The following is a 42883-nucleotide window of genomic DNA, read 5'->3' as shown; positions in this document are numbered from 1 at the left end:
GTTGTTCCCCGATAGCTCAGTCGGTAGAGCGCCGGACTGTTAATCCGTAGGTCCCTGGTTCGAGCCCAGGTCGGGGAGCCAAGAGCTTCAGCAAAAGGGCCCGTCGCACAATCGACGGGCCCTTTTTGCATTTTTTGCGTTTTTTGCATTCGCCGCCCCGCCGCGCAACGCCCTCTCGCCATCCGTCGCGAACCGTCCGTCCGGCCCCAACGACCGCATTCGGCCGTTGTGATACCGTTCGCCTTATGCCGCGCCGCGTCTTGCCGCGCGGCACATCGTCGCAAAACCGCCCGTTCGCCATGAGCCGCTTCGCCTTTTCGCCCCTTCCCTTCGTTACGAGTGCGTGCCTCGCGCTCGCCTGCGCCGCATTGCCCGCGCATGGCGAGGAGATCGGCAGCGTGAACACCAATTTCCGTATCACAGGCTCCGACCGCGTCGTCGTCGAAGCCTACGACGATCCGGATGTGGCCGGTGTCACCTGTTTCGTTTCGCGCGCCCGCACGGGCGGGATCAAAGGCACGCTCGGCATCGCCGAAGATCCCACCGAAGCCTCGATCGCTTGTCGCCAAGTGGGCCCGATCAAGTTCGCCGGCCCCGTGAAGCGCCAGGCCGATGTCTTCACCGAACGCATGTCGTTCATCTTCAAGACGCTGCACGTCGTGCGCATCGCCGACGCCAAACGCAACACGCTCGTCTATTTGACTTATAGCGACCGCGTCGTCTCGGGCAGCGCCAAGAACAGCGTCAGCGCCGTCCCGCTGCCGGCCGGCACGACCATTCCGGTGCGTTGACGCGCCTCGCCGCCCAGCCGCCCCGCCCGTCGCCCCTCGACCATGGACGAACCCCGTTTCCGCGACTGCGCGCACTACTGGCGCTCGCCGCTCGTGCCCGGCGGGGACATGCTGACGGCCGAGTATCGCGAGCATGAGTTTTCGCCCCACTGGCACGACGCCTACGCCGTACCCGTGATCGAGGCCGGCGCCGAGATGTACGCCTACCAGGGCGCGCAGCATGTGGCGGAGGCCGGTACGGTGCCCGTCATCAACCCCGGCGAAGTGCATACCGGTTCGCGTGCCATGGAGGCCGGCTGGCGTTATCGCGTCTTCTATCTGCCGCTCGATTTCATGGCGCAGCTCGCCGGGGATATCGCCGGCGCGCCGCAACCGATGCTGTGGTTTCCCGTCGAGGCGATCCGCGATCCCGATCTCGCGGGCCGCGTCGCGCGCGCGCATCGTCTACTCGAGCACCTCAGCGCCTCGCCGGCAAGCGGCCCCTTGCAGGGCGACCCGCTCGCAGCGGAGATGGCACTGATCGACGCGATGTCGACGCTGATCGTGCGCCATGCGTCGAGCCACCCGGAGGCGGGCCGACCGAACGCCGATCCGCCACGCGTCGCGTTGATGAAGGAACGGCTCGCCGCCGATCTGACCGCGCCGCTCACGCTGAGCGAGCTGGCCGCGGACGTCGGGCTCTCCGCGTTCCACGCGGCCCGGCTCTTCACCCAAGCGACGCGGATGCCTCCGCATGCCTGGCGCAATCAATTGCGACTACAGCGCGCGCTTGCACCGTTGCGCGAAGGCGCGACCGTTGCCGACGTGGCCGCGGCTTGCGGCTTCACCGATCAAAGCCACTTCACGCGACACTTCCGGCGTATGTTCGGCGTGCCGCCGGGCCGATGGCAAGGGAGCCCAATCGGGGGCCGTTAGCTCGGCCATATCGTGGGCGAGTGCGAAAGCAAGAACGTACAAGCGCCGTCCCAGCCCGCAACGCTATCCTGCGCGCAAGTAGGAGGACTTCCCCTTGAAACCGCGCACCCCGCTCAACGAATTCGCCGACGGCGCCCGCGATACGATCCCCATGATGGTCGGCGCCGCGCCGTTCGGCGTCATCTTCGGCACGCTCGTCACCGCCGGCCCTTTACGGCCCTGGCACGGCCAGCTCATGTCGCTCGCCGTCTTCGCCGGCTCCTCGCAGTTCATCGCGCTGGGGCTGGTCGCGGCGCATGCCAGCTTCCTCGTGATCTGGGCGACAACGCTCATCGTGAACTTGCGCCACGTACTCTATAGCGCAACGCTGGCCCCATATGTCGCGCGCCTGCCCCTGCGCTGGCGCCTGGCGCTTGGCGGCCTCTTGACCGACGAGGTCTTCGCCGTCGCCTACGCGCACTACCGACACGCCCCGGCCGGGAAAATCGGTCCGCATTACTTCCTCGGCTCGGGCCTCGCCATGTACGTGAACTGGCAGCTATGGACGCTGGCGGGGCTGCTGTTCGGCGCCGCGTTCCCCCGTCTGCAATCGCTCGGGCTCGATTTTGCGATGGTGGCGACGTTCATTGCGATCGTCGTGCCCCAACTCGTTTCCCTGCGATATATCGCCTCGGCTGCGACAGCGGGCATCGTCGCCCTCGCCTGCGCCGGTCTGCCGTATAAGCTCGGCTTGCTGGCGGCCGTGGCGGCGGGCGTGGCCGTCGGCGTGGTCTTGTCCCGTCCTTGGGCGCCGAGCGGCGGTACGGGGCGCGGCCGGGCGACCTCGGCTTCGGACGACATCGCGCCTGCGGACCGCGCAGCCCACCCCGAAAGCACCGAGCGCGCCCTCCGAGCCCACACACGCACCGAACGCACCGAACGCACCGCGGAGGCCGCATCGTGAACTACGTCGTCCTGATTCTCGGCATGGCCGCCGTCACGTTTCTGATCCGCTCGACGGTCTTCGTCCTCGGCGAGCGGATCGCCTTCCCCCCGCTCGTGCGCACGGCGCTTGGCTTCGTGCCCGTCACCGTCCTCACCGCGATCATCGTCCCGATGGCCGTGACGCCCCATGGCGGTGCACCGGAGATCACCTGGCGCAATCCGCAGCTCGTGGGCGCGCTGGCCGCCTGCGCCGTGTCCGCCGCCACCCGTCGGCCGCTGTTGACGATCGCCGTCGGTCTCGCGGTGTTCTTCCTGTGGCAAGGCCTGGTCGTGCACTGAGAACCGCTGGGGCTCCGTAGGCCGTCCGATCGGCGGCCTGCCGCTATCGTCCGAAGTTATCTACAACTTGGCCTCAAGTTCCGGGCTCGCTCGCCGTTAATCAGTCGAAGCGCGTTTTTTGGCCGCGTGGCGCAGGGGCGCGCCGGCGCCAGGCGTCGGTAGCGGCCCGAAACGCGCATGCAACAACCGTAAAGTGCGCCGGCCATCGAGCAGGCCCGCCAGTTGGGGGGCGAACGTGCCGGCTCGGCCGTAGGGTATCGCTTGCGAACGCTGCGGCGGTGCCTCGACAGGGACGCGCGATCAGGACAAGCCATGGGTCAAATTACCCTTTCTCTACGAGAAGAGACGATCTCTTCGCTGCAGAAGGACTTCGAAGCCTTCGTGCGCGTATCGCTCAAGCTCGACCCGCAATTCGCGACACCGTCCTTCGAAGACTTCCTGCGCGCGAAGTTGCTCGACAATATGGTGCCGCTCACCGAGCACGCCGTGCAGCGGATGCTGCAGGGCGGCCAATACGCTTGGGCCAAGCGCACGTTGGAGAAGGAATTCCCCGATGTCGTGGCGATTCTGATGCGTCAGGCCGAGGAATTCGGCTTCAGCTTTGCCGTGCGATCGGAATGGACCTCCGAGGAAGTGGCGAAAGCCTCGCGCGACTGGGCCAGCGCCATCGTCAAGGAAGCGGGCGGCGATGCGGCGCTTGTCGATCCGCTCTCGGCACAGATCAAATCGACCGCGCGCGACATTCAATCGCTTGAAGAAAAGATGCAGACGCCGGCTTGGCGGCTCGCGGAATCGCTGCGGCAGCGCGTCTACGAAGCGAAGATCGCTTGCGAAACGAGCGTCGGCAGCACGGCGCGCGAAAAACTCGGCGAGTTGCGGGGGCTGCTCAAGCTCGGGCTCGCGCACGGTTCGTTTCAAAAGCAAGAGGCCCAGCAGATCATGGAGTATCTGCGCCTGCTGAAGCCCGAGATTTTTGTCGAAGAGCCCTACGACATCTTTTCGCGCATGGCCGCCTGGATGCGCAACTTCTTTATGGCACCGGCCCGGCCGGCACAGCCGCGCATCGAGCCGCGCCGTCCTCGCTAAGCGAGCGGCTAGCGGTTAGCCGTTAGCCGATGGCCGGCCCAAGCCGGCCACCCGCCGCCTCGGACGACGCGCGCGCCATCGCACGAGTCCGTCCCCAAGCCTCAATCCCACATTGCTTTCAACTGAGCGGCAATATCGACGCGCGCCTTTGCGGCCGCGGCGAGGCCCGTCGCCGTCGGCGCAGCCACGCCCGCAATGCGCGGCCAAGCCTGCACCTCGAACAACGGCAGCAGCGCGTCGGGGATGAAACGCGTACGCGACGCCCACACGTGGCGGTCGCCGAGCGCGCTCTGGTTATGGACGTAAAAGCGCTGCGGGACCACGATGTGCAAATCCTCTTTCGCTCGCGTCATAGCGACGTAAAGCAGCCGCCGCTCCTCGTCGATTTCGTCTTGGGTGCCCGTGCCGAGATCGGAAGGGATGCAGCCGTCGACGCCGTTAAGGACGAACACGCTGCGCCACTCCTGTCCTTTAGCGGAATGGATCGTCGACAGGACTAGGTAGTCTTCGTCGACAAGGGGTACGCCCGATTCGCCGCTCGTGGCATCGGGCGGGTCGAGCGTCAGCTCCGTGAGAAAGCGTTCGCGCGTGGCAAAGGTCGCCGCCAAACTTTCCATTTGCAAGATATCGGCATGCCGCGTCGGCGCATCTTCATGGTTGCGCTCGAGATGCGGCTCGTACCAGCGCCGCACTTGCTCGAACTCCCCGGGCCACGGCGTGCGCGATGCGCCGAGCGCGCTCATCAATTCCGCGAATGGCGCCCAATCGAGCGCGGCGCGCGTCGGCGGCTCGAACGCGCTGACCGCCGCCGGCAGAGCGCCGGCCGCGCTAACGGCATCGAGCACGCGGGCGGCCGTCGCCGGTCCGATACCGGGCATCAGCTGCAATACACGAAACCCCGCCACGCGATCGCGCGGGTTCTGCGCCCATCGCAAGACGGCGAGGACGTCTTTCACGTGGACCGAATCGAGAAAGCGCAATCCGCCGAACTTGACGAACGGGATGTTGCGCCGCGCCAATTCGATTTCGAGCGATGCGCTGTGATGCGCCGTACGAAAAAGCACGGCTTGGGCCTTGAGCGTCATCCCCGCTTCGCGCGCTTCGAGCACGGCTTCGACGACGTACCGCGCCTGCTCGATCTCGCCCGCGACCGAAACGATCCGGGGGCGCTGCGCCGACCCTTTATCGGTCCATAAATCCTTCGTGAAGCGCTCGGTGGCCAACCCGATCACGGCGTTCGACGCGGCAAGAATCGGCTGCGTCGAACGATAGTTGCGCTCGAGCGTGACGCGTGCCGCGCTTGGCGTGAAATGTCCCGGAAAGTCGAGAATGTTGCGGACCGTCGCGCCACGGAACGAGTAGATCGATTGGGCATCATCGCCGACGACAGTCAGCCCGCGCCCGTCCGGCTTCATCGCGAGCAGGATCGTCGCCTGCAAGCGGTTCGTATCCTGGTATTCGTCGACGAGCACATGGTCGAATCGCGCGCCGAGATCCGCGGCGATCGACGGCTCGGCCGCCATGCGCGCCCAGTAGAGCAGCAAATCGTCGTAATCGAGGACGTTTTGCGCTTGCTTGGCCGCGACATAGCCGGCAAACAGCGCTCGCAGGTCCTGCTCCCATTCGCGGCACCACGGGAAGGCGTGCTCGAGCACGTGCGGCAACGTCGCGCCGGTATTGACGACGCGCGAATAGATCGCAAGACAGCTGCCTTTGAGCGGGAAGCGGCGCGCCTTGGCCGAGAGCCCCAGCTCATGGCGCACGACATTCATCAGATCCGCGCAGTCTTCGCGATCGTTGATCGTAAATGCCGGCGAAAGCCCGATCGATTCGGCGTACTCGCGCAGCAGGCGCGCCCCGACGCCGTGAAAAGTGCCGCTCCACTCCAGCGCCTGCGCGAGATCGGCCCGCGTGCCCAATGCTTGCGCAGCGATACGCGTCGCGCGCCGGGTCATGTCCTGCGCCGCGCGCCTCGAAAATGTCAGCAGCAGCACGCGCCTGGGATCGACACCGCGCACCAACAAATGCGCGACGCGGTGCGCCAGCGTATTGGTCTTGCCCGAGCCCGCCCCGGCGATAACGAGTAGCGGGCCGCCCGGACGCGCGTGCTCGCCCTCGCCCGCGTCATCGCCGATGCCGTGCTCCACGGCGGCGCGTTGGGCGTCGTTCAGTTTATCGAGATAAGGAGCGCCGGGCGCGACGCGCCCCGGCTGAACTTGGGGAGTTATTAGGGACACGGCAAACCGTCGATCGTTCGAACGAGTGAACGCCGGCGGTGCGACAGGCATGGCCGGCGAACCCGCATACTGTATAGGTATACAGGGTGGACCTGCAAGCGAGCGCGCAAACCCACTGCGCGTCTCTTTCGCTCGGGCGTCCCCGTGGCTTATGATGCCAGCCCTAATCGCTTTCGCGCCGCATGCCGGCAATCGCCATGGCCAATCTCAATTTCACGCTCACGGGCGATCACGTCGAATTGCACAACCTGCTCAAGCTCATGGGGCTGGCCGACAGCGGCGGCGCGGCCAAGGGGCTCGTAGCGTCGGGCGAAGTCACCGTGGACGGCCGCGTCGAGTTGCGCAAGACGTGCAAGATACGCGCAGGCCAGGTCGTCATGCTCGGCGATACGCGCATCGCGGTGCACGAGGCCAGCTGACGCGCGCACTGCCCGCGCATGCCATGCGCAAGCGCTGAGCCGGCGCTCCGCCCGGCATCCTACGGCCTTGCGTCATCGACAGGCGCGCGCCGAAGCAATAAGCTCTTTCTTTCCGACGAAAACAATCCGGGCCACGCGCGCGAGCGCCGATGGGCCCGCCCGCGCCTCGCTCGCCATGCCAGAATCCACGTTCGCTCAGGCCGCCGCCACGCCGGCCCCACCGCCGTTTTCTCGCCACGCCGCCGATACCGCGCGTCTGGCCGCGCCGCTCGCCATCGCCCAGCTTTCGCAGATGGCGATGGGCGTCACCGATACGATCCTGCTCGGCTCGCTGAGCGCCGACGCGCTCGCCGCGGGCGGCCTCGGCGCGGGCATCTTCTTCGTCATCGTCACGTTGCTGCAGGGCGTCTTGAGTTCCGTGAGCGTGACGGTAGCCAATGCGCGAGGCGCCCAGGCGGAACACCGCGTGCCCCACATCTATTGGACCGGGCTCGCGCTATCGGTACTGCTGTCGGTGCCGGCCTTCGTGCTGCTCTCGTTCGCGCAGCCGATCCTCGTCGCGTTCGGCGAACCGGCCACGCTGGCGCGCGACGTCGGCGCCTATACGGGCGTATTGCGCTTCGCCTCGCTCGGCAGCTTGATCGGCGTCGGCATGATGCGCTCGTTCTTGCCGGCCATCGGCGCGGCCAAACGGCTGCTGTGGGTGGCGCTCATCGGCGTCGTGTTCAACGGCGTGCTCAACTATGGGCTCATCCACGGCGCGTGGGGCCTGCCGCGGCTCGGGATGCTCGGTTCCGCCACCGCCACGACGATCACCGTCTGGCTCAGCGCGATCGCGCTCGTCGCGCTACTGCACGGGCGCGCGCGCTTCAAGCACTTCGTCGTCGCCAAACGGCCGACCATGCCGCTCATGGGCGAATTGTTCGCGATCGGCTGGCCGGTCGCCATCACGTATGGCGTCGAATCCATGCTGTTCTTGTGCACGGGTTTGTTCATCGGCCTCATGGGCGAGAAACCGCTAGCCGCCCACCAAGTCGCCATGAGCGTCAGCTCCGTCACGTTCATGGTGCCGCTCGCGATCGGCCAAGCGGCCAACGTGCGCGTGGGCTATTGGATGGGCGCGGGCAATCGCCTCGCCGCGCGCCACGCGGGCTTTGTCGCGCTCGGGCTCGGCGTCGTCTATATGTCGATGACGGGGCTCTTGTTCATCGTGGCGCCGCGCGCCATCATCGGCCTGTATCTGAAGCTAGATGACCCGGCCAATGCGCAGACGATTTCGATCGCCGCTTCGCTGCTCGGGGTGGCCGCCGTGTTTCAGATCGTGGACGGGATGCAGACGATCGGCTCCGGCTGCCTGCGCGGGCTCAAGGACACGCGCGTACCGATGCTCGCAGCCGCGTTCGGGTACTGGGCCGTCGGCTTTCCGACCGGTTACCTGCTCGCGTTTCACGCGGGACTCGGCCCGCGCGGCCTGTGGTGGGGGCTCGCCGCCGGGCTCGCGAGCGTCGCCGTATTGATGACGCTGCGCTTCGAGCGGCGCACACGGATTCGGGCCAGTGCATAGCCACGCCGGCTTCCCATAGAATGCGAGTATGGGCGACGGTACGGGCCTCGCGCGCCGGCCGGCCCACTCGCCAGGGAAGGAAGGGTCCGACGTGTTCGATGGTTCATTGCTGCGGCCTCGCGCCGCCTCCGCTCCGGCAATAGGTCCCCGCGGCCCCCGCACAGGCCGCGCGCAGCCGCGGCATGACACGCGCGCCCTTGTTCCCCCGCTCGCGCGTTGGATAGCGCTCCTCGTTCTCGCCTGTCTCTCCGCTTGCGCAAGCTTGCCGCCGGCCACCTCGATCAATCGCCCCGAGTCGCATGCCTTGCGCGACCCCGGCGCCACACCGCTCGGCCGCGCCCTAGCGCCGCTCGTCGCCGCACACGCGGGTCAGTCCGGCTTCCGGCTGCTGACCGACGGCACCGACGCGCTGCAAATGCGCATCGCACTGGCGCGCGCCGCCACCAAGACGCTCGATCTGCAGTACTACATCGCCGCCGAGGATACGACGGGCCGATTGCTGCTCGCCGCCGCGCTCTATGCGGCCGATCGTGGCGTCCATGTGCGCATGCTCGTCGACGACCTGAACTTCGACGACACGCGGCGTCTGATGGCCGCGCTCTCGACGCACCCGAATATCGAAGTGCGCGTCTTCAATCCGTTCGGCAGCGCGCGCTCGAGCGTCTTCGCCCGCACGGAATCGTTCGTCACGCGCATCGACCGCTTCACACGCCGCATGCACAACAAGGCCATGATCGCCGACGGCGAAGTCGCCATTGTCGGAGGCCGCAATCTCGGCGACGAATATTTCAGCGCCAGCCCCAAACTGCAATTTCGCGACCTCGACGTGCTCGCTGCTGGCCCGATCGTCGAGGACGTATCGAAGAGTTTCGACGCGTTTTGGAACAGCGCCGGGGCCTACCCGTTGAACGTCGTCGATAAGGAAAGCTACGCGGCCGGCGATCTGCGCGCCGCTCGCGAGGAACTACGGGCGCATTGGCGCAACGAGGCGCAGGCCGTCGGCGCCAAGCCTTTGCGCGCCGCGCCGCTATCCGAACAGATCGCACACGAACAAATGGGGCTCGTCTGGGCGCACGCGGTGTTCAGCGTCGATTCGCCGAGCAAGATCACCGCCCCCGACGACGACTATCGCAGCCCGCCGATGCACGAACTCGCCGAATTGCTGCGTGGCGCGCAGCATGAGGTGTTGCTGCTCTCACCCTATTTCGTCCCGCACGACGCCGGCGTCAAATTGCTCGCGGGGCTCACGCACCGCGGGGTGCGGGTCGCCGTCGTGACGAACTCGATGGCTTCGACCGATGCCGTTGCCGTCCAAGCCGGCTATAGCCCCTATCGCGTCCCGTTGCTCAAGAACGGGGTGGAACTCTACGAGTTTCAGCCGCTGCAGCGAGAACACTCGCGCTTTTTCGCGGGCTCGCGTTCTCGGGCGAGCCTGCATGCCAAAGCCTACGTGATCGATCGCCGCACGCTCGTGATCGGCTCGCTCAACTTCGATCCGCGATCGGCGCACCTGAACAGCGAACTCGCTTTGGTCATCGACAGTCCGATCATCGCGGGCCAAGTGGCCAAGCTGATCGAGCAAGCCATGTCGCCGAGCGTCAGCTACCGGGTCCGGCTCGCCACGCCGAGCGAACAGGCGCAGTTGCGGGCGCTGGGCGAGAACGGTTCGGGGCTCGAGTGGACCGGCGAGGAGCAAGATGCAACGGGATCGCACATGCACGTTTGGACGCTCGATCCCGAGGCCGGCCTCGTCCGCAATGTGCTCACCGGTTTATTCTTGTTGTTGCCGATCGACTCGCAGCTATAGGTCTTCTTCGCGCGGCGAGCCGAACCCATCGAACCGCACTTTTCGTACGGAGCCGAAGCATCATGACCGAAGACCATCGCATGGAGCGCGACACGTTCGGCGAAATCGCCGTGCCGTCCGCGCGCTTATGGGGCGCGCAGACGCAACGCTCGCTGCTCAACTTCAAGATTTCCACCGAGAAGCAATCGCCCGAACTCATCACCGCGCTCGCCGTGATCAAGCGCGCGGCGGCCGAAGTCAATCTCGATTTGGGCGTCCTTCCCGAGGACAAAGCGCGCGCGATCATGCAAGCGGCCGACGAGGTCATCGACGGCAAGCATGCGGGCGAATTTCCGTTAGCGGTCTGGCAAACGGGTTCGGGCACGCAGACGAATATGAATCTGAACGAGGTCATCGCCAATCGCGCCAGCGAACTGCTCGGCGGCGAGCGCGGCGAAGGCCGCAAGGTGCATCCGAACGACGACGTCAATCGCGGCCAATCGTCGAACGACGTGTTCCCCACGGCGATGCACGTAGCCGCCGCCTACGCCATCGTCAAGCATCTGGTGCCGGCGCTCGCGACGTTGCGCGATACGTTGGGCGCAAAGGCGCATGCCTTCGCCGACATCGTGAAGATCGGCCGCACGCACCTGCAAGACGCGACGCCTTTGACGCTCGGCCAGGAATTCTCCGGCTATGCGGCTCAACTCTCGCACGGGATCGCGCATGTGGAATCGGCGCTGCCGCATCTTTACGAGTTGGCGCAGGGCGGCACGGCCGTCGGCACGGGCCTCAATGCCCATCCGCAATTCGCGGAGCGCGTCGCGGCGGCGATCGCCCGCCTGACGGGCGTGCCGTTCGTCAGCGCGCCCAACAAGTTCGAAGTCATGGCGGCGGCCGATGCGCTCGTGTTCGCGCACGGCGCCCTCAAGACGGTCGCGGCGAGCCTCATGAAGATCGCCAACGACGTGCGCTGGCTCGCGAGCGGCCCGCGCTGCGGCTTGGGCGAGATTGCGATCCCCGAAAACGAGCCGGGTAGTTCGATCATGCCGGGCAAGGTCAATCCGACGCAATCGGAAGCGGTCACGATGCTGTGCTGCCAAGTGTTCGGCAACGACGTGGCGATCAATTTCGGCGGTGCCAGCGGCAATTTCGAGCTGAACGTGTTCCGGCCGATGATCGCGCACAACGTGCTGCAATCGATCCGGCTACTCGCGGACGGCGCGCAAAGCTTCAACGATCATTGCGCGGTGGGCATCGAGCCGAATCGTGAGCGAATCGATACGCTGCTGAACGAATCGCTGATGTTGGTGACGGCGCTCAATCCGCACATCGGCTACGACAAGGCCGCGCAGATTGCGAAGAAGGCGCACAAGGAAGGCACGACGCTGAAGGCCGCCGCACTGGCGCTCGGTTATGTGACCGAGGCGCAGTTCGACGAGTGGGTGCGGCCCGAGGCGATGACGGGGCGGCGCGGTTGATCGAGGGGGCCGCAGCCTGCTCGCGCTAAGACAATCCGAGTCGGTCCGGGCGAACGATCGTCGGACCGATGAAGGTGACTTTGCGTAGCGATGACTGGGGACCGTGAGGCTGCATTCGGAAATGCGGCCGGCGCCCGTGTCCGCGGACCTCATGCTGTTCTCCGCCTTCCGGTACGGCTTCGGCCGCCTCGGCAATTAGATTCATCATGATCGGGACTCTCTTTCGCGTTTCATTCTGCCGCTTTGATACGTTCAACGTCCTTAGTGCGTCCGAGCGCCGCCGCAATCGCGAGCGGTGTCAATCGACGCACTACGTCCGGCTCACCTGCGACCGCTGGCTTTGATCCACGCGCGACCGGCGCTGCGTCGGACAGGTTGAAATCCGTGTAGTCGGACACGTGATCAGGATCCGCCGCCAGTAGTGCTTCGACTTTCCGCATGATGCCGGGCGGGATCTGCGCGTCCTCAAGTACCACCGGGTTCCATTTGCCGGTGTCCTCGTGTTCCTGTGCTAGCCGCGTAAAGAAAAGATCCACATTTCCGCTCATCAACGCCGACTCCTTCGTGTAGCCGGCCTTGAGCATCGCCGGCCCTTCGGTCTCGCATTGGGACAGAGCAAATTTGAGGACATCGGGGTTCGGCGCTACTGCCCCACCGTTGATGTCGGTCAATACGTTCGTTATCACGCTCGGCCAATTGTCGCCGCGATCCACACCCAAGAGCGGATAAAGCCGACTGCTATAGGCCGGGCAAAACACTCGCGAAGGAACATAACGGATGTCGTCGCGCCCCTGCGCCCAGGTCAATTCGTCCTGGCGGTAAAAGGGATGCTTGAACGACTCCCACAGTGAACGCTTTGTCCAGGTGGTACGCCCTTGATGCATTAGGTCGTACCTCAGAATCTCGACAGAGAACGTCGGACTCAGGACGAGCGCACAGAGAAAAAGCCCGATACAAATTAACCCTTTTTTCCCAGCGGAAAGCCTGGGCTGACCGCGCAACAGCCGCCCCGTGTCGTTGTACGCGACCGGAAGAGTCGCGAACGCCAAACAGCCAAAAATACAGGCGGCTGCGAATAGATCCAGTTCCACGGAGCCGAAATCCAGCGTGCGGTTGCCGCTCAACGCGAGATTGGCCAGCATGACGATCGTTCCGGAAACACCGATTAACGCGGGCCAACGAGGCGATGACCGCTTCGAGGCAGCGCGCCAAGTCAGGAGATCGGCGACGACGGGTTGCTCTGACGACATTTTGGGGCCCTCTTTTGTTTTTGAACGTTACTGTTACTGTGTAAGACCGCCGCAAAGACGAGCGCGAAATACCCCCGGCGAGGGAGGGCTTGTTCGCGCTCGGCGACATGCGGCATGAAGTGATGCTTATGAATGCGACGCTCAGGTCGCGATGTGCATAGCAAGGTTGACCGGGGGATCACCGCGCCGGGTCAATAGCGAAAGAACAAGATGCCAAGACCGCCTGGATCGCCTGGCTTCTTGTTCTTTTTCGTTAGCGCCGGCAAGTCGATATTCTTCACGTCCGGCCAACCGAACACTTCGAATATTTTCTCTGCGAGGCTAACAAAGCCGGCGTATTTTCTTGAGATTTGATACGCGATGATCGCGAATATCAAAGCAACCCCTGCCCCGCCCAACGCAGCGCCTTCCAGAAGCGCCATCCAGTTGCTCAGTGATCGCAGTAAGGCAACGCATCCTATCAGTAGGTAGCCGGCAATGAGGATGCCAACGGTTAGCTTGAACCACCAGCGCGCGCAAGCGCGATAGTGAGCAAACCTGCCGCGGCTGCAATGCGGATGCAAGGCAACCATTCGATCGGCCACGCGACGAATACCGTATCCAACCCACGTATCGCCAGCACGCTCCGCGACGACCTCGACATCATCGCCATCCGCGAACACCGACACCCATACCCACGCCTTCACCGGTACGCCCTCAATTTCGAACTCAAGCAGATCCGCTTCCTCGGATGTATCTACCGCCATAGCGCCCAATCCAGCGGCCACGCCTCCAAGTCCGGCCAAACCGGCCGCGATAGCCGTGGCACCCATCTTCGTGCGATCAGCTTCTGTAAACACGAAATCCCGGCTACACCGTGTCTTTCGCAAGTTGCGAATGCGGCCTCGTAGCAACACCGGCACGCCTATAGTCCCGTTCGCTGTCATTCCGCTTGTCCCTCGGTTTGAAGTCCGACGGACTTCAATGCTTTCTCAAATCCCTCATGCTGCTTACCAGCCGACCATGGCGGAGTGCTTGGAGATTTGCCGAACGTGCACTTCTCCAGCCATGTTTGCAGGTCATCGTCTTCCAGATATGCGATCAACAACTGAATGACAGTGATAGCGATCGCGACCTCCCATCCAGACATGAACAGCACGATCCGACCAATTATCAACAACGCAGCACGATCAGCGACTACCGTCGCGGCTTCCACTCCGGCTTCCTCAGCCGCCCTAGTCATCGCGACTTTTACAGCATCGTCAACTACCTCCCCTGCAGCCAACGCTTCAGCACGCGCCGCCGCTCCCTCGATTCCGGCCCCAGCTTTCCCAAGCCACGCGACCTTTCCTCCGCAAACGCGCTCGATCAACGGAGCCGACGACGTGAGCGCCGTTAGCAAATTCGCACCGGAGGCTGTTAAGCCCAGGAGGGACTTAGCGGTATAGGCCGCAACTAGAGAAATTTTTCCGTCCTGAGCGTTTGACACGGCTTTGTCTGCGTCCACAACAGCACCAATAAGCGCTGCGGCGCCCCCGAAATACCCCGTCATCGCCTTGAAACTCGCTAGCGACTGCGCGGCCTCCTTGCCCATCGCCGTCATTGCCTTGGTCGACGCATTCAAACAAGCGGAGGTCGCAGAAAACCCGCTCGCCACTAGCATCGCGTAGTCCTGCCAGCTCTTGTCAACCTTTGTAAGCGCAGCCGCAAAACAAAACACTTCGATGATCGCAAGCACCCCGGCAAGCCGGATACCGACTGCCGCCTCCTTCCCTTCGTGCGTGATCTTGACAGCGTTCCAGTGCGCCCGCATGACCTTTCCGCGCTCATCCGCCGCGAGGTCTCGCATCGACCGTACAAAAGCATCTTTCGCAGGCACACCCGTCTTGCGCAACGCCCGATACCCCTGCTCGAATCTCGCTCGAAGCGCCGGCTCCCCGCGAACCGATTCCTTGACGATTTTAACTGTGTCCTCTTTGCTGATTCCGACGCGCAGCATCAATGCGCCACGAATCAAATACTCCCCGGCGCAGTCGCCGATCTTGTCGATGCGTGTCCACTTAAACAGCGAATTGCCTATCGTGACGACAAGACGGTCGGTGTGGTACCGCTTGAGTGCGCGTTCAGTGGCAGAAATCGGATTCTGATGCTCGGCAGCCTCTCCAATCTTCTCCCGCAGTTCGGTGAACGTCTTAAGCTTCTCCAACGCTTTGGAGACCTTCTCAGACCACTCCGCCACCTCTTCGCCAAGCGGCACGCGATACGTCGTCGCAAGCGCAAGCAGTTCCTTCAGTTCCGTCTTGGGTTCCTTCTGGTTGTATGCGAACGCCCGCCACACAAGGCTTTCCGGCTGCGTCGGGTCGGTCTGCTCGACCAGTTTCGATACAACTTCCGCGCCCTTCGCTTCCGAGGGCAATCCGTTGATGGCCTCGGCGATCACCCCGTCGAAAGCCTCCCCGTCCGAGGCGAGCTTCTCGCTGTAATCGTGCAACGTCGCCAGGAGGACCGGCGCCTTCAACCATGCCTCAACGTCTGCTGTGCGCTTCGCTTGTATTCCGGCAATGTCGGTCTGAAGTTGAGTGAAATATTTGCGAAATTGGTCGAGTAGCGTTGCATTATCTTTGCTATTGGCCAGGGGCTTAAGCTTCGCACGATACTTCGGCCAAGCCTCCTTTCCAATCTTCCTCGCTTCCTCCGGACTAATGTCCCCCGCCTCTTCGATCCGCTTCTGGGACGCCGCCTGCTCGGCAGCCGACGGCAGCGGTGCCATCACGACGTCGCCTCCGTACGGATTCTGCAAGAACCCTTCCCAGCCAGCCTGCATGCCCCTGCGCCACCAGCTTTTTCTAGCCACGGCGCCATTGGATACCGCCACCTCGGCCTCATCGATGCACTGCATCGCATCGACTTGCACCGCACGCTCACGCACATAAATCGTCAGCATGCTGCCGGCATCGTTGCGAAACCCATTGAGTTCATGCGCGGCGCCAATCCCGTCCCACAACGCCAACAACATCGGCGGATGGAATTTCCCATGCTCGGTTTCGCCGACGGTATGCATCAGCTTGACCAACTGCGCGCTAGCCGAGTCAGGCGTCGCTTGCCGAATCGCGAGCGGATAGATCGTCGCCACGCGTTCGAGCAGCGCCTTGCTATAAGCGCCGGTTTCGTTAGACTGCAAACCGGTAGGCGGATCCAGCAATTTCGGATCGAACCCGGGCATGTACTCCACCACATCGTCGATCGAGGCTTGCGTCGCTTCCACCGCGTGCCCATGCGGATCCTTCGCCGAACCCACCCATTGCGCCGGATCGATCATCTGCATCCGCTGCGCGCGCAAAGTCGCATTGGCGGCGTATTGATCGAAAATCTCCTGCTGCCAAGCATGCTCGGAAAATGCGATCCAGACCTTGCCGCATTTTTCGGGTTGCTCGATGGTGATCATGTCCATCTGCACCGCGATGCCCTTCTTCGCGCAGGCCGGATGGGTATGCGGTACGAGCGGCAACGGCAATTGCTGCATCCATAGCCGGCCATCCGACGTCACTCGATACGCTTGCCAGTGGTTGCGTCCGCGGGCCGCTCTCTCGTGGAACAAAAACAGCCATCCCTCGCGCAACGTACGAAGACCGTATTGATGCTCGTGCAGTGCGACATCCGTCATGCCCTTGCCCGTGATCCCGGCAGGCAACTTCGCGCCCACGGCCTTCGGCAAGACCGCATAGCGTACCGGCAGGATCGGCAATCCCGTCTTCTGGCAGTTGTCACATTTGTTCGGTTCAGTCATGCCCTGAGTCCATCTTTGTTGTTCTTTCCGACATACCATGCACCGTCGCGAATCGCCTCGATCTCGTCGTGCGATAGCTCATCGACAGCCGCCACATAGAACTCGCTGGGAGACACTTTTCGAAGCACCTCGCGCACGCGCGGATGGGCGTCGAAATGCGGATGCCATGACAACGCATGGCCGATGAAAGCAAGCTTATCGTCGCGCTCGATAAGCTCGTACTGCTCGGCCCGCGCCGCCGCCGCCACTGCGACATCGACGGCGCAAGCCTCCGGCTGCTGGCCCGTGGAAGCGATGTGCAAAGCAAGCGCGCGATTGATCAACCCATGACGGCGGATGGCACTCCACTGCTGCGGCTTGAAGGACAAGTCCTCGAGCATCTTCGGATACAAGCCCGAGTAGCCCGTGAGCCGCGCAACGGCATCGAACGCATGCCATGTCTTCACAGGGCCAAGCAGCGTCTCCTTTTGCATCAGCGTCATCGCGGGCCACAGTAACGCGAGCGCCCGCGAATCGTAGAATCGCAGCGCGCACGTCTTCCCCCGATCATCGGTTTGCAGCATTTGCCGCGACAAGTGCGCAGCAACCTCGTCAGCCGATGCCGACGTCGCAAGCCATCCGCCTATACGCTGCCCTGGCACGCGCGCAATAACGTCGGGACGACGATCCGCCAGTGCGATGCGCACGCTCTCGGCGAGCCATGCGCCGAACTGCGGCAACCGAGGATTCAACGCCAGGAGATAGGGTCGCTCCGATTCCGGGAACGCCTCATGCATGACCGGTAGTGCAGTGCGAGGCAGCTCGGAGAGTGGGTACTTGCCTTTGGGCGCAGGCAATTCGCTCGGTTGCGGATCGACGATCACCAAGCATTGCATCTCGCGATTGCGCTGGAAATAGTTCTGCAGCGTCACCACGGCCGCCTCGAGCGCCTGCGCCCCAGTGCGGTCCGCGGCCGCGGGTACATCGGAATACGTGCCGGCCATGTCAGTCGAGTTCCACCATCGAGGCGCTATCGGCCGCGGCTCCTGCCCTCTGCCACGCGCACCCCTTATCGACGCTGGTAACCGTTGCGGGCACACGCATCGACGACGCACCGGGCTTGTCCCAACTCGCGCATTTTTCCAAGATCTGACCGTTCGTCCCGTTTTCGATCATGTCGCTGGTGATCCTTATGTACGAGCCCCCCGCGCCTATCCATATCTCCTTGTCGGCAGATAGGACGATCCTGCCGCTGGAACTCTTGATGGTCAGGTCTTTCAGCGCCAAGAGCGCCATCTCGTCGCTTTGCGCCTGAATCTCGACTTTGCCCTTCGCAGCGAACAGCTTCATCCCGGCGTTCTGCACGAAGAGGCTGATTTTCTCCATCGCGCTGACGAGCAGCGATTTACCCGTCGCAACATGCGTGTTCAGGCCGCTCACTACGTTGACGTGCTGATTGGCCGTGGCCTGCAGCGAGTCTTGCGTCGAGAGCCCCATGCCCGCAGGACTGGCGAGTAGCATCACAGGCGTGCCGAAGCCGTTGGCCGCGCCCCCGCCTCCACCGGCCGTCCGGCCGCCTGCCGCGCTGCCCGAGCGGTTGTAGCGCGTAGCCTGCGTGAAGCGATCCAACGATTTCAATCCGTCGTCGAGGCTCTCCGCCTGATTGGCCGTGCTCGCCTTCGATGCAGTGTCGGCGACTTGTTTTGCGCCGGCCAATTGTTCGGCCGCCGCGGCGACATCGAGCGGCTGTGCACTCGACGTTGGATAGGTCGAGACCAGTAGCCCCTGCCCCGCGCGCAAAGCCCCATAAGCGTCCGACTTCAAATCGAACCCGCTGCCTAGGAATGCCCCACGGGTATTGTCTTCGTGCTGGACGAGGTAGCCCAGATGCAAGTGACTTTGATAGCTACTGGAATATAGCTGGACGCGATTTTGCCCAGTGGAATCGTCCATGACCAGTTGGTTGAAACCGCTACCGCCATACTCTTTGGAGCGCAGCCCCGACAGCAGCCCGTTGGTATGCCAGACGGGCTGCGTCGTGCCGCCGAACATTCTCGAAACGATCACGGGGCGATCGCAATCGCCTCCAACGAAGTCGATCAATACTTCGTCTCCCGCGCGCAAAGGATGAACGGCCCCCCGCTCGCTACCCGCGTCGGCGAACGCATTGCGCACCCAACACGAGGACTGCGCGTTGCGATACCAAGGGAATTTCACCCGCACGCGATTGAGTTCGTCGGTCAGAATCTCTTCGCCCCCGGAAGCGACGACAATCGCATTCATCAACGACATTTGCGGCTTATGGTGCTCGCGCGGCAAGCGAAAGGGCGTGCTGCGTCGCTGCGATTCCACTCGTACCTGGAAGTAACCCACGGTACCGTCGCTATGGGTCACGGTCGAACCGGCGGGACGCGACTCGCTCGCCTGAAGCTCGCCGCGCAGGCTCCCCTCGAGCGAGGGATACGCTTGCATGCCCGGCACGTTGTTGCAGATTTCCCAATCCACACCAAGCATGACGAATTGATTGTCGCGAGAGGGCGCGCGTCCGCTCACTCCGCCGCGGTCTAACGTAAAACTGAACCCGGGCATCGCACAGCGTAGCGATCCGACGGCATCGAAGCGCTGAATCTCCGATTCCCATGCTTGCACTCGGACGCGGGCTTGGCGCTCTCCGTCGTTACGTTCGCCCCATGTGTATGCGCCCGTGTAGTCATAGACATCGCCATCGACCGGCAGCGAATCCGGTGCAGACGTGGCAGCCTGTACGCGCTTTTCCAGTCCAGGCCGCTTGTAGTCGAAGGTACTCGTCATGAGCTGCGCACTACGCAGTTGGAGCCTTTCCCGCCACGAGACGAATCCGTCGAACTCCTCGCCGGAGCCGGCACGCCCTAGCTTGACCGTGCCACCGGGAAGCGCCGGCGCGCGAATCAAGTCGTCGATGATGACTAATGTGTGCGACCGCCCATCGTCGGCGAATTCGAACCGCCCGAACACGCCCGTTTCTTCCATGCTTCGGTACACGAAATTCAGGTCGAATTCGCTTTGCATGCGATACGAATAGTGCGGCATCGGCCGTCGCAAATCGAACCGGAACGCGCTGCCGCTTACTTGCCTGTGCGCATTGAATATGTCGGAAAGAATTTGCTCGCCAGCCGCCTCTTGCCAGTCGCGCTGATCCCTACGCAACCGTAGAAAGTAGAGCCATGACGAAAACCGAAGCTGGTAAAAGACGCATGAGCCGTCCGCCCCGAGTTCGCTGAAAGCATGTACGTACCCGTGCACCGGCAAATACTTGCCGTTAGTTTGGCGAATCCAGAGCGTAATCCCCTTGCCGAGCAACTTGCGCGCATCGATCGGCTCGCCGCCGCGCAGGGCAACAGCCTCCACGACAAATTCGTAATCGCGCCCGAGGCGGGCGGTACCCTTTACCCATAAAGGAACCAGGCGATCCGGGCCTGCCGGCGTATCGAGCTTAACCAAACGCTGGAATTGTGCGTAGCCGCTTTGCAGAATCCGGCTGAGATTGTCTGACATCGTTCGACTCTTTGCTTGTTGTTCTTAAAGCCACAGAGCCTGCTTGCAGCGACGTCGAAAAAGCTACGCACGCCCCGAACCGGCTCAAATCAATGCATAGATTGAACCGCTGCGTAGGAGGACCCGATTCCGCCCTCGCCGGTACGTCCGACACGGCCTGTCGGGCAATCCGACAGTTGAATGGGATGCGGCTTAGCAGGCCGGCGGGCGGAAACACAGCGATAGAAATGACCGCCGCACGTTATCAGCCCCAATCGGCGATGTCAAATTCCGATTGAAATGCAATTATTGCCGAATTCAATTTAGAATTCGGCAATAAATTCCGATGCCTGCGGGGCCAGAGATGAGCCCGGTGCGAGTGCAAATAAAAAACGGGCGCCCAGCCCGCTTGCAGGTTTACATACTCCCCTGCGCCATCTCTTCCGGCTTGAGTTCGACGATCGCATCCAATGCGGTTTTCACATCCATCGCGTATTTCGCCACGCGTTTTTGTTCGTCCGTCTCCGGCACGAACGCGGGCACCGGGATCGGCGTGCCGTTCTCGTCGACGGCAACGAACACGACCAAACAATCGGTGGTCAAGCGCAATTGGCCGCTCTTCGGGTCGCCGGCATGCACGGTCACGTGAATGTGCATGCTGGTGCGCCCCGTCGCCACGACGCGCGCCCGCAATTCCACAAGGTTGCCGACGAGAATCGGCCGGCGAAAACGAATATTGCCGACGCTAACCGTCACGCAATAGCGGCCCGACCAAACCGCCGCGCAAGCATAGGCCGTCTCGTCGATCCATTTCATCAGTGCGCCGCCGTGCACCTTGCCGCCGAAATTGACGGAAGTGGGCTCGGCAAGAAAACGGAACGTGGTTTCCGAACGGTCCAAGGGGGTCGAGGGCGTGCTCATCGTAGCTCCGGTGGTGCGCGTTCGCGCAGCTGAATAAGGAGCCGATTATACGGGCCCAATATCGGCTCGGCGCGCCTTAAGCGGGTACACGTTCCTCGCAGCGCCGAGTCAGTCGACGCCCTAGATTCCTAGATCGCCAAATCGCCTAATCGCCTGATCGCGCCTTGCCGCGCTAGCCCTGCCGCGCCGCATCGAGCGACGCGAACCGCTCGCGATAGCTAAGCGGCGGCACGCCGAAGCGTCTGACGAATGCGCGTCTCAGATTCTGCTCGGTGCCGAAGCCGCAATCGAGCGCGATCCGCTTCATCGGCCGGCGCGACTGCGCAAGCGAACGCGCCGCCGCTTCGAGCCGCAGCGCCTCGACGGTCTTCGCGGGCGTACGCCCGACCGTCTCGACGTAACGGCGCGCGAAGGTGCGGGCCGACATGCGAGCGCGTTCGGCCAGCCGCTCGACCGAGAGGTCGCCGCGTAAGTTCGTCACCATCCAGGCATGCAGCGCATCGAACTCGCCGTTCGCGCATTGCTGCGCGTCCAGCGTGGCGCTGAACTGCGACTGCCCGCCCGGACGCTTCATGAACACCACGAGCCGGCGCGCCGCCAGCATGGCAAGGGCATGACCGAAGTCCTCTTCGATCAGTGCAAGGGCGAGATCGATGCCCGCTGTCACGCCGGCCGACGTCCATACGGCACGCCCGTCGCGCGTGTCGCGAATGAAGATCGGATCGGCATCGACACGCACGGACGGAAAGCGACGGGCCAACTCGTCGGCGCTGCGCCAATGAGTCGTCGCGCGGCGACCCGCAAGCAAGCCCGCCGCGGCCAAGTAAAACGCGCCGACGCACACCGAGCACACGCGCCGCACGCTCGGTGCGATCCGCTCGAGCCATTTCACCAGTTGCGGATCCAATACCATTTGATCGGCGACGAACGTGCCGGCGACGATCACCGTATCGATCGGCTCGTTCTCCAACGCATCGAGCCGCTCGACGACGACCGGCAAGCCGACGTGCGTCTGAAGCACGCCCCCCTCGATCGACGCGACGCGCGTGCGGTAGGCGACGCATTCGTCGCCGGCGCTATTGCACGCTTGGCGCATCTCGAGTTCGGCCCGCCAAAATGCCTCGAGCGGACCGCACGCATCGAGCAGCACGAGATGCGGCGCGACGGCGAACACGATCTGGCGAACGGGGGCAGCGGCGGGCGTCATCATTTAGGCATCCTTATCGATTGATCGGTCGATCGTCGATGGGTCGATCCATCGCGTCAAGAGAGACTGGGGGCCGCGGCCGCATTCGCACGCGAACGCGACCACGCAAAACCGAGCGTCGCGCAGGCGGCCAGGGCGAGCGCGGGAAAGATCGACGCGCTCACCACCGACCAGCCGAATCGCGCCAGCAGTTGGCCGGCCGTCAGCGAGGCGAGCGCCGTACAGGCGAAGGTGGTGAACTCGCTCGTCGCCTGGGTCTTGGCACGCTCGCTCGGGCGGTACGATTGCGCGAGCAACGTCGTGCCCCCGACGAACATGAAATTCCAACCGACGCCGAGGCAAGCCAGTGCGGCGTAGAAATGCGGCAGGTCCGTGGCTGCCAATGCGATCGCGCCGCAGGCGGCTGACAGGGCAATGCCCGCACCGATCATCCTCAGCACGCCGAAGCGCGCGATCAAGCGCGCAGCGAAAAACGACGGCGCGTACATGCCCACGAGGTGCCATTCGATGATGCGTGCGCCGTCTCCGATGGTATGGCCGCACGCGACCGCGGCGATCGGCGTCGCCGTCATCACGAACATCATCACCATGTAGCCCAGTGCATTGTTAGCGAGCGCGGCGAGGAAAATCGGCTGTCTGACGATCTGCGCAAGCGGCCGCGCGCTCGATTCGTCGCCCGGCTTCGCCGATGCGGCCGGCGTCCCCGATGAAGCGGACGCCGCCGGCGCGTTGCGATACCCGGCGAGCACGAGCGCCATCGATGCGATGCCGAGCAACGTCACGAGCGCATACGAGCCGGCGAAGGTGACCGGCGCGAGCCAGTCGCGGCTCCACGCGGCGAGCGCGGGCCCGAGGACGGCCGCGACGACGCCTCCCGTGAGCACCGTCGAGATCGCGCGGCTCTTCAGCGGCGTATCGACCGCGTCGGCTGCGGCCAAACGGTAGTACTGCGCGAACGCCTGAAAAACGCCGACGGTCGCGGTTCCGCAGCAGAACTGCCAAAAGCTGTGCGCGAAGATCGCGTGCACGGAAATCGCGCCGCCCGCCGCACCGACGGCCGCCCCCAACGCGAAACCCGCGCGCCGGCCGATATGCGCCATCAAGAAGGAAGCGAAGATCGTCGTCAGGGCAGCAGCGACGGTAATCAGCGAAAAGGGCAGCGTCGCGAACGCCTTGTCGTTGGCAAGCGTATAGCCGACGAGCCCCGTCAGCGTGAGGTCGATCGAAACGGACGACGTGTAGAGCGCCTGGCACAGCGCCAGTACGCGCGCATTGCGGCGGCCGGCGCGGTCGCGCTCGAGGGAGACGGTCGTGGCAGCGTGCATCGGTAACCCTTGGCATAGTGAGGACAGCCTCTATCCTCGCCGGGCCCGAGTTGGCAGAAATGCCAATGATGCATCAATTTCTGCCAATCGCCCACCGATGCCCGTTACTTGCGAAAGGTCACGCCTTGGTCGATCGTGCCGTACATCGTGATACTGCCGCCCTGCCCCGCACTCGACGCCCCGCCTTGCGCACAACCGGCGCACAACCACGCGGCCAAGACGACCGCCCACCAAGCTTTCATCTACCGGTCCTCGCCACAAAACAGCCGAAAAGCGATTTTAGCGCGCTGTCCTATCGGCTCGCGCGCGGCGGGAGCTCGAGCAATCGACATTTCATTCAACGCCGAAGCATCGAATGCCGCGAGCGATTACAGTGAAGCCTTGAACCCGATATCGAAGACAGGAGCAAGCCCATGGGCCTACTTGCATCCGATTCCGAACGCGACGCCGCGCATTTCCCGGGACTGTCGCGGATCGGTGCCCTGCTTGCCGATCCGGGCCGCGCCGCCATGCTGTGGTCGCTTATGGACGGCAGCGCAAGGCCCGCCGGCGAACTGACGATCATCGCGGGGCTATCCCCCTCGGCGGCAAGCGGCCACCTTGCCAAGCTCGCGGAGAGCGGGTTGCTCGCGCTGGAGGTGCGCGGGCGCCATCGCTACTACCGAATCGCGACGCCTGAAATCGCCGCCGCGATCGAAGCGCTCGCGCATCTCGCGCAAGCGAGCGCGCCGGTGCGGCCGAGCCCGGTGGCGGCGCGCACGGTCCCCATCGACATGCGCTACGCACGCACGTGCTATGACCACATGGCCGGCGAGCTGGCCGTGCGCGTGTTCGATCACCTACTCGCGCGCGGATGGCTCGTCGATCGAGGCGGCACGGTCGAAGCCACCGACGAAGGCAGCGTCGTGCTCTCCGGCTGGGGGATCGATGTCGGCGCCCAACGCGCGCGCAAACGCCGCTTCGCCTGCACGTGCCTCGACTGGAGCGAGCGCCGCGCCCACCTGGGCGGCGCGCTCGGCGCGGCGCTACTCGATCATTGGACCGCGCACCGCTGGGTCGAGCATGCCGAAAAACCGCGCGTGCTGCGGATCACGCCGGCCGGGCGGCAGCAGTTCGACGCCTTATTAGCTGCCTGAACGAAGCGAAGCCGACGCTGAGCAAGATATTTTTCGTTACAGGCCGGAACGCACGGCTACAAAACGGAGCGCATTGATACAAGCGGTAGGGCTACAGTGCTGTCAGGACCGTACTACGATCCGACACTAAAACGGGACCCCTATGAACACCGCCGCCACCTCATCGATGACGCGTTTTCGCCGTATCGCAGGCTACACGCTGCTCGCCCTCGCGCCGATCGCGTTCGCCGCACGCGCCGCCTTTGCGCAAACGCCGCCCGCGCCCGATGGCGCACCTTCCGTGCAATCGGCCGATCCGCCGGGACGCGTCGCGCGATTGAACTACATGGCCGGCGCCGTGACGACCGAGCCAGCCGGGGCGAGCGACTGGTCGTACGCCGCCGTCAACCGCCCGCTGACGACGGGCGACCAGTTATGGGACGACGCGAACGCGCGTTCGGAGCTGCACATCGGATCGACGGCCGTGCGGCTCGGTTCATCGACCAGCCTGGACGTCATGAATCTCGATGACACCAACGCGCAACTGAAGGTGGCGCAAGGCACGCTTTCAACGCGCGTGCGCGAAGTGCCGAGCGGCACCTCATACGAGATCGATACGCCGAATGTCGCGCTGGGCGTCATGCGACCGGGCGACTACCGCGTCGATGTCGCGCCCGACGGGAGCACCACCACGGTCACCGTTCGCAGCGGTGCCCTCACCGCCTACGGCAACAACGGGCAAGTGCCGATCGAGGCGGGGCAGCAAATCACGTTCGCCGGAACGGACCTGCAGGAAGCGTCCGTCGCCGAAGCCCCGGCGCCCGATGCCTTCGACGCATGGGCCGCGCACCGCGATGTCGCGGAAGACCGGTCGGTGTCGGCTCGCTACGTCTCGCGCGAGATGCCCGGTTATGAAGATCTCGATGCGAACGGCACCTGGCGCGACGACCCTCGCTACGGCGCCGTGTGGATCCCGAACCAAGAGCCCGCAGGCTGGGCGCCGTACCACGACGGTCACTGGGCATGGGTCGCGCCCTGGGGTTGGACTTGGATCGACGATGCCCCCTGGGGCTTCGCGCCGTATCACTATGGGCGCTGGGCGTACGTGGATTCCTCATGGTGCTGGGTGCCGGGACCGCGTGTGGTTAGCGAGCCGCCCGTCTATGCGCCGGCGCTTGTCGCCTTCGTCGGCGGCGGCGGAGGCGGAGTCAGTTGGGGCGTCAGTTTGACGATCGGCGGCGCCGCGACAGCAGGCCTAGCTTGGTTCCCGCTCGGCCCCGGCGAAGTCTGGCACCCGGGATGGGGCGGCTGGAGCCCGCGTTATTACCAGCGCGTGAATCAGACGGTCATCGTCAACAACACCGTCAACAACAACACGGTGAACATCACCAACATCCACAATACGTACATCAACTACCACGCACCGGGTGCGGTGACGGCCGTACCGGCAACGGCGTTCGTCCACGGCCAACCGGTTGCGCACTTTGCTCAGCACGTGGATCCGCGCCAGTGGCAAAACGCTCGCATCAACCCGGGCGCCGCGGGCGTCGCTCCGGTACGCCAAAGCTTCGCGTCCGGCCTGAGACCCGCGACCTATCGTCCGCCGCAAACGCTCGCCGCCCGGCCGGTCATCGCCACGCGCGCGCCCGCGACACCTGCCGTCTATCGCGATCCGTTGGCCGCACACCTTGCCCAAGCCGGCGGGCGCGTGCCGGGAGCGGGCGCGCCCGCGGTTCGCCCTGCCGCGCCTGTCGCGCTCGGGGGGCATGTGCCGCCCGTCCCTGCGCACGACGTGCGCATCGTGGCGACGCACTCCCCCGTCATCACGCCGACGCACGGCCCGGCGAACGCCGCGCCGCGTCTCGCGCAACCCGGTGCGGCACCGCAACCTGGAGCGGCAGCGGCTCAGGCGCCGCATGCACCCGCTGCGATGGAACATGGGCAGCCGAACAATGGCGTGCCTCGGCCACCGGCGATGAATCACCCGGCAGAGCAGGGCGCGCAAGCCGGCGCGCGGCCGGCGCCGGCGTGGACGCAACCTCACGCGCCGATCACGCAACAGCATAGTCCGACGAACGAGCCGCGCACGCAGGCTGCGCCGCATGCGCAGGAACAACTTCGGCCGCAGCCGCAGATGCAGCCACAGATGCAACAGCAAGCGCAGCCTCACGTAGAACAGCCTCACGCACCCGCGCAGCCGCAACCTCGCGTCGAACAGCCTCGCATGCAACCGCAGGCGCAGCCGCACGTCGAGCAGCCGCGCCCTCAACCGCAGCCGCAACCCCACTTCGAGCAGCCACGCCCACAACCACAGCCGCAACCCCACTTCGAGCAGCCACGCCCACAACCCCAGCCGCAGCCCCACTTCGAGCAGCCGCGCCCACAACCGCAACCGCAACCGCAGCCGCGCGTCGAGCAGCCGCGGCCACAACCGCAACCGCAGCCTCACTTCGAGCAACCGCGCCCACAACCCCAGCCGCAACCTAGGCCCGCGCCGCAACGCGAACCGCAACGGGAGCAACAGCACGCCGCAGCCCCGGTGCATGCCGGTCACGAGCGTCATCAAGGCTGACTTCGACGAGCGCTGAAAGACAACGCCCGCGATCCTCGGCAGGCGGTATGCCGAAGCCGGACAACCGTCCGGCTCGGCGCGCCGCTTGCGCGATATCGCGGGCGTTTTGCTTCAGTGTCCTTCGATCGAAAGCGGGCCGCGCTCAAACGGCCATGGGGGCCGTCAGAGGTTCGTGGTGCCGATAACCGGCGAGCGAGAAATCGGACGGTTCGACGCGTTCCAGCCACTCGGGCGCGTAGACGCCCGTGTCCGCATAGGCCGGCACGCGATCGGCGATCACGAGCTTCGGGCTTTCATAAGGCTCGCGCTCGAGCTGGCGCGTCAGCATGTCGAGCTGATTTTCGTAGATGTGCGCATCGCCGATGAAATAGGTGAACCAGCGCGGCGTGTAACCCGTCAGCCGGCCGACCAGCGAGAGCAATGCCGCCCCCTCCGCCAAATTGAACGGCGTCCCGAGGCCGACGTCGTTGCTGCGGATATAAAGACACAGCGAGATCTCGCGGCGCGCCGCGTTCGGCAAGAACTGATAAAGCAAGTGGCAAGCCGGCAACGCAATCTGATCGAGCAGCGCGGGATTCCAGCCGTGAAAGAGAATGCGGCGATCCGACGGATTGCTCATGATCGTGTCCAGGCACTGGCGCAACTGATCGATCGCCTTATAAAGCAGTACCTTTTGCACGCCCGCTTCGTCGAACTGCGTGACAAGGCGGTAGCCGCGCGCCGTCGCATCGGCGATGCGCGCGTGTTGGGAGGCATCGAGAACCTTGTAGCCGGGCCACTTGCGCCACTGCACGCCGTACACGTCGCCGAGATCGTCCGTCCCTTCCCGGTAGGGATTGGCGAGCCACTGAGCGTTCTCGTTCGCGTTCGCATCCCACACCTTGCATCCGAGCCCGCGAAAATCCGCCGCGCTGCGCGACGCGCGCAGAAAGCCGATCATCTCGCCGATCGCCGACTTGAACGCGAGCTTTTTCGTGGTGACGGCCGGAAAACCTTGTTGCAGGTCGAAGCGCAGCATCGCGCCCGGCATCGAAATGGTGCGGATGCCGGTGCGGTTGTCCTGCCAGGCGCCCGTCTCGAGAATCGTGCGGACAAGGTCGAGGTACTGTTTCATGCGCGGGGATCCTTCGGCTCGTGGCGCGCGGCACGTCGGACGCCGCGCAAACCGCGATTTTACCAAGCCCCCGCCTAAGCGCGCTCGGACGCGCTCAATGCGCCATTCGATGCGCGCCCGGCTCGTCCGGTAGGTGACGCATCCCGTGCGCGCTGAGCAGCCGATACAGCGTCACGCGCGACACACCGAGTTCCTGCGCGGCATCGCCGAGACGTCCGCGATGACGCAGCAACGCCGATTCGATCGCCTGCCGTTCCGCGGCTTCGCGCACCTGGGCCAGCGAAACGGGCGCGATCTCGACGTAATCGGCCAACTCGAGATCGTGCGCCGTAACGAACCGCCCTTCCGACATCACGATCGCCCGCCGCACCCGGTTGATCAATTCGCGTACGTTGCCGGGCCACGCGTAATTGTGGAGCGCGGCAACGGCATCGGCCGAAAAGCCGCGCAACCGGCGCGTGCCGTCTTTACGAAAACGTTCGAGCGTATGACGGGCAAGCAACTCGATATCCTTGCCGCGCGCGCGCAGCGGCGGCTCGTCGATCTGCAGCACGCAAAGCCGGTGGTACAGGTCGGCACGAAAGCGCCCTTCGTCCATGGCGCGCGACATATCGACATGCGTGGCCGAAATGACGCGCACGTCGACGTCGATCGATTCGCGCCCCCCGAGCCGCTCGATGCGCCCTTCCTGCAGAAAGCGCAGCAGACTCGCTTGGCTCTCGAGCGGCAGATCGCCGATCTCGTCGAGAAACAAGGTACCGCCATGTGCAGCCTCGATGCGGCCGATCTTGCGTTGATTGGCACCCGTGAACGCACCGCGCTCGTAGCCGAACAGTTCCGACTGCACCAAGTGCATCGGGATGGCGCCGCAGTTGATCGCGACGAACGGGGCCGCGCGACGCTGCGAGCGCGCGTGAATCGCGACGGCCGTCAGCTCTTTGCCCGTGCCCGATTCACCCGAGACGAACACGGGCGCGTCGGTAATCGCCACCTTGCGAATCGCGCGAAAGAGTGCGCGCATCGCATCGCACGAACCCACCATTTCGCCTTCGTCCGCGCGCTCCGGTGGCGCTTCCTCGTCGTCCGCGCCGAGCACGACCATCCCATACGCGTGCCCGACGGAATCCACGATGCGCGGCGCCTCGTAGGGCATCGTGACGTAGTCGTAGCAGTAATCGCGCACCAGGCGCCGCAGCGCACTTTCCTGCATTTGTCCCGGTGCCGTGGCCGCGACCCAGCCGACGTTGGGCATCGTCAAACAAGGCTCGAGCGCAACGATTTCGTGAGAATCGAATCGGCTCGAGAGGTCGAGCAACCCGCCGGCGGCCGCTTCGCTGCGCAAGGCGCGTCGCGCATCGCGCGCACTGGCGGCGATTTCGACTTGCCAGCCGCGCTCATTGAATTGGGCGCTCAACTGCGGATTGACGTCGCGTGTGACGTAAATCAAGTGCCGATTTGCGGGTTCCATTATTCAGACCTCTTATTGGTGAACGTGGACCAAGACACCTTGCACAAGCGATGCGCCGGCGAACGCCTACCTTGGCTCTGCGCAACGCGAGAGCCCGCCCATGGTCCTTTGCTCGAACTTGCACAGCCCCGCAATCGAATTATTAATAGCAATAGCCGTTTTATCGGCTCTTTTATCGATATGAAACTGTTCCAAAGCTTACTATACGACCCGTTACTCAGACAGCCGCACGTGCAATAAAAATTGAAACAGCGCACGGACAACGAGCAGCGGTGCCGGTTTTCGCGGATGCTGCAGCGCGGTCTTAAGCGCGCTTGCGTGGCGGTTTTGCGACATCGTTATTCCAACGACAAATCGTCTCGGCGAATGCATTCGCCTATGCCGTTTCAGCGCTGAAACGGTTTCCCGCCGTTCGCGCAAATCGCGAAGCGGCGATCGAATGCAAAGCCAATCGCAGCAACGGTTTCCCGCCGATGGCACACCTTTCGCGTTATCTGCCCGCAACACGGAGAGACGCCATGCCATTCGTTCCCCCCCTTTCGTTCGGCTCGCGCGCAGCGATCGCGGCGCTCGGCATCGCGCTAGCGGCACTTGCCGCGCCCTGCCAAGCCCATGCCGATTCGCTCGGCGACGCACCCGCGATCGGCGAAGCGACGTTCTTCGTCAACGGTACGTGGGCCGCGCCGTTCGTCCACCACGCCGCATCGGCCGTCGATTTGGCCATCGCGCCGCGCTTCGCCATCGGCGCGGCCGCAACGGATCGTTCGGATGACGCGCCCCAAGCAGCCGGCGAAGACGCGAACGCCGAAGCGCCGATTGCCGGCGCCACGCCGCTCGACGATCGCGTGCTCGCCCGTCAGCGCGGCACGGGCCCCGGCCTCATGACGGTGGCCGCTTCGATGCAAGGGTTGCACAGCTCGCAGGTCACGCTTTGGGACGAGATCGCACCGCCCGCCCCGGTGCCCGTTCCCGCGGACTCGGCGCATCCGGCGCAAAGCAACGCCGTCAGCTATTTCCGCCAATAGACGCGCGCTGCGCCCGCCTTCGCCGGAGAACCCGACATGACCCTCGCTCGCATCGTCTCGAAGCGGTACCTCGCAAGCGCAGCGTTGCTGCCGAGCGTCGTCGCCGTCCTCGCGGCAATCTCGCCCAACGGCTTCGCTCAGGAAAGCACCCCGGGCGACATCATCGTCGAGCGAGAAGTCATGCCCCGCGATGCGTTCCGCGCGGTCCCTCGAAACGAGAATCCGGTTGCCGTCAAAGCGACGACGTTCCCCGCGCCCGCATTCGATTCGACGGTCGGCTCGCTCGTGTCCGATGCGGATCTGACGCAAGCGCACGGCTCGCTCGGCGTATCGGGCACAGGCGTCGGCGGTAGTACGGCCAGCCTGCAAGCGTTGACGAAGATCCTCGGCGGCTCGGCAACGGGCAGCAACGTGGCGATGGGTCCGGGTGGACTCGCGCCCACCACGATGGGCGTCGGCGGCACGATCTCGATGTCCGTGACGGGCGCGCTCGCGCCGCTCAGTTCCGCACTCTCCGGAATCGGAGGACCGAAATGAATACGCGCGTCGCACCACGCCGCACTCGCGCGGCCGCTTCCCTCGTCGCCTGCGTCGCGGCCCTCGCCGCGCCGGCCTACGCATGGTCGCAAACGGTACCTGTCGTGACCGGCGACGCATCGATCGCGGCCGGTGCCTTGGCCGGTGCCAAAGGGGTCGTGGGCGTGAACGAAGCGGCAGGCGTGAACAACGCGCAAAGCAACCAAGCGGCGATCGTCACCGCGCCGAGCGGCGCCGTCGATACGAGCGTCGCACAGAGCGCTTCAGCCCGCGCACGCATACCGAGCGCACAGGCGAGCATCGCGGACGGCGCCTTATCGAACGTGTCCGGCGTGGCGATGGTGAACCAAGCGGCGGGCGCGGCCAATCTCCAACGCAACAGCGTCGTCATCGGCGCTGCGGCGATGGGAGTAGAGAGCGTTTCGGACAGCGAGCTGTCCGCGGCCTCTCCCAAGCAAGGACGTGTGGATGTATCGGCGATGGCTCAAGGCGAGCGCGCGGTGCGCATCGGCAACGATGTGCTCAAGAACGCGAGCGGCATCGCGCAAATCAACCAGACGGCCGGCGCCGGTAATGCCACGGCGAACAGTTTTGTGCTCCGTCCCCCGGCGGGCACTTTTTTCTAACGCAGCACCTTTTCGTATCGGAGCGTCATCATGAAGCGCACACTCATCGCAGCGGCAGTGCTGGCAGCAGCGTCGGGCGCCGCATTCGCCCATAACGTCAAAGACCCGTACATCTTCAACGGAACGAGCGTCCATGAAAACGTCGGCATCGACGGCTTCGTGCGCCTGTTCGGTTGCGTCACGGTGTCGAGCACGGTCGGCGCCGTCGTCAACAACAACCAGGCCGCCTGGTCGAGCGCGACGCTCGATCCGACCGCGCAAAGCTATACGATGGGATCGGTCACCACGACCTTCAACAACCACTACAGCTCGGTGAAGGGCGGCGGCTACTCGGTCGGCTCGAGCAAGAGCAGCGAATCGGCCTCGGCTTCGTTCTCGCAGACGTTCGGCGAATCGTCGTCCTATTCGTTCATGAACCAACGCAGCTCGAGTTCGGGCAGCAGCTACACATTCAGCAATCAAAAATCGAGTAGCGCCAGCAGCGATTCGCATACGTCGCAAGACGCGAGCGCCACCCTGACGGCGAGCGGCTCAGCCAACTTCGGCTATACCTACAGCTCGGACCACGACCATCACGGCGACGATCGCCATGGCAGCGGCAGCTTCAGCGCAAGCGGCAGTCTCGGCCTGAACGCCTTCGAGAGCAGCGCCACCGACGCGTCGGCTTCGATGAGCAGCAAGAGCGCCGACAGCGGCTCCGGGCAAAGCGCGACGTTCCAATCCCATTCCGAGCAGGGTTCGGGCAGCCAATCGTTCGCGGAACAGTCGGCCGGCTCTGCGAGCTGGAGCAAGACGCACGACAAGAGCCATTCGGCAGCCTGGGCCTATGCCAACTCGCGCGACACGACCGACGTGACCGTAACCGGTTCGGTGACGAACTACATCAACACGCAAAAGCCGGGTGACCTGACGGCCACGACCGGTTCCGGCGCGGGCAGCGGCGCATCGGGCAACATCGGAATGAACGTCGCGGAAGGCGTCGACAACGCGCAAAGCAACGATGCCTCGCTGGCTTCGGTCGATCAAGGCAATGTGTTCGGCAACGCACAGATCTTCAGCACGCAATCGTCCGGCGGGCACGCGACGATCAACAACTTCATGCTCAACGCTTCGCTCGGCGACGGCTCGCTGAGCGGCGCAACCGGGAATGTGGGCGTGAACATTGCAGCGGGCGTCGCGAACGTGCAGAACAACAGCCTGGCCGCGTCGACGACGAACCTGAAGGACGGCGCGCTTCCGCTCGCCGTCGCGATGGTCGCCACCGACGACAACAGCCAATCGGCGAACCTTTCGTTCCAAGGTTCGATCAGCGGCACCGCGATGATCGGCGCCAATGCGTTGCAGAACGCGACCGGCAACATCGGCGTGAACATCGCCGGCGGTGCGGGCAACCTGCAACACAACGGCCTCGCGATCGCGGCGACGAACATCACCGGCCATTGAGCGACGCCACCGACGGCTAGCGGGGACGCGCACAGCTAGCCGCCGCCGGTCTGAGCGCTCACGCATACCGGCCGCTTGCTCAGCGGTCGGTATGCGCCTTACGAGGGATTGCAGCATGTCAGCCCATGCCCGGTTCGCGGCATGGCGAACGGTCGCCGCGCTCGTTTGCGCCGCGATATGTGCGCCAAGCAACGCGCAGTCGACCATCGATACGTCTAACCTGGCCGGCGTGCCACTCACCAAGACGGTGCGCTCCATGCGGGATATCCGGTACGGCCATATCGTCGGTCAGCGCTACGACTATAGCTGCGGCTCCGCCGCGCTCGCGACGCTGCTCAAGTACGGCTATGGGATCGATATCCCCGAGCCGGAATTGATTCGCCGCATGATGGCGTTCTCGTCGCCGGAAGTGGTCGTCAAGAGCGGCTTCTCGATGCTCGACATGAAGCACTTCGTCGAAACGATCGGCCTTCGCGGCCGCGGCTTTCGCGTCAACCTGGACGCGCTCTACCACTTGAGAATTCCCGTGCTCGTGCTGATGAACATCGGCGGCTACGAGCACTTCGTGATCGTCAAACATGCCGAGAGCGGACGCGTGTTCATCGCCGATCCCGCGCTCGGCAATCGCATCGTGCTCGACAAGGATTTCGTCGCGAGCTGGAACGGGCTCGTGTTCGCGGTCCTCGGCAAGCCGTTCAGGGAGGATTCCCCGCTGTTGCAGGACAACGTGTCGTTAGCTTTGAAGCTGCGCGAGCGGGCGCTCGACGCGAGCATGGCCGCGACACCCTTCGTGGATTACGGATTGTCTAAGGCAGACTGGTTCTGAAGCCCCATGAAGCTCCTTTTCGCTACACCGCTCAAGCTCGCGCTCGCGCTGGCGGCATGCGGTCTCATCGGCAGTGCGCACGCTGCCGAGCGGCTCGCCGCGCCGCCCGAGTTCCTCACTGCCCAGGCTGACAGTGCCGTTGGCGGCGCGCGCTGGGAAACCGTCGGCGACGACGTGCTATCGCACCAAACCGGCAAGGCGCCGGGTGCCGAGATGGTCTCGGGCGTCGTGCTCGAACTCATGTCGCAATGGCAAATGCCGAACGGCGGCTCGGCGACCGCACACGGCAAGCTGACTATCTCCACCAATGCGGACAACACGCTTTCGGCACAGGTGTCGACATCCGCGCAGGCGAGCGACGGCGCAGGTCACGGCAATCGTTACGGTAACGACCGCGGGAATGCCGCGGCTGCTACGACGGCTACCGCACCAACCGCTAGCGCAAACCCGATGCCGACGATCGCGGCGTCGCCCGGCACGGGCGCAAACCCGCAAGCGATCGCCACGGGCGGTCAAAACGTCTCGGTCAACGGTGTCTCGCAAGTCACGCAAGTCGCGGGCAACGGCAACGCGGGCGTCAACTCGGCCGTCATCGACTTCACCGGATCGAGCCCGACGACGAGCGCCGCCGGTGGCGCGGCGAGCACGAGCGGCACTAGCGCATCCGCCACGAGTGCATCGGGCAACGTCAGAGCCGGCGTCACGTTCGCCAACGGGGGCGTGGCGCTCACGTTGCAAACGCCGGCCGGCGTCGCGGCGCAGGCGATCTCCCCTGCCACCGGGCACGGCGGCGGCTCGATCGCGCAGTGGGTGCAAGTGGCGGGCAACGCGCAGACGGTCGTCAATCAACTGCAACTGAGCGTCCAAACGCAAGCGATGTCGGGCGCGGTGCTGCGCCAGCTCGGCGTGCTGCAAGCGATGCAGAACTCGGCGTTGCTCAGGCATTAGGGCTATGGCCGACGCGCGCGCGGCAAAGGATTCGACAGTCGATGAGAGGCACCGTGTAACAGGCAATCGATAAAAACCGACCTGGGAGGAAGCGACGAATCCGCCGGTTCCCAGGCCGTAGCAAGACCGGGGGAACAACAATGTCCAAGATGTCCACGAGGGATGCGCGTCATGCGCAGCAGGTCGGACGCGCGAGATTCGCAGCGATACCGGCGGCAATACTCGCGCTCGGCCTGCCGCACGTCGCATCGGCCCAGGCGCTCGCGCAGCAATCCATCGACGAGCGGCTGACGACGCTGATGCGGGTGGTCGACGAGCAGCAACGCCAGATCCAATCGCTCGAAGCGCAAGTGACCAAGCTCGAAATGGCCGAGCGCGGCCGAGGACTCGCGGGCGCCGCCGACGACGGCGCCTCCCCCGTCCCGCCGCCCGGTGCCGACGGCCTTCCGGTTCCGCTGCAGCCGCTCCCGCAAATCGCACAGGTCTCCCCAGGCTCGCCCGGACCCACGAGCGGCGCTTCGACGGCAACCGGCGTACCGACCACGCCCGCGATTGCCGAGCCGGCGGGCGGCACGGCGGCGGCCGGTTCGGAAGGCGGCGCCATCGGCACGATGCAAAAGGCCGCACAGCCTGCGCGGACCGAAGCCGAAAACGCCGTCGTGCAACGCGAGCACGCGCCGCTGTTCGATCGCAAGCTCACGCTGGACTGGGGCATCAGCGACACCTATTACGACCGGCGCCAACTGCAACTCTCGGGCTTCCTCGCGCTCGACGCCATCTTCCTCGGCAACATCAATCTGGGCGAGACGAAGTCGCACCAAGTGATGGCCGACCTCGATGCGCGCTACGGCCTCACCGATCGCATCAGCTTCGATATCGACGTGCCTTACGTGTACCGCCACAGCAACTTCATCGTCGGCGGCGCGGGCGGGGCGTCGAGCGCGCTCTCCGATGCCTCGGGAGATTCGAGCGCCATCGGCGACGTCAATTTCGGGCTGTACTACCAGTTCCTGAAGGAAAGCGGCAATTGGCCGGACGTGGTCGGCAGCTTGCGCGTGAAAGCGCCGACGGGCACCTCGCCGTTCGGGATCAAACTCGTTCAGGTCGATCCGAACAACACGAGCCTCGTCGCCCCGACGAAGCTGCCGACCGGCACCGGTTTTTGGAATCTCACCGCCGGCGTATCCGTCCTGAAGACCTACGACCCCGTGGTGCTGTTCGGCAGCGTCTCGTACACCTACAACCTTGCGCGTTCGTTCTCGGACATCTCGTCCGTGCAGGGACAAACCGAGCCGGCCAAGGTCAAGCTCGGCGACGTCATCCAATGGGGCGCGGGCGTCGCCCTCGCCTTCTCGGAGAAAGATTCGGCCAGCGTCTCGTACACGATGGCGATCGAGCCCGAAAGCGAAACCCAAGCGCCCGGCCAGGGCTGGCAAAAGGTGCCCGGCAGCGAGACGGTGGCCGCCGCCGTGAATTTCGGTTTGAACCATGTGGTGAACAAGCACTTGACGATCAACGGATCGGTGTCGATCGGGCTCACGCCCGATGCGCCGAACTTTGTCGTCGGCGTGCGGTTCCCGTACACCTTCTGATGCGTGACCATACGGGGGCATCGTGCGCGATACATCTCATTTGACATCGGTCGGTCCCGCCGGCGCCAGTGCGCCGCCGCTATCGCTCGCCCACGGCAGGCACAACGGCCAGCATGAACGAGAGTCGTCAGAGCGCCTGCTCGTGTACCTGTCCCGCTCGCCCGAGGACGCCCTGATCGATCATCTCAAGGCGCAGGGCTGGGCCGTGTCGATCGCGCGCACGCCGGCCGATTGCCTACGCGCGATCAAGCCCGATGTCGCGTATGCGGGCATCGTCGATCTCTCGCGTTTCAGCGCGCGCGAGCTGACCGCGCTCGAAGCGAGCTTGCGCCAACCTTTGGTCGGCTGGGTGGCGCTCGCGAGTCCCGATCGGCTCGACGAGCCCGACGTGAGGCGCTTGATCCGCAGCTATTGCTTCGACTATCTGAAACTGCCGGCAGCGGCGCCGACAGTCGATTATCTGCTCGGCCATGCGTTCGGCATGGTGACCCTGAGCGATCTCGATCTCGTCGCGGGGCTAGCCAGCGTGGGCGACGACGAAATGGTCGGCACGTGCGAGTCGATGCAGCAATTGTTCCGCACGATCCGCAAAGTAGCCAATACCGACGCGGCCGTGTTCATCGCCGGGGAATCGGGCACGGGCAAGGAGTTGACCGCCGTGGCCATCCACGAACGTTCGCCGCGGCGCAAGGAGCCGTTCGTCGCGATCAACTGCGGCGCGATCCCGCATCACCTGCTGCAATCCGAGTTGTTCGGCTATGAGCGCGGCGCGTTCACGGGGGCGAATCAACGCAAGATCGGCCGTGTCGAAGCGGCCCACGGGGGCACGCTGTTCCTCGACGAAATCGGCGATCTGCCGCTGGAAAGTCAGGCCAGCCTGCTGCGCTTTCTGCAGGAAGGCAAGATCGAACGCCTCGGCGGACGCGAATCGATTGCGGTCGACGTGCGCGTCATTTCCGCGACGCACGTCGATCTCGAGAGCGCGATGCGCGACGGACGGTTCCGGGCGGATTTGTTCCATCGCCTTTGCGTGCTGCGCATCGACGAGCCGCCGTTGCGCGCACGCGGCAAGGACATCGAGATCTTGGCGCACCACATCTTGCACAAGTTCAAGACCGACAGCGCGCGTCGGATTCGCGGCTTCGCGCCGTCGGCGATCGAAGCGATACACAAGTACAACTGGCCCGGCAACGTGCGCGAACTCATCAATCGCGTGCGACGCGCGATCGTCATGGCAGAGGGCAAACTGATCGGCGCGGAAGATCTCGACCTCGCGCAGTTCACGCAGCAAGAGACACTGACGCTCGCGCAAGCGCGCGAAGCCGCGGAAAAGCGGGCGATCGAGGCGGCGTTGCTGCGGCATCGGCATCGGCTCAACGAAGCGGCAACCGACTTGGGCATCTCGCGCGTGACGCTTTATCGATTGATGGGTTCGCACGGATTGAGGGACCCGGCCGCGTCGGAGGACAAAGCAGGCGATGCGGACGAGACGGGCACGCCCAGCGAGGGCGAGGCGGCGACGGACTGAGGGGACGGCAAGCGCGGAAAGCGGTTAGAGGCTGCGAGACGCGGCGAAATGTGGCGGAATGCGACGGAATGCGACGAAAGGCGACGAACCGCGACGACACTTGGCAACACGCGCCGGTCGCGGCGACGGTCGCGTAAAATCGGCGGTTCGATTCCACCGCTTTCTTGCGCCTCATCGCTTCCCACCATGACGACACTGACGATCATCGTCGCCCGCGCCCGCAACGGCGTGATCGGCCGCGACAACCAACTGCCGTGGCATCTGCCCGAAGATCTGGGCTTCTTCAAGCGCACGACGATGGGCGCGCCCATCGTCATGGGCCGCAAAACGCATGAGTCGATCGGTCGTCCGCTGCCGGGGCGGCGCAATATCGTGGTGACACGCGATGCCGCGCGAATGTTCGCAGGTTGCGAGACGGCGACAAGCATCGCCGGGGCCTTGGCGCTCGCCGCCAAGGATGGCGCACCCGAGGCGTTCTTGATCGGCGGCACGCAGCTTTATGCCGAAGGCATCGGCTATGCGGACAAGCTCGTCATCACCGAAATCGATGCCGACTTCGAAGGCGATGCGACCTTTCCCGCGCCCGACCCGACGCAATGGGAAGCCGTTTCGCGCGAATCGCATCGAGCGGAAGCGTTCGACTACGCTCGCGTCGTCTACCGCCGCATCGGCCGCCCGTCGGCGTGACGAGCGAAGGCTCGCTGCTAACCGAGCCATGCCGAACCCTGCGCAAGCGGCGGCTTAAAAAAAGCGCCGCTCGAAGCGGCGCGCGGATTCATACCGGGCGGGGGCGGAACTCGGCCCCCCATCGCGTCGCAGCCCTTACTGCCCCGCGATCGTCATCCGCTCGATCAGCACCGACCCCGTCTGCTTCGTGCCGCGCACGAGCGAATCGGCGCCAATCGCCACGATGTGACGGAACATCTCCTGCAGCGTGCCCGCGACGGTAATTTCCTCCACCGGGTACTGGATCTCGCCGTTCTCCACCCAAAAACCCGACGCGCCGCGCGAATAATCGCCCGTCACATAGTTCACGCCCTGCCCCATCAACTCGGTCAACAGCAAGCCCGTGCCGAGCTTCTTGAGCATCGCCTTGAAGTCGTCCTCGGGCCGCGTCTGGCTGCTCGTGAGCGTGAGATTGTGCGAGCCGCCCGCGTTGCCGGTGGTTTGCATGCCGAGCTTGCGGGCCGAATACGTCGACAAGAAATAACCCTCGACGACGCCATCCTTCACGACCGAGCGCTGCTTCGTGCGCACGCCCTCTTCGTCGAACGGCGCGCTGCCCATGGCGCGGGCCACATGCGGGTCTTCGACGATCTGGATATGCGGCGCGAAAACGCTCTTGCCGAGGCTATCGACGAGAAACGACGTCTTGCGGTACAGCGCGCCGCCGCTCGTCGCTTGCACGAACGCCCCGAGCAAACCGGCCGCGAGCGGCGCTTCGAACAGCACGGGGACCTTGCGCGTATCGAGCCGGCGCGCACCGAGCCGTGCGAGCGCGCGTTCGGCGGCATAGCGGCCGATCGCCTCGGGGTCGGCCAGCGCCTGTGCGCTGCGCTTGGACGAGTACCAATCGTCGCGCTGCATGTTACGGCCGCTGCCGGCAATCGGCGCGCAGGCCACATAGTGACGCGAATACGGATAACCGGCCAAGAAGCCGCGCGTGGTCGCCAGCACGAACTGCGAATGCTGAGCCGAGACGCTCGCGCCTTCGGAGTTGCGGATTTGCGGATCGGTGGCGAACGCCGCATCCTCGGCGCGGCGGGCGATCTCGACGGCCTCGTCGGCCGACAGATGCCAGGGGTGATACAGATCGAGATCGCGCGGGTTCGTCTCGAGCAATTCGGCTTCGGCAAGGCCGGCGCAATCGTCCTCGGCCGTAAACCGGGCGATGTTGTAGGCCGCGGCCACCGTATCGCGCAGCGCCGCCTTCGAGAAATCCGACGTGCTGGCATTGCCGCGCTTGGCGCCGATGAACACGGTGACGCCCATCATTTTGTCGCGGTTGTGTTCGATCGTTTCGACCTCGCCGCGCCGCACGGACACCGACAACCCGTCGCCTTCGGAGATTTCCGTGGCGGCATCGGTGGCGCCGAGCGACTTCGCGTGCTTGAGAATGTCGGACGCGATCTCCTTCAATTCATCTTGGGTGTGCGGGAAAAAGCGTTGTGTGGTTTCCGTATCCGCTGCCATCGTGATTGCCGTCCGGTGAAGAGAGCTGTCTGTTGAGCACGGCTCGGGCTCGCCGCCGGCGAATCCGCCCGCAAGCGCGCACCCGATCGTTCGCATCCCGCGATCATAGCAAGGCTTGAGCCGATGGTCGCGACGGCGAGTGCAACTTACACGCAAAACCACGCGTCGTGCGTCTCCATGCCCGCTTCTCGGTGCCCTCTCGATCGACCGCCGCGCGGCCAGGGGGCAACGTCCGGGCACGCTACAATATCGCCCATGACACGCAAAACCCGCATCCAACCGATCGAGCACGCCGATTCGGCCGATCAAGCATTCGCCGACGAGCGCCCTAGTAAATCGCAGCTGAAGCGCGAAATGCACGCGCTGCAGGCATTGGGCGTCGATCTCATCGAGCTGCCGAAGGACGCCCTGAAACGCATGCCGATGCCCGAAGCTTTGGGCGACGCCGTGCGTGAAGCGCGCCGCATCACCGACCACGAAGGCAAGCGCCGGCAAGTCCAGTACGTCGGGCGCGTCATGCGCTCGCTGACGGAAGACGAAATCGCCGCGCTGCGCACCGCGCTCGACAAGTACCGCGGCGTCAACAAAGCCGAAACGGCGAAGCTGCATTGGATCGAGCACACGCGCGACGAGTTGCTAGCCCACGACGACGCGTTCACGGCCTTTCTGCGCGACCACCCGGGCGCCGACGCGCAGGAAGGCCGCACGCTGATCCGCAACGCGCGTAAGGAAGCGCAGCAAGGCAAGCCGCCGCGCTATTTCCGCGAGCTGTTCCAATGGATCAAAGCCGCGGGCGGTCGCACGGCCGAAGCCCCCGACGCCGACGATACGACGGAAGACGACGATGACGAAACCGACGCGTAGCCACCCCGACGAGATCGTCATCGGTCTCGTCTCGATCAGCGACCGCGCCTCGAGCGGCGTCTACGAAGACAAGGGGCTACCGGCACTGGAAACCTGGCTCGGCCAGGCGCTGGCGTCGCCGTGGCGAGTGGAAAAGCGGCTCATCGCCGACGAGCCCGCGCAGATTTCGGCCACGCTGGTCGAACTCGTCGATACGCTAGGGTGCGACCTCATCCTGACGACAGGCGGCACCGGCCCAGCGCGACGCGATGTCACGCCCGAGGCCACGCTGGCTGTGGGCACGAAGGAAATGCCCGGTTTCGGCGAGCAGATGCGCCAAATCGGTCTACATTTCGTGCCGACCGCGATTCTTTCGCGCCAAGTGGCGGTGATCCGCGAGAGCGCCGACCATGCTGCGCTGATCGTCAATTTACCGGGCCAACCGAAGTCGATTCAGGAAACGCTGGAAGGGTTGCGCGACGAAACGGGCGCGGTGAAGGTACCGGGCATCTTCGCCGCGGTACCGTATTGCATCGATCTGATCGGCGGGCCGTACGTCACGACGAACGAGACGATCGTCGCGGCGTTCCGCCCGAAGCAGGCGCGGCGGGCATCGCCCGCTTAAAGCGCGGGCGTGCGGGCGCACGGCCGCTTGCGCCGATCGGCAGCGGCCGGTTCGTTTTCGCGCTAGTTGCCTTCGACGCTCGCCGTGCTCGACGCGACGAGGAAGTGCTGGCGGTAGTACTTGAGTTCGTCGATCGATTCGTGGATATCGGCGAGCGCGGTGTGCATGGCCCGCTTTTGGAAGCCTTTGTAAATCGCCGGCTGCCAGCGGCGGCACAACTCCTTGAGCGTGCTGACGTCGAGATTGCGATAGTGGAAAAAGCGCTCGAGTTCGGGCATCCACCGCGCCATGAAGCGGCGGTCCTGGCAGATCGAATTGCCGCACATCGGCGATTTGCCGGGCGGGACGTAATTGCCGAGGAAGGCGCGAATTTGCTCGGTGGCCTCCGCTTCCGTCACCGTCGACGCGCGCACGCGCTCGATGAGCCCCGAACGGCCGTGCGTGTTCTTGTTCCAGTCGTCCATCTTGTCGAGCGTTTCGTCGCTCTGGTGGATCGCGAGCACCGGCCCCTCGACCACCTTCTCGAGCGTCGAGTTCGTCACCACCACCGCGATTTCGATGATGCGATCGGTGTCGGGCTCGAGCCCCGTCATTTCCATATCGAGCCAAACGAGGTTCATCTCGCTGCGCGCGAGCGTCGGCTCGCCGACGGGTTCGAGTAAGTCAGTCATGAAAGCAATCCGTTGATGGGTACAAAACGAAGCAAACGAAGCGAAACGGTTTTACGCGGGATCGAGCACCCTCGCCCGGCCCCGCGAAACTTTATAATTCTCGCATAGATAACCTGGACTTCCCGATGCCCGCTCTCGACTTCACCGTTCTGTTCACCGTCATGGTGGTCGCGATGGTCGCCACGAAATTGTGGCTCGCCTCGCGGCAAATCCGCTTCGTGGCGGCACGCAGGGAGGCGGTACCGCGGCAGTTC

At 64.5% G+C, this 42883-nt stretch carries 35 protein-coding genes, 1 tRNA gene and 2 pseudogenes; 24 read left to right on the top strand and 14 right to left on the bottom strand.

What is annotated here, in order from left to right:
* Positions 1 to 5 precede the first annotated feature (5 nt).
* From ACTHN9_RS25820 to ACTHN9_RS25795, 6 genes and pseudogenes are all read left to right on the top strand, one after another.
* Positions 6 to 81 (top strand) — tRNA-Asn (locus ACTHN9_RS25820).
* A 218-nt stretch (positions 82 to 299) separates the two neighbouring features.
* The gene (locus ACTHN9_RS25815) at positions 300 to 791 is read left to right on the top strand and encodes a CreA family protein (RefSeq protein ID WP_440539655.1); all 492 of its coding nucleotides are present in this window, start codon (positions 300 to 302) and stop codon (positions 789 to 791) included.
* 42 nt (positions 792 to 833) lie between these two features.
* A complete protein-coding gene (locus ACTHN9_RS25810) occupies positions 834 to 1706 on the top strand; it encodes a helix-turn-helix domain-containing protein (protein WP_440539654.1) in 873 nt (290 codons plus the stop codon).
* Positions 1707 to 1800: 94 nt separating this feature from the next.
* Positions 1801 to 2490: pseudogene (locus ACTHN9_RS25805) on the top strand (AzlC family ABC transporter permease); the annotation flags it as partial.
* A 155-nt stretch (positions 2491 to 2645) separates the two neighbouring features.
* Positions 2646 to 2969: an AzlD domain-containing protein gene (locus ACTHN9_RS25800; RefSeq protein WP_440539653.1), complete on the top strand. Its 324-nt coding sequence runs from the start codon at positions 2646 to 2648 to the stop codon at positions 2967 to 2969.
* Between the two features lie 312 nt (positions 2970 to 3281).
* Complete coding sequence (locus ACTHN9_RS25795) at positions 3282 to 4055, top strand: DUF4088 domain-containing protein (RefSeq protein WP_440539652.1); 774 nt, start codon at positions 3282 to 3284, stop codon at positions 4053 to 4055.
* 101 nt (positions 4056 to 4156) lie between these two features.
* Here the strand turns inward: ACTHN9_RS25795 and ACTHN9_RS25790 are convergent, their stop codons facing one another.
* Positions 4157 to 6343, bottom strand: a complete 2187-nt coding sequence (locus ACTHN9_RS25790; protein ID WP_440539651.1) for an ATP-dependent helicase — start codon at positions 6341 to 6343, stop codon at positions 4157 to 4159.
* A 146-nt stretch (positions 6344 to 6489) separates the two neighbouring features.
* Here ACTHN9_RS25790 and ACTHN9_RS25785 point away from each other — a divergent pair, with 146 nt between their 5' ends.
* From ACTHN9_RS25785 to fumC, 4 genes are all read left to right on the top strand, one after another.
* A complete protein-coding gene (locus ACTHN9_RS25785; protein WP_440539650.1) occupies positions 6490 to 6711 on the top strand; it encodes an RNA-binding S4 domain-containing protein in 222 nt (73 codons plus the stop codon).
* A gap of 175 nt (positions 6712 to 6886) precedes the next feature.
* Entirely contained in the window at positions 6887 to 8275 is a 1389-nt protein-coding gene (locus ACTHN9_RS25780; protein ID WP_440539649.1) for an MATE family efflux transporter, read from the top strand.
* A 220-nt stretch (positions 8276 to 8495) separates the two neighbouring features.
* A complete protein-coding gene (locus tag ACTHN9_RS25775) occupies positions 8496 to 10082 on the top strand; it encodes a phospholipase D family protein (protein ID WP_440539657.1) in 1587 nt (528 codons plus the stop codon).
* A 62-nt stretch (positions 10083 to 10144) separates the two neighbouring features.
* Positions 10145 to 11542, top strand: a complete 1398-nt coding sequence (gene fumC, locus ACTHN9_RS25770) for a class II fumarate hydratase (RefSeq protein ID WP_440539648.1) — start codon at positions 10145 to 10147, stop codon at positions 11540 to 11542.
* A 230-nt stretch (positions 11543 to 11772) separates the two neighbouring features.
* Here the strand turns inward: fumC and ACTHN9_RS25765 are convergent, their stop codons facing one another.
* The 9 genes from ACTHN9_RS25765 to ACTHN9_RS25725 form a co-directional block, all read right to left on the bottom strand.
* Positions 11773 to 12684 carry a hypothetical protein gene (locus ACTHN9_RS25765; RefSeq protein WP_440539647.1) on the bottom strand — a complete coding sequence of 304 codons (912 nt, stop codon included), beginning with the start codon at positions 12682 to 12684 and terminating at the stop codon, positions 11773 to 11775.
* A 299-nt stretch (positions 12685 to 12983) separates the two neighbouring features.
* Positions 12984 to 13718 (bottom strand): putative type VI secretion system effector, encoded by a 735-nt coding sequence (locus ACTHN9_RS25760; protein ID WP_440539646.1) that lies wholly within the window; start codon positions 13716 to 13718, stop codon positions 12984 to 12986.
* On the bottom strand, positions 13715 to 16558 hold the full coding sequence (locus tag ACTHN9_RS25755; RefSeq protein WP_440539645.1) for a T6SS effector BTH_I2691 family protein: 2844 nt from the start codon (positions 16556 to 16558) through the stop codon (positions 13715 to 13717). The genes ACTHN9_RS25760 and ACTHN9_RS25755 overlap by 4 nt, the downstream gene beginning before the upstream one ends.
* Positions 16555 to 17541: a DUF4123 domain-containing protein gene (locus ACTHN9_RS25750; RefSeq protein WP_440539644.1), complete on the bottom strand. Its 987-nt coding sequence runs from the start codon at positions 17539 to 17541 to the stop codon at positions 16555 to 16557. The genes ACTHN9_RS25755 and ACTHN9_RS25750 overlap by 4 nt, the downstream gene beginning before the upstream one ends.
* Position 17542: 1 nt before the next feature.
* Positions 17543 to 20071, bottom strand: a complete 2529-nt coding sequence (locus ACTHN9_RS25745) for a type VI secretion system Vgr family protein (RefSeq protein ID WP_440539643.1) — start codon at positions 20069 to 20071, stop codon at positions 17543 to 17545.
* A gap of 396 nt (positions 20072 to 20467) precedes the next feature.
* Complete coding sequence (locus ACTHN9_RS25740; protein ID WP_440539642.1) at positions 20468 to 20971, bottom strand: acyl-CoA thioesterase; 504 nt, start codon at positions 20969 to 20971, stop codon at positions 20468 to 20470.
* Between the two features lie 172 nt (positions 20972 to 21143).
* A complete protein-coding gene (locus tag ACTHN9_RS25735; protein ID WP_440539656.1) occupies positions 21144 to 22178 on the bottom strand; it encodes a GlxA family transcriptional regulator in 1035 nt (344 codons plus the stop codon).
* A gap of 56 nt (positions 22179 to 22234) precedes the next feature.
* Entirely contained in the window at positions 22235 to 23503 is a 1269-nt protein-coding gene (locus tag ACTHN9_RS25730) for an MFS transporter (RefSeq protein ID WP_440539641.1), read from the bottom strand.
* A 104-nt stretch (positions 23504 to 23607) separates the two neighbouring features.
* Positions 23608 to 23745: a hypothetical protein gene (locus tag ACTHN9_RS25725; RefSeq protein WP_440539640.1), complete on the bottom strand. Its 138-nt coding sequence runs from the start codon at positions 23743 to 23745 to the stop codon at positions 23608 to 23610.
* A 171-nt stretch (positions 23746 to 23916) separates the two neighbouring features.
* Here ACTHN9_RS25725 and ACTHN9_RS25720 point away from each other — a divergent pair, with 171 nt between their 5' ends.
* Positions 23917 to 24639 (top strand): ArsR/SmtB family transcription factor, encoded by a 723-nt coding sequence (locus ACTHN9_RS25720; protein ID WP_440539639.1) that lies wholly within the window; start codon positions 23917 to 23919, stop codon positions 24637 to 24639.
* Positions 24640 to 24781: 142 nt separating this feature from the next.
* Positions 24782 to 27190, top strand: coding sequence for a DUF6600 domain-containing protein (locus tag ACTHN9_RS25715; protein WP_440539638.1), 2409 nt, complete (start codon positions 24782 to 24784; stop codon positions 27188 to 27190).
* 142 nt (positions 27191 to 27332) lie between these two features.
* Here ACTHN9_RS25715 and ACTHN9_RS25710 read toward each other — a convergent pair whose 3' ends face one another.
* Together ACTHN9_RS25710 and ACTHN9_RS25705 are read right to left on the bottom strand one after the other, a co-directional pair.
* Positions 27333 to 28304, bottom strand: coding sequence for a thymidylate synthase (locus ACTHN9_RS25710; protein ID WP_440539637.1), 972 nt, complete (start codon positions 28302 to 28304; stop codon positions 27333 to 27335).
* 94 nt (positions 28305 to 28398) lie between these two features.
* Entirely contained in the window at positions 28399 to 29772 is a 1374-nt protein-coding gene (locus ACTHN9_RS25705) for a sigma 54-interacting transcriptional regulator (protein WP_440539636.1), read from the bottom strand.
* A 518-nt stretch (positions 29773 to 30290) separates the two neighbouring features.
* Here ACTHN9_RS25705 and ACTHN9_RS25700 point away from each other — a divergent pair.
* From ACTHN9_RS25700 to ACTHN9_RS25660, 9 genes are all read left to right on the top strand, one after another.
* Positions 30291 to 30797 (top strand): hypothetical protein, encoded by a 507-nt coding sequence (locus ACTHN9_RS25700; protein WP_440539635.1) that lies wholly within the window; start codon positions 30291 to 30293, stop codon positions 30795 to 30797.
* 36 nt (positions 30798 to 30833) lie between these two features.
* Positions 30834 to 31334 carry a hypothetical protein gene (locus tag ACTHN9_RS25695; RefSeq protein WP_440539634.1) on the top strand — a complete coding sequence of 167 codons (501 nt, stop codon included), beginning with the start codon at positions 30834 to 30836 and terminating at the stop codon, positions 31332 to 31334.
* On the top strand, positions 31331 to 31960 hold the full coding sequence (locus tag ACTHN9_RS25690; protein WP_440539633.1) for a hypothetical protein: 630 nt from the start codon (positions 31331 to 31333) through the stop codon (positions 31958 to 31960). Before ACTHN9_RS25695 ends, ACTHN9_RS25690 begins: the two co-directional genes overlap by 4 nt.
* Before the next feature lie 30 nt (positions 31961 to 31990).
* Positions 31991 to 33403 carry a hypothetical protein gene (locus ACTHN9_RS25685; RefSeq protein WP_440539632.1) on the top strand — a complete coding sequence of 471 codons (1413 nt, stop codon included), beginning with the start codon at positions 31991 to 31993 and terminating at the stop codon, positions 33401 to 33403.
* A 115-nt stretch (positions 33404 to 33518) separates the two neighbouring features.
* Positions 33519 to 34229, top strand: a complete 711-nt coding sequence (locus tag ACTHN9_RS25680; protein ID WP_440539631.1) for a C39 family peptidase — start codon at positions 33519 to 33521, stop codon at positions 34227 to 34229.
* 6 nt (positions 34230 to 34235) lie between these two features.
* Positions 34236 to 35177 (top strand): peptidase C39, encoded by a 942-nt coding sequence (locus ACTHN9_RS25675; RefSeq protein ID WP_440539630.1) that lies wholly within the window; start codon positions 34236 to 34238, stop codon positions 35175 to 35177.
* 140 nt (positions 35178 to 35317) lie between these two features.
* Positions 35318 to 36769 carry a hypothetical protein gene (locus ACTHN9_RS25670; protein WP_440539629.1) on the top strand — a complete coding sequence of 484 codons (1452 nt, stop codon included), beginning with the start codon at positions 35318 to 35320 and terminating at the stop codon, positions 36767 to 36769.
* A gap of 22 nt (positions 36770 to 36791) precedes the next feature.
* Positions 36792 to 38297 carry a sigma 54-interacting transcriptional regulator gene (locus ACTHN9_RS25665; RefSeq protein ID WP_440539628.1) on the top strand — a complete coding sequence of 502 codons (1506 nt, stop codon included), beginning with the start codon at positions 36792 to 36794 and terminating at the stop codon, positions 38295 to 38297.
* 186 nt (positions 38298 to 38483) lie between these two features.
* On the top strand, positions 38484 to 38984 hold the full coding sequence (locus ACTHN9_RS25660; protein ID WP_440539627.1) for a dihydrofolate reductase: 501 nt from the start codon (positions 38484 to 38486) through the stop codon (positions 38982 to 38984).
* A 135-nt stretch (positions 38985 to 39119) separates the two neighbouring features.
* Here ACTHN9_RS25660 and pmbA read toward each other — a convergent pair whose 3' ends face one another.
* Positions 39120 to 40490 carry a metalloprotease PmbA gene (pmbA, locus tag ACTHN9_RS25655; protein WP_440539626.1) on the bottom strand — a complete coding sequence of 457 codons (1371 nt, stop codon included), beginning with the start codon at positions 40488 to 40490 and terminating at the stop codon, positions 39120 to 39122.
* A 255-nt stretch (positions 40491 to 40745) separates the two neighbouring features.
* On the opposite strand from pmbA, the gene yjgA reads away from it, so the two are divergent.
* Both yjgA and mog read left to right on the top strand, forming a co-directional pair.
* Positions 40746 to 41354, top strand: a complete 609-nt coding sequence (gene yjgA / locus ACTHN9_RS25650) for a ribosome biogenesis factor YjgA (protein ID WP_440539625.1) — start codon at positions 40746 to 40748, stop codon at positions 41352 to 41354.
* A complete protein-coding gene (gene mog / locus ACTHN9_RS25645) occupies positions 41335 to 41958 on the top strand; it encodes a molybdopterin adenylyltransferase (RefSeq protein WP_440539624.1) in 624 nt (207 codons plus the stop codon). Before yjgA ends, mog begins: the two co-directional genes overlap by 20 nt.
* A gap of 62 nt (positions 41959 to 42020) precedes the next feature.
* On the opposite strand, the gene orn is transcribed toward mog, so the two are convergent.
* Complete coding sequence (gene orn / locus ACTHN9_RS25640) at positions 42021 to 42629, bottom strand: oligoribonuclease (RefSeq protein WP_440539623.1); 609 nt, start codon at positions 42627 to 42629, stop codon at positions 42021 to 42023.
* Positions 42630 to 42754: 125 nt separating this feature from the next.
* On the opposite strand from orn, the pseudogene ACTHN9_RS25635 reads away from it, so the two are divergent.
* Positions 42755 to 42883 (top strand): annotated as a pseudogene (locus ACTHN9_RS25635) (M48 family peptidase); the annotation flags it as partial.

It is taken from the genome of Trinickia sp. (genome assembly GCF_051953405.1).
Classification (GTDB): domain Bacteria; phylum Pseudomonadota; class Gammaproteobacteria; order Burkholderiales; family Burkholderiaceae; genus Trinickia.
The sequence above is the reverse complement of the archived record's forward strand: the minus strand, read 5'-3'. Positions and strand labels throughout refer to the sequence as shown.

What these genes read in the sequence shown, in the direction of transcription:
- ACTHN9_RS25815 (WP_440539655.1), top strand. Translation starts at nt 300, where the DNA reads ATGAGCCGCTTCGCCTTTTCGCCCCTTCCCTTCGTTACGAGTGCGTGC.
- ACTHN9_RS25810 (WP_440539654.1), top strand. Translation starts at nt 834, where the DNA reads ATGGACGAACCCCGTTTCCGCGACTGCGCGCACTACTGGCGCTCGCCG.
- ACTHN9_RS25795 (WP_440539652.1), top strand. Translation starts at nt 3,282, where the DNA reads ATGGGTCAAATTACCCTTTCTCTACGAGAAGAGACGATCTCTTCGCTG.
- ACTHN9_RS25790 (WP_440539651.1), bottom strand. Translation starts at nt 6,343, where the DNA reads ATGCCTGTCGCACCGCCGGCGTTCACTCGTTCGAACGATCGACGGTTT.
- ACTHN9_RS25785 (WP_440539650.1), top strand. Translation starts at nt 6,490, where the DNA reads ATGGCCAATCTCAATTTCACGCTCACGGGCGATCACGTCGAATTGCAC.
- ACTHN9_RS25780 (WP_440539649.1), top strand. Translation starts at nt 6,887, where the DNA reads ATGCCAGAATCCACGTTCGCTCAGGCCGCCGCCACGCCGGCCCCACCG.
- fumC (WP_440539648.1), top strand. Translation starts at nt 10,145, where the DNA reads ATGACCGAAGACCATCGCATGGAGCGCGACACGTTCGGCGAAATCGCC.
- ACTHN9_RS25765 (WP_440539647.1), bottom strand. Translation starts at nt 12,684, where the DNA reads ATGCTGGCCAATCTCGCGTTGAGCGGCAACCGCACGCTGGATTTCGGC.
- ACTHN9_RS25760 (WP_440539646.1), bottom strand. Translation starts at nt 13,718, where the DNA reads ATGACAGCGAACGGGACTATAGGCGTGCCGGTGTTGCTACGAGGCCGC.
- ACTHN9_RS25755 (WP_440539645.1), bottom strand. Translation starts at nt 16,558, where the DNA reads ATGACTGAACCGAACAAATGTGACAACTGCCAGAAGACGGGATTGCCG.
- ACTHN9_RS25750 (WP_440539644.1), bottom strand. Translation starts at nt 17,541, where the DNA reads ATGGCCGGCACGTATTCCGATGTACCCGCGGCCGCGGACCGCACTGGG.
- ACTHN9_RS25745 (WP_440539643.1), bottom strand. Translation starts at nt 20,071, where the DNA reads ATGTCAGACAATCTCAGCCGGATTCTGCAAAGCGGCTACGCACAATTC.
- ACTHN9_RS25740 (WP_440539642.1), bottom strand. Translation starts at nt 20,971, where the DNA reads ATGAGCACGCCCTCGACCCCCTTGGACCGTTCGGAAACCACGTTCCGT.
- ACTHN9_RS25735 (WP_440539656.1), bottom strand. Translation starts at nt 22,178, where the DNA reads ATGACGCCCGCCGCTGCCCCCGTTCGCCAGATCGTGTTCGCCGTCGCG.
- ACTHN9_RS25730 (WP_440539641.1), bottom strand. Translation starts at nt 23,503, where the DNA reads ATGCACGCTGCCACGACCGTCTCCCTCGAGCGCGACCGCGCCGGCCGC.
- ACTHN9_RS25725 (WP_440539640.1), bottom strand. Translation starts at nt 23,745, where the DNA reads ATGAAAGCTTGGTGGGCGGTCGTCTTGGCCGCGTGGTTGTGCGCCGGT.
- ACTHN9_RS25720 (WP_440539639.1), top strand. Translation starts at nt 23,917, where the DNA reads ATGGGCCTACTTGCATCCGATTCCGAACGCGACGCCGCGCATTTCCCG.
- ACTHN9_RS25715 (WP_440539638.1), top strand. Translation starts at nt 24,782, where the DNA reads ATGAACACCGCCGCCACCTCATCGATGACGCGTTTTCGCCGTATCGCA.
- ACTHN9_RS25710 (WP_440539637.1), bottom strand. Translation starts at nt 28,304, where the DNA reads ATGAAACAGTACCTCGACCTTGTCCGCACGATTCTCGAGACGGGCGCC.
- ACTHN9_RS25705 (WP_440539636.1), bottom strand. Translation starts at nt 29,772, where the DNA reads ATGGAACCCGCAAATCGGCACTTGATTTACGTCACACGCGACGTCAAT.
- ACTHN9_RS25700 (WP_440539635.1), top strand. Translation starts at nt 30,291, where the DNA reads ATGCCATTCGTTCCCCCCCTTTCGTTCGGCTCGCGCGCAGCGATCGCG.
- ACTHN9_RS25695 (WP_440539634.1), top strand. Translation starts at nt 30,834, where the DNA reads ATGACCCTCGCTCGCATCGTCTCGAAGCGGTACCTCGCAAGCGCAGCG.
- ACTHN9_RS25690 (WP_440539633.1), top strand. Translation starts at nt 31,331, where the DNA reads ATGAATACGCGCGTCGCACCACGCCGCACTCGCGCGGCCGCTTCCCTC.
- ACTHN9_RS25685 (WP_440539632.1), top strand. Translation starts at nt 31,991, where the DNA reads ATGAAGCGCACACTCATCGCAGCGGCAGTGCTGGCAGCAGCGTCGGGC.
- ACTHN9_RS25680 (WP_440539631.1), top strand. Translation starts at nt 33,519, where the DNA reads ATGTCAGCCCATGCCCGGTTCGCGGCATGGCGAACGGTCGCCGCGCTC.
- ACTHN9_RS25675 (WP_440539630.1), top strand. Translation starts at nt 34,236, where the DNA reads ATGAAGCTCCTTTTCGCTACACCGCTCAAGCTCGCGCTCGCGCTGGCG.
- ACTHN9_RS25670 (WP_440539629.1), top strand. Translation starts at nt 35,318, where the DNA reads ATGTCCAAGATGTCCACGAGGGATGCGCGTCATGCGCAGCAGGTCGGA.
- ACTHN9_RS25660 (WP_440539627.1), top strand. Translation starts at nt 38,484, where the DNA reads ATGACGACACTGACGATCATCGTCGCCCGCGCCCGCAACGGCGTGATC.
- pmbA (WP_440539626.1), bottom strand. Translation starts at nt 40,490, where the DNA reads ATGGCAGCGGATACGGAAACCACACAACGCTTTTTCCCGCACACCCAA.
- yjgA (WP_440539625.1), top strand. Translation starts at nt 40,746, where the DNA reads ATGACACGCAAAACCCGCATCCAACCGATCGAGCACGCCGATTCGGCC.
- mog (WP_440539624.1), top strand. Translation starts at nt 41,335, where the DNA reads ATGACGAAACCGACGCGTAGCCACCCCGACGAGATCGTCATCGGTCTC.
- orn (WP_440539623.1), bottom strand. Translation starts at nt 42,629, where the DNA reads ATGACTGACTTACTCGAACCCGTCGGCGAGCCGACGCTCGCGCGCAGC.